The following is a 50,636-nucleotide window of genomic DNA, read 5'->3' as shown; positions in this document are numbered from 1 at the left end:
GCTTCTCTTCGAACATGGGCAAGATCCTGCCAGGGGCACACGGGCGACGAGGACCAGTTCGACTTCAACCCGGTGAACCTATGCGGTCACGGCACTAGAACCGCGGGGTTCCACCCCTCACCGGAGGGGTTGCCCGGATCGGATGTCCGGTCGACGTGCGGGAATATCGGCCCAGGAGCCGTCCCGCAGAACGTGCCGGGACCCGGCTGACCGCGGCGGGCGGAAAGGGTCTAGACCCGATGCTCCAACTCCCGCGGTTCGGGGAGCGTGAGGTCGCCACGGAGCTTGGCCATTCCCCGGGAGACCGTGCTCTTGACGGTCCCGACACTGATGCCCAGGGTCTTGGCGATCTCCGATTCGGTCATGTCCTCGTAGTAGCGCAGGACGACGGCGGTCCGCATCCGGGTGGGCAGCCGGTCGAGAGCCTGCTCGACCCGCTCGGGCAGGAGGGGGCCGCCCGCGAGCGTCGGCTCGGGAAGTTCCTCGGACGGATACTCCTCCAGCTTGCGCCGCCGCCACCAGGAGATGTTGATGTTGACCATCGTCCGGCGCACGTAGCGGTCCAGGGCGGCGTGGTCCTGGATGCGGTCCCAGGCGAGGTAGGTCTTGACCAGTGCCACCTGCAGCAGGTCCTCGGCGTCGCTCGGATTCCCGGTGAGCTGGTAGGCGGCACGCAGTAACGCCGGGCCGCGAGCAACGACATACTCGCGGAACTCCTCATCGGTCCCGCCGGCCACCGTGATCACCAGCCTGTGCTCCAGGTGCGTATGGTGGCCAGAATCGCAGCCCGAACCCATACTGCGGCTGAACCGAAATCTATGTTTCATCCCATCAACGGTAAAGATCGGCTTCGATGGGCGACGGAGCACGCAAGAGATACTAGATAGCGGTTTGTCATCGAGTGGACACCAATGCGTTCTACCGAGGAGGGGAACTGTAGTACCTGGTTGGACACCTGCCGTGATTATTGGTGGAGCGGACAGCGAGACTCCGCGAAGCGTGTGACGCTGACTGCGACACCTCGCAGAACCTGGGGAGCGACGATGCCCTATCTCAGCGCCGATCGCCGCCGCGCACTGGCGGCAGCCGCGCTTGGCCGGGCGGCGCAGGAGCCTGGCCCCCTCCCCGTCGAGGGTGAGTCCTTCCACTCGGTCAGCGGTGCGATCCTCGACGTCAGCCCGCACCTGATCGTCATCGACACTCCGGACGGCGATGAGGAGCGGCTCGTCATCGCGCCGTGGGCGACCGCCTGGCGTGGCGAGGCCGTCACTCCGGCCGACCTCCCGGTGGGCTCCAATGTGATCATCAGAGCGCTGCGGGCCGGCCGGGTCGTGGATCGGATCTGGGCGGACATCACCAGGATCACCGGTGTGATCCAGTCGATCGACGCGGAGGGCAAGGACCACTCCGTGGAGCTGTACTGCGGACCGCACCGCGGGCGGCGCACGATCGTCATCCCCTACCGCGCCTCGGGACGCCTGCGGGTCAGGCATCCGCAGTTCGAACCCGGCTACCTGTTCGACGCCATCGGGGTCCGCGAGAACGGCGTGGCACAGGCTCGACTGCCCGCGACCTCGCAGCCGCCCTACCGGTGGAGGGCCGTGCCGACGCCTCCGCCCGGCTACAGCGGCACGCAGTCGCGGATCTCGGGCACGGCCACCTGGTCGGACACCTTCGACTGTGGGGAGCAGGGGGTGGCCTACCCCATGTTGGAGCGGTCCGATACGGCGTGCGACGACGCCGGAGTGTCCTGCACCGGGCTGCCGTATCTGTCGCTGGGGTCGATGCTCAACGTACGCAACGTGTGCGCCGGGCGGACCTCGGTCCTGCCGATCGTGGCGTGCGGCTGTCTGGCCGGCCGGTTCTGTGACCGGTGCCTGGAGTGCGGCACCTCCCCTCGCGGCCGGATTCTGGAGCTGTCACCGAGTTCCTTCGTGGAGCTCGGTGGAGACCTGACCGCCGGATGCTTCAACGCCAGACTTGGAATGGGGTGACACGGATGCTGACGACGATCGCCGCCGGACAACTGCCGGTCCTGCTCCTGCTGCTGGCCGCGGGTACGGTCGCGAAGGTCTGGACCGTCGTGCGCGAGGCCGAGCCAGGCATGCTGAGCAGGCTGGGGCCTGCCGTGCTGGTGCCCGAACGCTGGCGTAAGCACATGATGCTGGTCTGCGCGTTCGGCGAGCTGTTCCTGGCGTGCGGCCTGCTGGTGAGTGGCCGGCCGTTCTTCCGGTGGGCGGTCATCGCCTTCTTCGCGGTGTCCACCTATGTCCTGTGGGAACTGCGGCGCCGACGCCCGGACGTGGGATGCGGATGCTTCGGCGAGGTCAGCGCGGTGCCGGTGGGACGGCGATCGCTGGGCCGCACCATGGTGCTGACGGCCATGTCCGCGGGGCTGCTGCTGACTCCGGAGATCTCCGGCTGGGAGGCGATCGCCGGTATGACGTGGACACACCTGCCCTCCGTGATCGCCGGACTGCTGGTGCTCGCCGCACTCTCACCGGAGATCGAGGAGGCGGTCGCCAGGCTCCGCTACCGGGCCCCCTGTGAGCAGCGCCGCTTCGACCCGGCCACCGCGCTCGGCCGACTGCGATCGAGCACGGTCTGGCGCTCACACACCGGCCGGCTGACGAGCACGGAGCCGGTCGACAGTTGGCGGGAGCTGTGCTGGCGGTTCTTCGTCTACTCGGGACAGAGCCACATGGGCGAACCCGTCGACGTGGTCTTCGCGGTCTATCTGAGCGGACGCCATCCGGCGGTGCGGGTTGCCATGGTCGGCTCCGACGGGCGCCCGGTGGAGACCACGTCTCTTCCGGAATCTCTGCCGGTATCGGCCTGATGCTAGAGGGCCCTAGATTCCTCTAGGCCCTGTCCCTGGGATCCGCTGTCCCTCGCGGTCAGGCGGCGCCCCCGTGAGACGCCGCCTGAGGCGGACCTCGCCACAGCAAGATCTGCAGGGCAGCACGATTGAGCTCTATATGGCTCTCTAGCTTCCCCACTAGAGAGCCATATAGAGAGCTAGGAGCTCCCACACACTATATCGAACAAACGTTCGCTCAGACCGGTTGGGATCGCAGAAACTTTCCGAAGTGCGGCACGGTGAACGCGATCAGTCCTCGCTCCGCGCTGTAGATCAGGCCTTTCTTGATGAGGCTGTCGCGGGCCGGAGAGAGGCTCGACGGTTTACGGCCGAGCCCTTCGGCCACCTCGGCGGTGGCGACGGGCTCGTCGCCGATGGCAGCCATGGCGTGCATGTAGTCACGCTCGGCTGGAGTGGCCCGCTCGTAGCGGCTGCCGAAGAAGCCGACCGCGAGCTCTTCCTCGGCCTCCGGCGCGGAGACCCTGATGTCGTCGGCGGTGATCGGGCTGCGCAGCGCCAGGTCCCAGGCGACCTTGCCGTACGCCTGGACGAAGTAGGGGTAGCCGTCTGCCGCCACGTAGAGGGCGTCGAGGGCGTCCTGGGTGAACTCCACGCCCTCACTCTCCGCCGGGGCGATGAGCGCCAGGTCGGCCGCGTCGCGGTCGAGACGGTCGATCCTGGCATAGCGGAAGAGCCGCTCGGAGTAGCTCTTGCTGGCCGACAGCACGCTGGGGAGGTGCGGCAGCCCCGCGCCCACCACGATCAGCGGGCCGCCGCTCTGGGAGAGCTCGTGACAGGCCGCGCAGAGCGCCGAGACGTCGGGAGCCTGCACATCCTGCATCTCGTCGATGAACAGCGCGATGCCGACGCCCAGATCGGTGGCGACCCCGGCGGCGTCGACGAACAGCTCGGTGAGGTCGATCTCCAGATCCCCGGAGTCGGCGCGCCCCCGCCCCGCGGGCACGTCGATCGCGGGCGACCAGTGCGAGGTGCCCTTGGCCGCGGACGGGTCGCGCATCGCGAACGCCTTGAGCACACCGAGGAACTCCTCGATGCGCTCGGGCGCCCGGTGCCTGGGGGCCAGCTCGCGGACCGCCATGTGCAGGGCGGCGGCCACCGGACGCCGGATCGACTGGTCCGGCCTGGCCTCGATCTTCCCGGTGCCCCACAGCCGCTGCATGGCCATCGATTTGAAGGTGTTGAGCAGGACGGTCTTACCAACGCCGCGCAGCCCGGTGACCACCATGCTGCGCTCGGGGCGCCCTCGGGCCACCCGCTCAAGGACGATCTCGAACTGCTGTAGCTCACGGTCGCGACCGGCGAGCTCTGGGGGGCGCTGTCCGGCACCTGGAGCGTAGGGATTGCGCACGGGGTCCACGCTCTCGGACTTTATGACGGGATATAGCGGTCGGCTTAGATTTCCGTAGAAAGCGCTACGGCGTGTCGCACCGCGCTCCACCGGCACCCGAGGCAACGGAGCGTGTGTCGCGAGCATCGCCATGGCACACCCCTTCACCTGGGAGGACATCAGCCCGAACCCGTGTTCGATCCCGTGCCCCTGACTGTAGCGCGGGTTCGAACACAGGCGCGATACGTTTCGATGAAAAGCCTTCCCAAGGAACCCGAGTTCGCATGCCAAGCAGCTACAAATCCGGGCGTAAGCCACGGGTGGGCCCCGGAGCCGCTCCGGTCCCAGCGAACGAGCGACGGGCCAGGCCCCGCCGGGAGGCGCTCGCCTCTCGTCATCGTCGCCGGTCATGAGCGTTCAGTCCCGCACGGTCAGCCCCATCGAGCGCGCGGTGCCGGCAACGATCTTCTCGGCCTGGTCCAGGTCCGCGGTGTTGAGATCGGGCATCTTGCTCCTGGCGACCTCCCGCAGCTGCGCACGGGTGATCGTGCCCACCGCCTGATGCCCCGGGCGGGGGCTGCCGCCGTCCAGGCCGATCATTCGGCGGATCAGCGAGGCCGTGGTGGGCATCTTGATCGCCAGGTCGAACGAGCGGTCCTCGAACACGGTGACGACGACGGGGACCACGAATCCCCGCCGGTCCTGCGTGGCGGCGTTGTACCGGCGACAGAACTCCATGAGGTTCGGTCCCAGCGGGCCGAGGTCCTTGCCCACGGCGGCGGGGCCGGCCTCGCCGGCCGGGAGGTGGAGCTTGGCGGTCCCGCTGACCTTCTTCTTCGACATGTCCGGCAACCTAAAGTCTCCTGTGACTGGAGACTCAACGGAATAATGACCGTATGAGCTACCCGATCGGACAGCTCGCCGGACTCTCCGGTCTGCCGGTGAAAACGATCCGCTTCCGCTCCGACATCGGGGGCTTCCCGAACGCGGCCGCCCTCGGAGCGGCTACCGCCTATCGTGGCCGGCTGGAACCGGTCAGGGCGCTGTGCGAGATCGGCGTCGACCTGGCGACCGTCAGGTCGCTGCCGAGCGATGCGGGGAGCCGGTGGCCACGGTCAACGGCACCCCCTGGCCGCCGGATTTCGTGATCGCCCACGAGTGGATCGCCGCCGCGATCTCCCGTCACCTCGGGTGATTGATCAATTACAATGAACTGTTGTCCCTTTTGTCCGTTTCGATGGGAGGCAGCACGTGGCAAGATCTAAATTCACGATCCGTACCCGGGCGGCGCTCGCGATGGCCGTCGGCTGCCTGGCGGCCGCCTCCTGCGGCACGGCCACCTCCCAGTCCTCGCCGGCCCAGCCCACGTCGTCCCCGCTGCCGACCTCGGCGGCCCCCGAGCCGACCGCCACGACGACACCGACGACGGCCCCGGAACCCGGCACCGCGACACCGACCCCGACCCCGGCAGGCCCGCCGGAGTTCGCCGCGAAGATCTCCCCTGTCACCCGCCAGCTGCTCAAATACTCCTGGCGGCCGGGCTGCCCGGTCCCGCTCAGCGGCCTGCGGCTGATCACGATGACCTACTGGGGCTTCGACGACAAGCCGCACACCGGCGAGCTGGTGGTGAACAAGAGCGCGGTCGACGACGTCGTCTCGATCTTCCGGCGCCTGTACGACTGGCGCTGGCCGATCAACAAGATGGAAGTCGTCGACGTCTACAAGGGCGACGACTTCGACTCGATCGACGCCAACAACACCTCGGCCTTCAACTGCCGCCCGGCGACGGGGTCGAGTAGCTGGTCCAAGCACGCCTACGGCCTGGCCATCGACATCAACCCGCGCGAGAACCCGTACGTTTCGTCGAACGGCTCGGTGGCGCACAGCAACGCCCGCAAGTTCGCCAAGCGCCCGGTGCGGGCCCCCGGCGTGATCAACCCGGGCGACCGGGTGGTCAAGGCCTTCGGAGCGAAAGGCTGGGAGTGGGGCGGCTACTGGTCAGGCATCAAGGACTACCAGCACTTCAGCAAGGGTGGCGGCTGAGGCCCGTGGTTCGGCGTCTCGCCCCCTGTTCCCGTCACCGTGACCGTCCGGCCGGTGCGAGGACCACTCCGCCGGGTCTCCCCACGCTCGGTGGCCGTGTCGCCGAGCGGGGTGGTCGATTCCACCATCCGTGCGGATCGGACCCCGACGGCGACCCGAGGTGGAAGACCGTCCAGCGACTGCCCTAACCTGGGACGACGAGGGGAGTACTTCCCAAGAGTCGATCCGGTCAGTACGGACGTTTCATAACGTCCCCGGGCGGCCACCCGCACAGTGCGGGTGAAGGAGACCTCGAACGGCCAAGCACGTTCGAGGAGGTTTCATGCCCACTGAGGCATTTCTGTCAGCAGTCAGTCTCGAAACGATCGGTTCGCCACAACTGTGGATCATCACTGTGGCCGCCCTGCTGCTGCTGCTCGCCGTGGACTTCATGCTGACGCGGCGGCCGCACAAGGTACGGATGCGCGAGGCGGTGGGCTGGTCGGCCTTCTACCTGGCACTGCCCCTGGCCTTCGGCGTCTACCTGTGGGGGGTCTTCGGGTCCGGTGTGGCGGTGGAGTTCTTCACCGGCTACGTGGTGGAGAAGTCCCTGTCGGTGGACAACCTGTTCGTGTTCATGCTGCTGCTGTCCGCCTTCGCGGTCCCGGTCGCCCTGGCCCAGCGGGTCCTGCTGTACGGCATCGTCGGGGCGCTGGTACTGCGGGCGATCTTCATCGCCCTGGGGGCGGCCGTCCTGCAGAGCGGTACCTGGGCGTTCCTGCTGTTCGGCGGGATACTGATCGTCACCGCCGTGAAGATCATGAAGGACGCGCTGAGCGGGAAGGAGCAGCAGGTCGACATCTCCTCCATGCGCACGGTCCGGCTGCTACGGCGCTTCATGCCGGTCACCGACGACTATCGCGGTTCCCACCTGGTCGTTCGTGAGGGCGGCCGCCGCGCCCTGACCCCGCTGGCGCTGGCCATCGTGGCCGTCTTCGCCACCGACATCGTCTTCGCCGTCGACTCGGTGCCCGCGGTGTACGGCGTGACCGAGGACCCCTACCTCGTCTTCGCCACCAACGCCTTCGCCCTCCTGGGCCTTCGCGCGCTCTACTTCGTCCTCCTGGGCTTCCTGGCGAAACTGCGGCACCTGAACCACGGACTCGGCATCATCCTGGCCTTCATCGGGATCAAACTCGTCCTGCACTGGGCACACGGCGTCTGGACGTGGCTCCCGGAAATCCCCACTCCGGTCTCGCTGGGGGTCATCATCGCGGTCCTGGCCACCGTCACGGCCACAAGCCTGTACGCCAACCGCCTCGACGCGAAGGTCGCCTCCTCACCCACCGAACGCGGGTAGCCGGGCGAACACGATCGAGCACAACGAAACCGTACGGCGGACATTCCGCTTCCACGAGGCGCGCCGCGGCCTCTCACCCGCGAGCGTTGGCCTGCGACAGGTCGCCGGGAGCGCGGGCGGGAAGGCCGACCCGGTCCGGTGCCGCCGGACCGGGCTGATGCATCATTGGTCCATGGCGGCCAGGGATGGGGACGGTTGGGCCCAGTGTGAGCGCGGGCACCGGCACTGGGGCGTGTACGGGGCGGCCGGGCTGCTCGCCGTCCACCACGACGCCACGGGGAAGCCGCACATCCTGATGCAGAAGCGCTCCCTCTGGAGCCACCACGGCGGCACCTGGGGGCTGCCCGGCGGCGCCCGCGACAGCCACGAGGACACAGTCACGACCGCTCTGCGCGAGGCGTTCGAGGAGGCCGCGCTGGACGGCACCGGCCTGCGGATCCAGGGCGTCTACCTCGACGACCACGGCGGCTGGTCCTTCGAGACAGTGATCACCGAGGCCGCCGAACTGCTGAGGGCGGTTCCCGGCAACAGTGAGAGCGCCGACCTCCGCTGGCTTCCCGCCGAGGAGGTCACCGCCAAAAAACTCCACCCCGGCTTCGCCGAGACCTGGCCGGTGATCGCTCTCGCGCTCGCCCCCTCCCTCGTCGTCCTCGACATCGCCAACGTCGTGGGCGCCCGCGCCGAGCACGGCTGGTGGAGGGACCGCGCCGGTGCGGCGGCCAGGTTGCTCACCGAGGTCGGCACGCACGCCGCCGGTGGCCTGTGGACCGCCCCCGGCCGGCCCCCGACCCTGGCGCGCTGGTTCCCCAGGGTGACCGCGATCGTCGAGGGGGACGCCCGCGGCACCCCTCCGGTGTCCGGCGTCTCCGTGGTCGCCGCGCCGGGAAGCGGGGACGACGCCGTCGTCCAGGCCGTGCGGGACGCCCGCCCTTGGGAGCGCACCCTGGTCGTCACCACCGACCGGGGGCTGCGCGAGCGGGTCACGGAACTCGGCGCCGAGGTCACCGGCCCCCGATGGCTGCTCTCCCAGTTGTGACGTTTCACGTGGAACATCCTCAGGGCTCGGGGGCTGGGGCGGCCTGCGGTTTCAGGTCGCGGGTGGCCCGATGGAACAGCCAGTAGCTCGCCGCGGCGACGACGAGGAAGAGCAGGCGGGTGGGCTGGGGGATGTCCAGAATGAGCAGGCCGTCGCTGAGCGAGTGGAGCAGGGCCGCCGTCATGAAGGCGGCGATGATGGGGATGGTGACGACGGCACGGCCCCTGATCTGCCAGGCCCCGAAGGCCACCGCACACACCAGACCGGTCCAGACGAGGTGGCTGAAGGGGGTGCTGAGACCGCGTATGAGGAGAATCGTGCCCGCGCCGACGGCACCACCGTGGTTGGCGATGCTCTTCCAGGCGTAGGCCATCGACTCCATGATCGTGAATCCGGTCGCGCAGGACAGGCCGAGTGCGACCCCCGCGGCCTTGGTGAGGTGGCGCCCGGTGAGGGCGACCGCGAGAGGTGGGACAAGCTTCGCGGGTTCCTCGATCCAGCCGACCCGCAGGATCGAGGTGCTGTTCTTCTGGGAGATGAAAAGCGAGTCGAAATAACCGCCGAGCAGCAGGGCGACACCTCCGCCGAACAGGAACATCCCCATCAGCGTCATGGCCGGCACGCTGGTGGCGATATGAATACGGTCGTGGATGGCGAGCAGGAGCGCGATGGGCCCGGCCGCGGCCCCGTAGAAGAAGGCTGCGGGCATGACCGCCTGGTTGCCGGCCGCCTGCATCATGGCGATGAGCGAGAAGGACAGAACGATCATGGCGATCCACGCCTTGAACCATCGATGCCGGTAGAAGCGCAAATGGTCTCGCATAATGATTAATTCCCCGATACACCTGCCCCAAATTCGGGCGAATTGTCCATATTTATCTAAATATCGACTCCGCCACAATGACCACACCGACAATCATGAACACCACGGGCACCAGCCAGGCGCCCGACCGCTCCACCAACTCGATGATCTTCCTGTGCGATCCGAGCCAGGAGGCCACCCCGCACCAGACCGCGACAAGCAGTGCGAACACCGCCACCGTGACGGCGCTGGACGCCGGACCGATCGTGCGGAACAGCGGGGTGTAGACGGAGATGTTGTCGGCCCCGTTGGCGACGGTCACCCCCGCGATCGAGAACAGGCCGGAGGCGACCCGTGACGCCTCACCGTCACCGCCCCTTCCTACTCTGACCAGCCCCCACACCCCCATGCCGAACGGCACCAGGCCGAGCAGCCCCACCCAGCGGTCGGGCAGCACCGCGAGCCCGAGGGCCACCACGGCCGAGACGGCCACCAGGGCGGCGATGCCCGTGTACTGACCGGCGACGATCTGCCATGGGCGCGGAACGCCACCCGCCCGGGATGCCAGGAACAGCACGGTCAACAGGACGATGTCGTCCACATTGGTGCCGGCGAAGACAGCGACGGCCGTACCGATCGTTTGAATCACGGGCGCATTATGTCCCCTTCTTCCTAATGTGGACGGCGGCCGTGGTCAGCCGCGAGCTACGGGCATTATGATCACGTTCATCCACTCTTGTCGGCCCTCCGGAGACCGCACGTGGGCTATCCGCCTCCGCCGCAGTACGGCCGACCGCCGCGGGGCGAGACGGGGCGCGGGCTGACCGTATTGGTCGTCCTGGCCCTCGGTATGGTCATCGGGGCCGTCATCACCGTGTTCATGGTGCTCAACCCGCCCTCCTCACCGCCGGTCGCGGCTCCGACGTCCGATGCCGAGCACTCGGAGGCCTCGGTCCGCCAAGCCGCCCAGCCGGCGCTCGACGCGTACAGCAGCGGCTCCTACGGTGATTTCTGGGACCTGTGGACCACCGGGGCGCAGGGGTTGATCACCCGGGAGGAGTACGTGAGGCTGTTCGGCCTCTGCCCGCCACTTGTGGCGAACTCCCCGTTCACCGTCGCCGAGGTCACGATCACCGGCGACACCGCCATAGTCCAGGCCGGCCGGCTCGGCGACACGACGGAGTTCGGCTTTGTCTTCGAGAGCGGCTCGTGGCGGTATGAGCCGTCGCCCGAGGAGCGGTCGGAGTACCAGAAACCGGTCGACCAGATAGCCGAGCAACGGCGGGTCGCGGGATTCTGCGGCACCGTCACCCCCACCTCAGGCCCGTCCGATCCCGCCACCGGCCCCTCCGATCCCGTTCCCGGCTCGTCCGATCCCTCCCTGCCATCAGGTTTCGGTGAATAATGAATTTGGGACCTGCACATATGTGGATACGCTCGGTTGCGTAGAGATACGCGTGGCCCTGGGGATACCTGAGACCGGCGATGTCCCCACCGGGGATGAGACGCGACCTCGGGGTACGGAAAGGCAGGTGACACGGATGACAGTCGGCACGCGACCGGAAATCCCGCTCACACCTGCCATCAAAGTCATGCAGAAGTGCTGCCATAGTCCGCAATTCACAGCTACTGTCGAACTTATGGCCCACTCCATGCCGGCAAGGCACGACGGCACAGGATCGGAAAAACCATCAGCGAATGATCATGATGGCGCCAGACATGAATCGGATTCGGTTCCGCTCTGGCTGGCACATCTTCAGCTTAGAGAAGGACAGAAGACCATCAGCACATCGGCTCCCGAAACCTCTATCACTATAGAGCTGGATAAAGCGGATTATGAGGCACTCTCTCGTAAGGCACGGCTGACCGGAAACCGCGTCGTCGACGTGATCCACACGGCGGTCCAGCGAGAGATCGGCAACAAACCCCATGTGATCACTTTGATGCACCGCTGGAACCTGCACCGAGAAGACCTCGACGTGGCGGCCGAATCCCTCGGGGTCGACCAGATCTCCGAGGCGGAATGGGGCCAGATCGGCATTCGCCCGTTCAGGAGGCGTTGAGCCGTGCTTCCCGGTCGAGTGCTCGACGTGAGCGCACTGGTCGATATCGCGGTGGCGAAGACCGAATACTCCAGAAGCATCGCCGCCATGTGCCTTTTCCGTGGTGGCGGGATATGCGTCCCGGCGACCAGCCTGGCTGTCCTGTCCATCTCCCCGATCTCCACCCAGGTGGAGCTGTTCGAACTCGTCACGACCCCCGGCGTGAAGATCGATGACTTCACACACGGGAAGGTCGGGGACATCGCGGAGATCCTCGACGGATCACGCGACATCACGGCCGGACACGTCATCTGGTGTGCCCGCGCCACCCGATGGCCCATCCTCACGGACCGCGGGGCCGAGCTCGTCCAGTACGACCAGAACCTTGAGATCGATCCGCTGCCGTAGCTCCCCTCCCGCCGCGGAAGCGTCGTCCCGGGCAGACCGCCATAACCATCCGATTGAAACCGATGCCAAATATCATTGCGCGCGCGATCGATTTTCGGAGCCATGGCTTTCACACTGGGAGAGTGACGTTCCAGACGAGGCGCATCAAGCTCGACATTCCCGACGGACCGGAATACGACCAGGTACGCGATATGCACGGTCACTCGGTCACGGTGTTCGCGTCCACGGAGATCAACGGTGAACGCTCCCTGAAAATCGGCAGCCGAACGTTGCGGCTGAGGAAGGTGGGCGTGGACGAGGACGGCGAGGAGCCGATGGACATCTACCGGGCCGAGTCCATTTCGGACCCCTCGTACTGAGGCACCCGCTCGCGCTCGGCCCGTGCGCCCACGTCTCCGTCCGCCGATCACACTCCCGGACCGGCGCGCCCCGTTGCACTACGGGACGCCTGACCTCGGATCCGCGACGGAGGGGCCGGCGATTCGTCCGTGACCCCTACCTGTCCGGCTCGGGTCGGCCGGCTGACGCGAGACCCGGCGAGCTGATCCGCCGGGTCCGCGGAGCCGAACACACCGGCTTCCACGGCTCCCCGCGGCTCGGGCGAAAATCCACGACGACGCGACCGCCTGCCCGGTTCGGGCTGGGCTGGGCTGGGCTGGGCTGGGCTGAGCTGAGCTGAGCTGAGCTGAGCTGAGCTGAGCTGAGCTGAGCTGAGCTGAGCTGAGCTGAGCTGAGCTGAGCTGAGCTGAGCTGGGCTGGGCTGGGCTGGGCTGGAAGATCATCCGTCCCGGACACTTTGGAAATCATCATGTTTTCGGGATTCCGTCCTAATCCTCACCTACTCGGTTGCGCGAATATTCACCGTGCGGTGCTTCCTGAGGGAGTACTTTTCGACAGAGACGTTGCCACAACCACCCGGTACGGCAGGCCGGATATCAAGCCCCAAGCGAGGTAGCGATGCTGTCTTCCTTTGACCCGGAATATGCCCCGGTTGGTGATGTAGGGACCGCGCTGCTCTACGTCGACTCGCTTCTCACCCGTATTCGCGAGGGCATCTCGCAGGCCGACCCCAAGCAGCGAGAGCTGATCGACGAGTTCTTCGGATCCTTCTCCAGCGAAGACGCCAGTGACGTGCTCGACGGCGCCTGCACGCTCGTCTACCTGTACATGGAGTGGCTGCGCCAGGCCCACGAGGAGCAGGACCGTGACGTGGTCGAATCCGTGGTGCCCTACGTCATCGGCAGCATGCGCAAGATGACGATAAGCGTCAGGCCCGAGGCCATCCCCGCCATGGCGGGCATGCTGACCGCCAGCGCCATCGGCCTGAGCCCGACACTCTGGCGCAAGCAGTACGGCCCCTGGATCGAAGCCGAGATGAACGCTCTGGAAGCGACCCTCGTTCTGCTGGCCGACTACATCAATCATCTAACCAACGACGAAACCATGGCAATTCGCATGATCGCCGACATTATGGAATCCATGGAGCAAGCGGACGATGCGGGATAAATCCTTTATATATGGTTCCGCTAAACACGGATCGGCACCGATGGTCATCAAATGACCGTGCCGGGTCCCGTCGGCCAGGGGCACCTTTCTCACGCCCGTTCGTGGCAGGACCCGCAGGTGACCTTTATCCGGGCCGATCCGGACCGTCCAGATGGAGGAAGAGTTCGTGCGCCGACTCGATGCTCGCGCGCAACGCCTGTTCCAGTTCGTCGGCCTCACCCGTGAGATGCCCGATCTCCGGCATGGTCAGGGCATCGGCCCCCGATTCGGCGAGCAGTTCCTCATAGCGAGGCAGCCGTTCCATCAACGCGTCGATCTGGTCACGGGCCCGGTAGGCACGTTCGGCGTCGGCGACATGAGCCGCGTACCGTTCCAGCGTCTCCACCTTCGCGATGACGGCGCCCTCGCTGCCGGCGAGCGCTCGCTCCAGCGGTTTCACAGCGGCTGCCACCTCCCGGGTGACCCCGCCACGCATGAGATCGCGATGTTCCTTCCGGAGGGAGGAGAGCTTGGCCAGCAGGCGCGCGATCTCCCATTCCTGCGGTGGCAGCATGACGGCGTTCCGCGCGACGTCGAGCAATCCCTCGGTGTTGACGCGCGATCGCAGGACGGAGCCGACCGCCGCCCGTGTCCGGGCAAGCAGGTTCCTCGCATCGGTGTCGAAGTCGTCGAAGAGAAGATAGGAATCCCGGTGGCGGTGTGCGAGACCGTACAGTTCCCGCTCCGGAGTAACGCTCTCCTCGACATTCTCCGCGGCCCTGATCGCGGCGAAAAGAAACCACGCGAGCACGATGAACAGCGGGATTACGACCATGGCTCCCCAGCCGAAGGAGAGCGCCACCAAAAGGCCGACCGCGGCGAACATGCCGCCGACGGCCAGAGGGGCCGCGGATTTTTTCCGCGGTTCTTCCGGTGGCCTCCAACCTGCTCGTATGCGTGTCAGCAGCACTGGATTCGCCCGGAGCAGGCCCGCGATCTCCGGGGGCAGACCGGGATCGACCACCACACCGAACCGGTGTCTTCCCGAGCCCTCCAGATCATCACCTCTTTCCGGTGATCATTCTAAGGGAAGTCCCCGTCGTACATGAGTGGACCACTCGAAGAATTCCTGAAGCGGACCGGTGGCCACGAAAAATCAATGGCGATTCGCACCGCGCATACCGCGTCCCGTGACGATCGCGGGTACGTGACAGTGCCCAGGAATCGACGCGACACATGGCACCGGATCCCCGGACATGATCCTTTTAAGGTGACGATCTACGGTCGGCCGCCCTCCGGGACCGCCGCTTCCGTGATCTCGCGCACGGAACTCCGTGCCTGTTCACTCGCGAGGGCGCCGCCCGGTTCCTTCGAGGGCTTCGAGGGTTTCCAGGGCAAGGGCCCAGGGATGGCTCTTTGCTTCCCCACCTCCGGTGGCGGAGCCGAGCAGGACGGGGACACCCTCGGCCCGAAGGCTTTCGACGCTCCGGCGGAACGGCTCGCGGGAGGCGAGGCCGCCGTTGACGGAGGGCAGTACGACCACGGGGATACCGAGCCCGGGGGCTTCGGCGAGGAGGCCGAGGGCGTAGGTGTCGGCGATCCCCTGGGCGAACTTGTTGATCGTGTTGTACGTCGCAGGAGCGACGATGATCGCATCGGCCCTCGGTGGCTTGGGCTCGTCCGGCTTGCGGTACCGGCTGCGGACGGGGCGGCCCGTCTGCTCTTCCAGGGCGGAGACGTCGATGAAGTCCAGCGCGGACGGGGTGGCAACGATCTGGACGGCCCAGCCCGCATCCTGAGCGAGGGCGACGAGACGCCCCACGTCGCCGGCGCCGCCCGCGGCGCACACGATGACATAGAGGACCTTGCCGGACTGGCTCACGCGTCGACTCCCAACCCCGGTTTCTCGTACCAGAAGGTACCGGCCCCGCTAAGGCCGCGCCGCCGGCGGATCAGACGGGCCCTCCGCCGTGCTCGACGGAGCGTAGGCCGCGGCCCAGCGGCCGTTGACCTTGGCCAGCTCGACCTGTTCAAGCCCGGCCGGCCGCATCCGACCGGCGGCGACGAGCTCTTCGACCTTGACACAATTGATCTTTGACCATGAGCTACGGGGCCTGCGCGGTGAGAAGCGCTGGGCCCACCAGCCGTCCGGCACGTTTCTCGAGAAGGACTTGCCATCGATCCAGCCGTAGCACAGGGCGACCTCCAGGGCCTCGGCTCTGGTGACCGAGGGCACCGCCGTACCCTTCTTCGGCATGGCGACCCAGACCTCACGGGCGGTTCGGTGATTCGCCTCCAGCCAGGCGGCGAACTCGTCCGCCGAGGCGAAGCGCAGGTTGTCGTCCGTCATCGTCCCACCAGCTCTCCCGCTTCGACCAGGGCCGCCTGCCCGAAGGCAGGTGACCGTGACACTTCGATGACGCGCCCTAGCAGTCGCAGTTGCAGTTGCAGTTGCAGCAGTCGGAACAACCGGAGCAACAGTCGGAACAGCCCGAGCACCCGTCGCAGCACTGCCCGCAGGCGTCGCAACCGCCTGGGTCACAGCGCTCGCCGCATGATTTGTAGCGGTCCTCGTCCCACGGCGGCCGGTACAGTCCGCAGGTGCAGCAGGCCGCCGACAGGCACAGTAGCGACAGCAGCCCGCCGGGGTCCGGCTTCAGCCGCGGATCCCGTGGGGGCGCCTCGGGACTCTCCTGCTCGGCCTCGCCGAAGATCCGGCCGGTGGCCCGGCCGGTCTCCCTGACCAGCAACGCGTTGACCAGAGGGCGTCGTTCCAGGTCCAGCTCGGCCACCGCCAGGCGCAATCCGTGCACGGCGTCGTCGCAGTGCCGCCGCGCGAGGGCCAGGTCGGTCCCCGAGGCGACGAGCGGGTTGTAGGCCCCCTGGGCACGGTCACGGGCCAGGTCCTCGACGGCGTCCAGCAGGTGTGCCAGGCGGCCGAAGTAGCGCCCGGCCTCCTCCAGCGTCTCCCGGTTGTGCGGCTTGCCGGCCAGTACGGCGGTGTGCCCGAAGGCCGCGGCGACTGCTGCCTCGGTGGGGGCGGTGAGCTGGAGCAGACTCGGGTTCGGCAGGCGTTCCAGCCGGGTCTGCTCCTCGACCGCGACGAGCAGCGGGGCGGGATCGAACCCGAGGGCGGAGGCCGTACCCGATCCGGCGGCCGACCAGCGGGCGGCCACCCGCCCCGCGCCGGCCGCCACCAACCGGCGGGCGTAGACACCGTCGCCGTCCTCGACGTGGTCCTTGACCTTGCCTGCGGCCAGGATCAGTGAGACCGCGGCCGCCAGCCGTACCCCCTCGGCCTCGACGACGTCCGCGCCCTTGAACCCGCGCAGGGCGCAGGCCGCCGCGCGCCGGTGTGGCGAGGAGGCCGGTGCCTGCGCCTCGGTGAGTACGGACACCAGCAGACCGTCGTAGTTGGTCACCAACCGGGAGGCGTGCCCGTGTTCGTCCCTGAGGGCCAGGCAGAGCCCGCACAGGTGCGCCATCCACTCTTTAAACAGCCCACCGCACATCCCGTGCCGGCATGGGCGAACAATCCCAAACATAGGCCCCTTCCCTGAATGTCCATCATCCAGCCTGCCAGCCGCCACTTGTCACATACTTGCAGCGCGGCGGTTGCAGCGATCTCTCATCGAAATACCAGCGGGCCTTCGGACAATGATCTCGTTCACAAACCCGAAGGAACAAGATCATGAGAAGAGCACTGCCCTCCTGCTCACGGCGGCGACCGGGGTGGTCAATGGCCAAGGTTCCGAATGTTCGTGGGCTCGGCTTGTGTCTTGCGATGTCAGGCCTGGTCGTGGCGGGTTGCGGCGGAGCGGAAGACCCGGCCCCGGCCGCCTCGGGTGCCAGGCCCCCGGGTGCCTCGAACTCCCCGGTCACCGACGCCGGAGAGTCCAGCGGACTGCGCGAGACGATGAAAGCGTTGTCAGCTGACGGACCGGCCGCCGAATACCTGGAGTACGGAGAGATGACGCACTGGCGCGAGCTGGGCGTGGTCACCGCGAGCGGGCCGGAGAAGAAGGAGGGACGCTGGTTGCCAGCGATCGGCTTCGGCTTCGGCGCGCTCGGCAGCAGCGCACGACTGCTCCCCGAGAAGACCGGAATCGACGTCTTTGGAGCCGTCCGGGCCGTCTCCTTGGGTAACCCACCGAATACCGCGATCCGTATCGACGGCAAGCAGGACGCAGCGGCCATCCGTACCAAACTGACCGCCCTGGGGGCGAAGCCGCGCACGATCGGTGGACAGCAGGGGCTGACGCTGGCCGCCGACGGCGCGATCGACCCGGACAGCGTGCTGACCAGCGAGCTCGGCCTGCTCAACCGGCTCAACCAGGTGGTGGTGACCGATTCGGTGCTGGTCTCCGGAGCATCGGCCGATCCGGTGGCAAGCGCCCTGGGCGGCAGCCCCTCCCTGGCAGACGACCCCGATCACGCCGCGATCGCCGAGTGTCTGGGCGACGTGGTCGCCGCCGCGGTCACCGCACCGCCTGCACCGACGGCCGTGGCGCTGTACGGCGTGGGCCTGCGCCGCCCCGCGGCCACGACCGACCAGGCGGTCAACGTCGTGTGCGTGCTGCCGCGTGGGACCGGGGTGAAGGAGACCTTCACCGGGAAGTTCACCACGAAGGCCGTGACGCAGTCCGGCGCGCCGCTGTCCGACCTCGTCGAGGACATCGCGCACGACGAGGTCGGCTCCGGGAACGGTGCGATGCTGAGGGCCACACTGAAGATCAAGCAGGACGGGCCGGTGACCCTGGTGCTGAAGATGCTGTCCACGGGCGAGCTGCCCAGGCTGTTCGACCCGTCGGCTCTCCCCGATCCCTTGGATCTCGTGGACGGCTCCCTGAAGTCACCCTCCTGACCTGCTGATTTTCCGATTCGAGGTTCGGGGTCTGGAACGTCGGGCGGGCGCGGAGTGCCGCTCTTGATACTCATGAGGATGATTCGGCAGGGTGTTGGCATGGTCGAGAATGCTTCGGACTGTGTCGAGGTTCGTGTCACCACCAGCAGCCGTGAGGAGGCGGAGCGGATCTGTTCGGCGGTGGTGGGCCGACGGCTGGCCGCCGACTGCCAGATCATCGCTCCGATCGAGTCCGTCTACTGGTGGGAGGGCGAGATTCAGCGCTCCCAGGAGTTGCTCCTGCTGATGAAGACCACCGTGAAGCGGTTCGAGGACCTCGCCCGGCGGGTGCGGGAGCTGCACTCCTACCAGGTGCCGCAGATCGTCGCGGTCCCCCTGACGGTCGGCAACACCGACTACCTCGACTGGATCAGACGGGAGACGTCCCCGGCCTCAGGCGAATAGAGACGGTTCCCATGCCTCGCCGATGACGCCCACCTGAGTGAGGTCCTCTACAAGCTGCGCTCCTGGGTCATGGACATCACCAAAGCAGGTGATAGCGCTCGCCGAAGCAAGGATGCGGGGGGATGATCAGGGGTTTTCTGTTCTCTGGGTGATTCCGCACGCCGGTGGCATACGAAATCACCCAGATCAAGGAAAGCACCTTCCCTCGCTGCGCTTTTCACCACACACGACGCCGCTTGATTCAGATGTCGTACGCCACGTTCGTGGCAGTGACCCGTCTGCGGGAAGCCATACCCAAGGCGGCATCATGGAACGATCGGCATATGAACACGGTGCCGGTTGAGACACGTCGCACACACTTCCGTCGCCTCGGACTGCTTCTCACCACGGCAACCCTGGTCACTTCCTGCGGAACCCCGCCCCCGGCGAAACCCCTACCTCCGGCAAGCCTGGACCTCACGCCTTCTCCCTCGGTCAGCCGCACTTCCGCCTGTCCGAAATCGGGTGCCGTCATCACGACAGGGGAAATCGACGCTGCCATGGGACTTCGAGCGCTCAACATCGTGTTGACCAACTGTGGCACCCGCGCCTACAGGGTGAACGGCTATCCGACCATTCGTGTCCTCGACGGCGATGGAAAGCCACTGGACGTCAAAGTCAGCAGGGGCTCGTCATCCATCGCTCTGATTGATGATTTCGACGCCACCCCCAAACCGGCGACGTTGAAACCAGGCGAAAAGACAGTGGCGGGGCTGGTCTGGAGGAACACGGTGCTGGACTCTCCGGTAGCCCCGGTGAACGGCTCCTACCTGGAGATCACGCCGGCCCCAGGGGAGCGATCACAGATCGTGCCGCAGCACATCGACCTCGGCACCACCGGAAAACTGGGGGTGACCGCCTGGAAATAAGCTGCCGATCTCGCTGCCCCGTGCTTGATTGTCACCGGTCGTTTCCGGGACCGGCCGCCGGCACACGGCCGAGATCACGACTCTTCAGCCGGTAACTGTCCTGATGCCCCCAGAGCGGTCGATCATCGTTGCGGCGACAACGCCACCGCAGCCGAAGGGCTTGTGGCTGGTCACGATCCCCTCAGCCTCGTATGAGGAGCCGATTGCGACCAGCACTGCCCGTAGCAGTCATCGGCCAGCGGGCATTGTCATTCAGGGCCTACTCCGGAGTGGATGGGGACTTAACGTATACGCCCATGCCGTGCACGGTCTCTACGAGTCCCTCGTCCTTGAGGACCTGAACCGCCTCTCCAGTCTCGGTCTTTAGCCTCGTCAACAGTGCTCCTGACGGAAGCGGCACCGAGGGAACGGGCCGAAGAACGGCGTGGCAGGAGGACGAGCCCAGGCTCGAGCGATGACGAAAGGAAGATCATGACGTGGTCCGAGGCAGGAAAGGCGATTGCCGTCGCGCGGATCCGCAAGCGCCTACGGAACGGATCGACCAGCCTCCACCTGTCCAATCTCGGCCTGGAGGCATTGCCCGAGTTACTCGGCGACTTCACTCACCTGACCAAGCTCGACCTGAGTTACAACCGGCTGAGCGTCCTGCCCGAGTCATTGAGAAACCTCACCGCTCTGACCACGCTCAACCTGTCACACCTCCGCCTGGAGAGGTTTCCTGAGTGGCTGGGGGATCTCCCCGCTCTCGCCACACTCAGCCTGCGCGGTAACCAGACGGCCGTCCTGCCCGAGTCATTGAGGAATCTCCCCACACTGACCACGCTCGATCTGTCCTGGCGCGCAATGGAGGCGTTGCCTGAATGGCTGCGACAACCAGCTGGCCGCTTTACCGGAATCGTTGGGAAACCTCACCGCCCTCACCGAACTCGACCTGCGCCACAACCGGCTGACCGCCCTGCCCGAGTCACTGGGGAACCTCACCGCCCTCACCGAACTCGACCTGCGCCGCAACCAGCTAGCGGCCCTCCCCGAATGCCTGGGGGATCCGACAACCAGCTGGCCGCTTTACCGGAATCGTTGGGAAACCTCACCGCCCTCACCGAACTCGACCTGCGCCACAACCGGCTGACCGCCCTGCCCGAGTCGTTGGGAAACCTCACGGCCCTGCGCCGGCTCGATCTGCGCGACAACAAGCTGGCTGCTTTACCCGAGTCGCTGGTGCGTCTCACCGCCCTCACCAGACTCGACCTGGCCAACAACGAGCTGACCGCCCTACCCGAGTCGTTGGGGAACCTCGCCGGTCTGACCGAGCTCGACCTGGGAGGTAACCGACTGGCTGCGCTGCCGGAGTCATTGGGAGATCTCGGTGCCCTGCTCTGGTTCAACCTGGGTCGCAACCAGTTGACCGCCCTGCCCGAGTCATTAGGCGATCTCACCGCCCTGACCACACTCTGGTTGAGCGTCAATGAGCTGACCGCCCTGCCCGAGTCGTTGGGAAACCTCACGGCCCTGCTCTGGCTCAACCTGGGTTACAACCAGTTGACCGCTCTACCGGAGTCATTGCGAAATCTCACCGCCTTGAACGGACTCGACCTGAGCGGCAACCAGTTCACCGTCCTTCCCGAATGGCTAGGGAGCCTTCCCGCCCTCTCTAAGCTCGACCTGCGTGCTAACCGGCTGACCGGCCTGCCCGAATGGCAGGGGAGATTCACCGTCTGCACCAACTGAGAGTCCGACGACGGCTAACCGATCGCGGTCTCGCACGTTCCGCGTGCTCTAGCTGTAACGTCGCCGCTCGGAGCCATCGGCATCGACTCCGGGGAAACACTCCGCCCAGGTCAACACCTCCGGCCTCTGGCGATGCACTCGGTCAGATCCATTCAGCCCGGTTCGTGCCCGGCTCCGAGCGGACCTCATGCAAACTATCCGACCATCTGGATTTGCAATCTCAATATGTATTTGCGGGTTTCCGCGCCATACTCTTGCCCTGGTCATTACGTATAATGTCTATGCAGTTGAAAGGGCATCAAGATGAAAGCCCGCACCTGGTGGTGTCTGGCGGCGGCGACCGTCTTCCTGCCGACCATGTTCGCCTCCAACTGCGGATGGGTCAGCGAATCCACCGGCCACTGCGGGCAAGACATGTTCGACCGAAGCGGTATAGGCCTACCACATCTTGCTATGATCCTGAACGTCAAGATCATATGGCTGCTAAAGATGCTTTTTACGGTGGACGCCTTCATATTGGTGTTCGCGATTCTGCCGATCCTGGTCGGTCTGGCGGCAGCGGTGAGAAATCACTGGAGTGGGCGGATCAGTCTTCTGATAGCCGGAATAATCGCAACCCTGGGGACGGTCAACGTTTTGTGTACGGCTCTCTCCAACTGGGTTTTCGCATCCGGCGAGATCTCCGTCATCTTCGGCGAACGTGACGACCCTCTCACCCAGGGCCCGTGGTCCCCACCTTCTTCCGTCTGGCTGGGCCTCGCCTACCTTCTCGGCGCCATTCTCCTGGTCATCGCGTTCAGACATGGACGGTCGGAGCCCCCACCGGCAGGAGAACTAAAGGACAAACCAGCCTCAGAGCCATCAAGTGCGACAAACGAGGCACCCAACATGTCATCCCGCTGACATCGTGATCGATCGCTCGGCGGACTCCTCGCGCCTCAGGGGCAGGTCGGCCACCATGATCGACGACGCCCACCGCGACGCTCTGGAAACTCTCCTAGAACAACCGTGGACGCCCCGGCGCTGCCATGTTTCCCACCGCCGAACCTCCTCCAGCGGTTCGTGCTCGGCGGGACAGCCTTGATCCGGCTCTTCCGGCGGCGGTCACGAACCGACGAGGGTCAACGGCGCCTACCGCCTCCGCCGAACAGGTCACCGATGAAGTCGCCGATTCGGCGTAGAACACTGCGCTCCCGGCCGGAGTCGGAGGTCTTGCCCTGGCTCTGCCAGCGATACTGACCGCGTCGGCCCTCATCGCTCTCACACCTGCGGCGGTCGACGAGCCGGTGGGTGCCGTCAGCCTGACGCGAGCTCGTGTCCACGCACCGAGCGGTCGACCGGTTGTCGCCACCGGCTAGGGGCTTGTTCAAAAAGGTGACCCCCACCAGGGCGATCAGGACAACGATCACGGCTGTGACGAGTATCGCGGGGATCCGGCGGCAGCCTTGCGGCTCCTCATGTGGCGGATCATCCGTGGGGTCGGAAAGCCTTCTGGGCACATACGACTCGTGCTCCGAATCGGTCATGTCTCTTCCTGTCACGCGGACGCGGATCGGGGACCGCACGGCCAACGACAGTCCTTCCAGCACCTGTGACATCCAGCCTGAGGCCGACGGCTTGCAGCCCACTTGGACATCGATGCAGAAGCGGGATGGGCACTCGACGGCCGGTGAAGGTGCCGAACAGCCGCGGGGTGAACCCGTCCGGCTTCGGGAGGTGACGCGATCGCTGAAGGTTCCACGCTGCGGGGACCTGCGGTCATGCCCCACGCCATCGATGATTCGATACAGATCGTTCCGCGTATGTCCCGCATCGGTCTCGTCTGTACGATCCCGGATGTGAGCGCCGTATGAAGTATGTCGACCTCGATGCGACGATGACTCTGCCCGGCGGTGTCATCGACGGCGTCATCGACCCGACCGAGTACCTGAAGCGGCTTCCCGAACTCGCCGACGCGCTGCCGGCAGGTGCTCGGGCGTTCGCGGCCGATCCCCACCACTACGACTTCCATGGTCCGCGGTGCGTGAAAGACCTCGTCCTGGAGCGGATCTCGTTCGGCGAGGTCGACGAGGAGACCTCTGTGGAGATCGCCTTCAAGCACAGCTGCTGGAAGCACGAAGAGGACCTGCTCATCCGCTACGAGGGCGTTTCGAGCTTCACACTCGACATAGCCGTGCCGTCCCAGGGCGGGCCGCGCAGCGTGGTGATCCTTGACGAGATCCTTCCGCGTCCTGATGGGTGCAGCCATGAGATCGCATTCCGGCCCGGAACCGTCATGGTGCTCTGCCGGGATCTGGTCGCCACGTGGGTGGAGTCCGATTGTGCTGAGAAGTCTCCCGGCGGCTGAGGATATGTACCTGGCGGATCCACGGGCCGACGGTTTTCAAGATCTACTCCGTTGACGGCGAGCCGGCCGCTCTCCCTCAGCCGGAAGATCTCACTGTTGCCCCACCGGGCTCCTGGGGGGTGACGTTCCGCCTGTCGGGCTCAGCGAGGGCCTTGCGAGAGCGCGAGCTTCCGGAGGAAGACGGCATTGGACGATGACGTGCGCAGACCGTCGAGCACCCCGGTGAGCGCCGGCTCACGATCCAGGCCTGCGAGCACCTGCCGGAGCTTCCAGATGATCTCTCGCTCGTCGTCGGCGAGGAGCAGTTCCTCCCGCCGTGTACTGGAGGATGCCACGTCCACCGCGGGGAACAGACGCTGCTGGGCGAGAGTCCGGTCAAGCCGCAGTTCCATGTTGCCAGTGCTCTTGAACTCCTCGAAGAGGTAGTCGTCCATCCGCGAGCCTGTCTCGACGAGCGCGGTCGCCAGAATGGAGAGCGAGCCGCCCTCCTCGATCGCGCGGGCCGCGCCGAAGAGCCGTTTCGGCTGGTGGATGGCGTACGCGTCGATTCCACCCGTCAGCGTCTTGCCGCCTTTCGGGGCGATGACGTTGTACGCCCTGCCGAGCCGGGTCAGGGAGTCCAGGAGGACGACGACGTTCCTGCCTTGCTCGACGAGCCGTTTGGCCCGCTCGATCGCGAGTTCGGCGAGCACCGTATGGTCGCGTTCGGGCTGGTCGAACGTCGAGGCGATCACCTCTCCGCGCACCTGCCGGCGGAAGTCGGTGACCTCCTCGGGGCGCTCGCCCACGAGCACCACCATGAGGTGGACCGTGGGATGGTTCGCCGCGATGGCGTCGGCGATCGCCTTGAGTGCCATGGTCTTCCCGGCCTTCGGTGGCGCGGCGATCAGGCCGCGCTGTCCCAGACCGACCGGGGTGATGAGGTCGATCAGGCGGGTGATCGGCGATGCCGTCTCCAGTAGCAGGCGTCGGTGGGGGTGGACGGGCGTCATGTCGGCGAAGTGCGGCCGTGCCACGCCCGGTTCCGCGCCGTCGATCGACAGCACCTCGACCGGCTTGCCGGATGGCTTCAGTGCCGCTGTGATCAGATCGCCCGGACGCAGGTCGAGCGCCTTCACCTGTGCGGCGGGCAGGCAGAGGTCGTCCTCGCCGGGGAGGTAACCGCCCGTCCTGAGGTAGGTCCTCCCGTCGCGGACGTCGAGCAAACCGGTCATCTCCCGTTCTTTGGCGGGCGGGCGGGTGCTGTTCCGAGCCATCGGAACGGTGGTCGTGGCACTCCTTTGCGAAGGCCTGTCGGTGGTGATGGTCATGGGCGTGTCCTTAAGAGCGGAGATGTGCACCGGTTCGGCCCGATGGCGGGCATGGTGCGATGAAGTCCCGGCAGACGGCGCGCGATGCATGCGCACAGAGAAGGCGTGTGCTGACGCCGAACGGGAAGTGACACCCGCAGCGGCGGGCGAAAACGGAATACCGGCGCTCAGCGGCGGTGAGAGAAGGGCTCTGAATCGAAGAGGGGATCAGATTGACCACATCGATGAGCCGATTTCACGATAACACCATCCCGGGGTCCGAACGCAACCCCGGATCCGGCTCCGTGGCCAACCGCGCCGTTAGGGTTGCCCGTTGATCAAAGGAGCGAAGATCGTGTATGGCATCGACTGAGTTTCGTATCGGCGGGGAGTTGAGGGTACGGCGGCTCGGGTTCGGGGCCATGAAGTTGCCAACCGAGCCGGGCCCCGCCCGTGAGACCTCCCTCGCGGTCGCCCGGCGGGCCGTCGACCTGGGCGTCACGCTGATCGACACCGCCCATCTGTACGGCGGAGGAGCCAACGAGGAACTCCTCGCCGGGGCTCTGCACCCCTACCCGGACGGCCTGCTCATCACCACCAAGGTCGGCGTCGCACGAACGGGCCCCGCGGGCGAGTGGAAGCTCGACGGGCGGCCGGACATCCTGCGCGACCAGGTCGACCAGGCCCTGCGCCGACTCCGCGTCGAACGCATCGAGCTGCTCCAACTGCACCGTATCGACCCGGAGACGCCCCTCTCCGACCAGCTCGGCACACTGCGGGACCTCCAGACCGAAGGCAAGCTCGGCCGGATCGGACTGTCCGAGGTCACCGTCGCCGAACTCGACCAGGCACAGGAGATCATCGACGTCGCGAGCGTGCAGAACCGCTACAACATCCTGGACCGCGAACACGAGCCCGTGCTCGCGGCCTGCGAGGCGGCAGGGATCGCGTTCCTCCCATGGCGGCCTGTCGCGGCAGGAGCGTCGGGGGCGAAGACCGAGATCGCCGCCGTGGCGGCCGAACTCGGCGCCACCCCCACGCAAGTCGCGCTCGCCTGGCTCCTCGGCCACTCGTCGGTCATTCTGCCGATCCCGGGCACCGCCCGGATGGACCACCTGGAGGAGAACCTCGCTGCGGTTCGGCTCCACCTGCCCCAGGCCCACCGCGACCGCCTGGACCGGCTGCCCGATCCGGCATAGGGCGCTGCCTTCGCCTGCGGGCGCCCGGTCGGCGGCGTTCGGCCGAGACCCGCTCAACGATCAACGGCGTCTCGTCTGGACATAAGCCCTGTTCAGGAACCACTTCGGGTGCTCGACGGAGGGCCGGGAACGGAATCCCGGACCGTCGGTCGCCCCTGACCAGGTGCGAGGATCAGCCGTCGCCAGACGATCGTCAGGCTCGGCATACACCTGCGAACGTACCGGTACGTGGTGAAGGTGCAGCAGTAGGCGTTCTCCCAGGACGAGCGGGCCATCCGGTCGCTGCAGGGCGTGCTGGGGCCGAATCTGCGCGGAGTGGGTGTCGTTCGACACGGTCACGCTCTTGAAGAGCCGGTCGGCCAGCGGTGTCGAACGTGATGCCGGGGTGAAGAAGCTGATCCGCGGCCGCTGACGCTGTTCTGACCCGCCTCAGCGGCCGTGGAGGAAGTGACGGGCCGGGACGAACAGCTCGTGCCCGCTCGTGAAGCGTATCCGTACCCCTGCGTCCGTCCACTCGGTCCCGGCGATCTCCTTTCCGGGGTCGATGAGAGACGTGTGGATGGTCACCCCGTGGCCGTATCCGAATCCGGGGTCACGGCCGACCACCACGAGGTGCGACGGTTCCCCGAGCAGTGGGGCTTTGCGGAGCAGACCCAGGTGGTGCACCGAGTCGTCCTCGTACGTCACGGTGGCGGGCTGCTCGCTCCGGTACACGACCTCGGTTCTGGGCCACTGACCGACGACCGTGATAGCGACACCGGCGACGAGCCCAGCCAAAAGCAGGGCGAAGGTCTTGAACATGCCCATCATGATCTACCACTTGGCCTGAGCTCGTGCGGCGGCGGCACACCGCGCTCGGCCACGCGGACCGACAGAGCGGGGATGACGGCGTCGTCCAGGAACAGGGCGGCGGACGGCAGGCCCGCCGCCCCGGTGGTGGCCTGTATTTTTCGTGATTCCAGCGACAGGAGGCCGGACCGGGAGCGGGCGGCCGGCACGGCCTGCCTGTTCCTCCTGATCCGCTGGGGCACGCCGGGTGCCGCTGTGGAGCGACGTCCCGCCCAGCCTGATGACGGCGCTGGGCTCAGAACGTGATGAATCCGTACAGCGCGAGATGGTTCGACTTCGTACTGTTCACCGTGTGATCGATGCTCGACGGCTGCACGGCGCCCTTGACGAACAGATAGTCGATCTTTCGGGAGCCGGAGGTCGCTTTGGCGCCATAACCGGTCATGCCGAAGCCGCTGAGCGTCGTGGGGGCGATCTTCACACGATTCGCGTCGATCCCGATCACGCGGATCGTCGAGGCGTTCATCAGGCTCGCGGCGTCCGCGCCGACATGGATGCCGGAGTTCGCGATCCCGGTGGAGCCCGCGCCCGCGCAGGCATTGGCTCCGTTCTGCTCCGGGAGGTGCATGGTCGCGGCGAAGACCGTCGTCCCCGTTTCCTTGATCCTGAACCTCGCCGCGATGGCGCTCGTACGCTTCCACTTGTACGCGTTGGTGGCGCCGTTGTCGTTGTTCGGCGGCTTGTACAGCGTGCACCCGGACCCGCCCGCGTACGATGTTCCGGGCTTCAGCCAGCCCGCGCTCCAGTATTTCGCGAGGTCGCCCGCGGCCAGGCTCAGCGTCCTGGTGTTGTAGACGATCCCGTTGGTCTGTTTCTTCTTCAGGTCACCGGTCGCCTGCTGGCTGCAGTTGTGCGAGCTGCCCCACGGCTCGGGGTCGTTCCAGGCCACGATCGCCTTGTAGGTGCCGGCCGGATATCCGAACTTGGCCGAGAGTTGGTCGGCGTAGGCCGTGGCCTGCCCGGTGCCGCGTACCTGTTGCACGATCAGCAGGTCGGGGGCCTGTACACCTGAGGTGCCCGTCCGGCCGTTGTCGTCGACCAGCATCGACGTCAGGTGGTCCGTGCCCGAAATGCGGGTGCACGAGCCGTCGGCGTTGTTCCGCACCAGGTTCTCGATGTTGTTGTTGTAGACCCGCAAGACTCGATCCGCCGCTGCGGTGGGCGTTTCGCGCGCCTGCGCGATGGAGGGGGTGGTCGCGGTGAGCGCTGCGGCTGCCACGAGGACCAATGCGCCGCGCGATCGATAATGGAGGGACATTCCCGCAGAGTAGCGATTACCTATGGGCGGGGGTCCCTCAAGGACGCCGTACCGGAACCGCGCCCAGAGGCTGGGCCGGCGGTCAGCGATTGATCGGCGGTGGCTGGTCAGCAGCCGCCGCAGGCGGTGCGCCGTGGCCTCGGTGATGTATTCGGCGAGCGGTCCAGACCATATACGACACGTTTTATTTACTCGGAGTAATGGTATGCATACTCTCGGTAGATCACTGAGGTCATCGAGAGGATCATCGTGAAGCGAATCGCCCTCGTCCCCGTCATCTCCGCCGCCATGGTCGCGGTCATGGGCAGTGCCGCCTACGCCTCGCAGTATGTGGCCTACGAAGGGCCGGGCTTCACCGGCCGGTCGGTGGTCATCGACCGGTGCGGCCCGTCCAACATCCCCTTCCACGGGTCGTACAAGTGGTACGGCGACGGCCAGAGCGGCCGGATGTACAACCAGCCCAACACGCAGGGGGTGACGCACTTCGAGCTGCCGTCCAACCGCAACGCGGAGCAGAGGACGCCCGTCGGCTGGAAGAGCATCTTCATCGTGTGCTGACACCAGGGAGGCGGACGGGCCGGCGCCCGTCCGTCTCCCGGTCACGCGCTCACCGAGAGGACGTTTGGCCTTCTCTTGTGAGATAAACGATCAGCGGCGAATCACCTGGTCAGACGCCGTTTTCGATGCTCAGCGGAGAACGTGGGATTCGAACCCACGAGACCGGCCACCCGGCCCGGCGGTTTTAAGGAGGGCTACGTTCTGAGTCTTGCTCCTCATCGAGGATGGCCGTCTTTCGTGTCTTGAGGTCTACTCCGTTGGTCGGCAACTCGACTTCGCCGAGGACCTGCGGCAGGGGGAGCAGCATGTGGTCGGCCTGGCGGCCGTGCCAGGCGAGGATCCGGGTATCGCTCGCGAGCGGGACGCTGCCGGGCGACATCCGGATCCCGGTCAAGCGACTGGAGAGCCACCACCTCGGTCATCACCGTACGATCCGATGCAGCGATGCCGCCCGGTCGGCCGGTCCCGCTGATGAGGTTCATGCGGGTTCTTCCAGTTTGCAGGCGATGCTTTCCAGGGCGGAGAGGTCCGCGGGTGAGAGCCGGTCGATGACGTGGCGGCGGACCGACTCCAGGTGGGTGGGGGCGGCGTCCCCGAGCGTTCCCAGGCCGCGTTCGGTGAGGACGAGGTAGCAGCCTCGGCCGTCGTCCGGATCGGGCTCGCGCCGTACGAGACCTCGGGCCTCCATACGGGTGGCGTGCCGGGACAGGCGGCTGCGTGACCAGCCCATCTTGGCGGCCTGCTCGCGCAGCGTGCTGGTGTGGCCGGGACGCTCGGAGAGTGTGCTGAGCACTTCGTAGTCGGGCTCGGACAGGCCGATCGCGGCCAGGTCATGCGCGGTGCGTGACTGGACCGCGATCATCATGCGGCGCAGGGCGCGCCAGGCTCGTTCCTCGTCCGCGTCGAGCCAGCGCACCGTAACGGAGGGCCGTTTCGTTGACATGTAAACAAGCTATCAGTTACGTTCGTTTCCATGTCAACGAAAACTGCGCGTGTCCTCGTCCTGATGTGCAGCACCCGTCCCGGCGCCCGCGGCCCGGCGGTGGGAGAGTGGCTGATCGAGACAGTCGCGCCACGCGCCGCGGAACTCGGCGTGGAACTCGTGCCGGTGGCCCTTGGTGACCTCGGCCTGCCGTTCCTCGACGAGGAGGACCCGCCGGCATCCGGTGTCTACCGGCACGAGCACACCAAGCGGTGGAGCACGATGGTGGACGCGGCGGACGGCTTCATCGCGGTCACCCCCGAGTACAACTACGGCATGCCGGCGACCTTCAAGAACGCCCTCGACTACCTGGGTCGCGAATGGGCGTGGAAGCCGATGGGGTTCGTCAGTTACGGCAACACCTCGGCGGGCACCCGGTCGGTCCAGCACGCCAAGCAGGTGGTGACCACGCTGCGACTGGTGCCGCTGGGCGCCACGGTCGCCCTGCGCATCGGCGACACGATGGAGAACGGGCGACTCCGCCCGGATGCCGACCGCGACGCGACCGCCACCGGGGTCCTGGACGAACTCGTCCGGGTCGCCCATGCCCTCCGCCCGATGCGCGAGCAGAGCCGGTCTCGGCCGGGGCCGCTGCCGGGGTCGTATGTGAGAGCGCTGACCCCCGACGACGCCCCGGAGGTCCTGGTGCTCCAGCGCTGCTGCTGGCTGGAGGAGGCGCTGGCCAACGACACCCTGGCCATCCCCGCTCTGGGGGAGTCGCTGGAACAGGTACGCGAATGGCTGACCACCTGGCACACCACAGGCCTGTGGCGGGATGGCCGGCTCCTGGGCATGGTGCGGGCGCGCAACGTGGACGGTGACTGGCAGGTGGGCCGACTCTGCGTCGTCCCCGATCTGCGAGGCCAGGGCGTGGGGCGCTGGCTGCTGCGCGGGGCCGAAGCCGCGACCGAGGCCGGCTGCCGCCGCATCGTGCTGTTCACCGGCGCCGAGAGTCAACGCAACATCCGCCTCTACCACGCCCAGGGCTACCGGACGGAGTCGTTCGACGGCGCGACTGCCTTCCTCACCAAGCCAGTGGCTGCTTGAATCACTCTGCTTGTATCTCCGAGTTCGGCCACACCAACCGGCGTTGGTCGCCTTCTCGTCGCCGGGGAAATCTTACAGTTCGGATGCTTGCGTAAGCGGCGACCCCTCGTCACCGGCCGAAGACAGGCGCTCGGCGAGCACACCTTTATGGGTCTTTTGGTTCCGGAATTGAACCGCGTATGCTGCGGAACATGCCGAGATTTCACCAGTTACTGTTCAGATACCGGGCACCTGCCCATCCTCCCCTCGACCTTGGCGCGAGTATTTGGGAGGGTGCCATGGTTAAGGTATCGCATACGTGGGTGATAGCTGGCAGCGGCCGTGATTTTGTGGTAAACGGCCTGGGCATAGCGGACCTGGCGAACGACATGGGGATGACCGTGCTGGAGACGGAGAATGGACCTCTGGATACCTTTCAAATCGGTTCGGAGGTCTATCACCGCCTCTCCAGGGAGGATCAGCGGGAAACCGGAAAGAAGTGGAAACTGGTCGACAGTGCCTACCCCCATTGGAGGCATGGCCTTCGCAAGGCTATTACGGCGGTTCAGCAGGTTGCGCGGGTGAGAGCCTTCGCGATGGAAAGGCTAGACGGGGAAAACCTTCGTCGCTACACCCTTGTAGTGCGTCTGTCCGGGAACGAGAAGGATCTGGTGCTTGCCGATTTCTACCGATATCTCCATTTTTTCGGGGTCAGCCAGGTGATTTATGACATCTGGCTCACCGAGGACAATCGTATACGGCGCATCCGTTCGTACTCCGTTACGTACCGGAGTTGGCGTGAACCTGGGAAAGTCGCCTCGTTCACGAGCGAATATTGGGACTTCGGCATCCCGGCCGCCCTCACTCCGCCGTCACCGGACGACATCATGCCCGGCCCATAAAGGGCTGATCCTAACGAGATTTGACGGTAGGTCGAGTGCGTCGCGATACCATTCTCAGCATGCCGCGAGCTGGTGACCTACAGACGAGAAATCCATTCTTGACCTAAGCCTTCTACCGTGGAATGGATGATACGGGGGCCAAACCCGCGCTGTTAGCTTGGGAAGTCTCTATCACGATTGGTCGCTGACCTGCGGGGGAGCGGAGCGAGTTACCGTGATTCCCCGTGAGTCCCCCTTGATCACTCTCCTGACGGGCACGCAACGGGTACGCGAGGGCATGGGAGCGTCTGCACCTTCGCCGCCCTGATGTGCGGTGGGCCAGGGTTGAGGAACGAAACTCCGGACCGTCGATCGCCCCCAGCCCCGTCCGAAGAGCAACCATCTCAGGCGATCGTAAGGGTGGTACTGGATACAACGTTGATCCCGTCTGCCCTCGACCCGCCTGAAGGGGAAGCAGACCATAGAGTTGACCCGCACTACAGAGGTTGAAATGTTGAGGGTCCCGCGGCGTGATTGCGTGACTGCGACCGAGCTGGTGAGTCTGCCCGTGGGATGCGATATCCAGATGATGGTGGTCTGACCCCGGAGACGCGCGCCAAGCGGGAACGGGTCCGCTTGCAGGCCTGTCCCGACCTGCTTGATGCCTTCGTGGCTCACACATATTCCGCGCGCCCCCCATCTGATCTATGGTGATCGTCGTCAATTGGAGGTCACCCGTGAACAGGCTCGGCCGACGAGGCTTCGTGTTCGTATCTCTCATGATGGGCGCGGTTGTTTCGCAACCGATCAACACCGCCGCAGCCTATCGAGAGTCCTCTACAGTACATGTCGAGGTATCAACGAGAATCGCGAAGCCGCCTGCCCCGACTCTCCCGAAAAAGCTGTCGGAGCCGATCCGGTATGCCTACTCGCCCTGTGGTGACTTCGGGAAGACGTGTGGCGTGTGGCACGTGGTTACCACCTCCGGTAAGCAGTGGACAGTCCGTGACGCGCTACCGGACGAAGACCTGGGCAAGATCGCTGTGTCACCGGATGGCGTCCGGCTCGCTTACGTGCTCGCCAAGAGCGAACGCCTCGTGATCCGCGACCTTAAGCGAGGGACGGTCCGTGTCGTTCCAACCCCGAAGAGTTGGGAAGGGTCGGAGATGTCTTTCGGGTTCTCCCGCAACAGTCGGTGGTTGGCAGTCGACTCGATAGGCGGCCACCCCAAGTCGCGTGCCATCCGATATGACGTGAAAACCGCCAAGGTTCTCACTCTCCCACGGGCGTGTTGTGTCATCGGCATCTCTGATGTAGGCACGACCTTCGTGGCCGTTCACAAGGACTCCGCCAAGACAACGGAGGCGAGCGCTGTGCGTCCGGGGAGGACGTCAAAGGTCTGTTTTCCGATTCTCCCCTACCTGATGCTGTCGAAGACTCACGTCTCTCCCGACGGCCACCTGCTTGCATTCGATGGCGAGAAGTATGGCGTGCCATCCCGCACCGTTGGCACCTTGGATGCGAAGACCGGCCAGATCGTTAGCCGTGTCACCCCCGATATCGACGGTCTACGGGAGATCGAAAGCTTTGTCTACTGGTACGACACCAGCAGGGTGCTCATTCATATCGAGACAAAGAGGTATGAACCCCAGCTCTACTTGGTCGATGTCCATACCGGCCGTGCGGAGCGAGTGTTGTTGCCCGAGGAGGCGTTCGATCTCCACTCCGTGATCGTGAGCTCACATGTCGAGGTCGCCGAGTGAGGCTCCGGCGACGAGAGCGAAACAAGGTCGGTCAAGCTTGGCATCAGTACTGCTTCGGTCGCTCCCGTGCCGGATCGGACAGGGGATGGAGCTCCGGCTTATCGCCTGGTTGGCTGCAGTCTCATTCAATCGGGTGAGAGTGAGCTCTGCGGGCGCGTCATTCACAGAGACTTGTCGGCGCTTGTGGGTGGAGGCTGACGATGTACTTCCTCTGAGAAGGCACCTTCCCTCAGCAGGTCTCACCCCTGGCGGCCCGGCCGTACGACCTGCGGCACGCGGCGGTGTCCCTCTGGCTGAATGCCGGGGTGGCGGCTCCCGACGTGGCCGAGCGGGCGGGACACGGGGTTGATGTACGGCTCCGGGTCTACGCCAAGTGCATCGACGGGGGTACGGAGATCGCCAACCGGCGGATCGAGGATGCATTAGCGGCGTGAGCGGAGACACGAAGGGACCCCAAGCAGTACTGGGGTCCCTTCTGCGGCCCTGTTCGGTGTCGGCAGGGCTCAAGCCACTCGGCGACTCATGATGAGGTCCGCGATGATACGAACCGGCAAGCACAACGTCTGACCATGTGTCCGAAACAGGGCATCACGGGAGCTGAAATACCCCAGATCGGACAGGACGTGGCCGGACAGATCGCAAGATGAGCAGGTCACGCCGTCCCAGTCCACGGCGGTATGGGCCACCGCGTCGAAGAGCGTCTCACCACCGGTATTGGTGAACCCGCCTCCCTTCTGCAACGTACTCAGATCACCGTAGAGCTCGGAGACGGTCACCCACTGGTCGCCGAGCAGGAACTCCGGCCAGGCGAGCACTATCTGATGCGGGATCAACGCCCGCAGCCGGGGAAATCGCGGATGCCAGAAACGCCCGTCCACCAGTAGTCCTCTGACCCGGCTGGCGATTCCACCGGCCCGCCCCACCGCTTCCAGAACCGCCAGCCGCTGGCTGCATGATCCGCGTTCCAAGAGAAGCGTCCTGGAGACCGGCTGCGTGTCGTTCATGGCATACACCGGACGCACCCGTGTGGCGATAAGCCGGTGAGCGGTGACCAGAAGACCCCGGTCCGTCCCGGTGTTCTCATGCCGGGCTTCGCTCGCCAACCTCAATACCCGAGGATGCTTCCAGTCCAGGATGGGCGTCGCTGCCAGCTCGCTCTCACCCGTTCCCTGGTGGACGGCAGCAACGCGACGACACCGTAAGGGCGAGAGGACCGGCTCCATTTCGTGATCGTATATGTGGCTCACGATGCATCAAGTGGAGCCTGCGAAGTGTGCCGGCTTCCTCCGCCGTTCGCCACTTCACTGCTTTGCACAGCTTGCAGGTACAGGCCGTGGCCAGGTTGGCAGGGTGCGCCCAGACGTGAGCCTGATTCCGGGGTTGGCGGTGTTCGCTGAACAGGACATCGAGGGCAGCCACCTGGGGAAACGCGACCAACATCATTCCGCGTATATTCCGCGAACACCGACTCAGGGCCGCTCAGAGCGGCATACGGCTGCACACCCTGGAAACGATCAACGGCGCCTGGTCCGAGGGAAGTCCCTGGTCAGACGCCGTTTGTGATGCTCAGCGGAGAGCGTGGGATTCGAACCCACGAGACCGGTCACCCGGCCTAGCGGTTTTCAAGACCGCCGCCATCGTCCACTAGGCGAGCTCTCCTGGTGACACGTCCCAAGAACGTGTCAGATTGCACACTAGTCTCTCATTGGCCCGGGCGTGCCCGAGACCCGGCAGGCGCTGAACAACAAAGCGGAACATCAGCCTGCCGGGGGGGCGGGTCAGGGTTGGGGGCCGGCGAAACCGTCGCCGACCGAGGCGGCCAGGCGGAGGTAGGACTCGCGGGTGGCGGGCTGGAGCCTCTCCAGGTCGATCTCCGCGCCCTCCTCCAGATGCGTGTCGTAGGGGACCCGGATGACCGCGCGGCAGCGGGCCGCGAAGTGGGCTTCCAGGCGGTCGAGATCGACGGTCGACTTCGACCTCGGGCGGACGCTGCACAGCACCACGGTGGCGGAGCGGACCAGTTCCTCGTAGTGGTGGGCCTCCAGCCAGTCCAGGGTCGCCGAGGCGGCGCGGGCGCCGTCCACGGAGGGGGAGCTGACCAGGACGAGCTGGTCGGCCAGGCCGAGCACGCCGGACATCGCCGAGTGGAGCAGGCCGGTGCCGCAGTCGGTGATGCAGATCGAGTAGAAGTTCTCCAGGACCTGGGCGACCGACTGGTAGTCGGACGCGCTGAAGGCCTCGGACACCGACGGGTCACGGTCGGAGGCGAGGATCTCCAGGCGCGAGGGGGCCTGCGAGGTGAAGGCCCTGATGTCGACGTACCTCTTGATCTGCTGGCGTTCGTTGAGCAGGTCGCGAACCGTCGCGGAGGTTTCGAGCTCGACCTTGTCCGACAGGGTGCCCCGGTCGGGGTTGGCGTCGACCGCGATGACCCGGTCTCCGCGTACCTGGGCGAGGGTGGCGCCGAGGCCGACCGTGGTGGTGGTCTTGCCTACGCCACCCTTGAGGCTGAGCACGGCGACGCGGTGGTGGCCGGTCGCCACCGGGGTGCGTGCACGGCCGACCAGCTCGCGACGGCGGCGGACCTCGGGGGACTCGCCCGGCTTGATCAGTCCTGCGGACGCCTTGTAGACCAGCTTCCGCCAGCCCCCGGCGGGCGCGTTACGACGTCCACGAAGCAGCGACTCCGGATCCAGGCTGTCGGCCGACGGCCGGGGGACCGTGCCCGGAGGGTGCTGCCTGGCCGGCGTGCCGAAGGCGGCCGCCGGAGCCGTCTGACGACGGCGTGCCTGGTACGGCTCCCGCACCGGTTCGGCCGTGTCTCTGCCGGGTGCGAAGGGGTTCTCCCGTTCCATCCGCTCCTGGGCCGAGGCGGCCTCCCATCCTGAGGCGGCACCACGTTCCTGGGGCGACCCGCTCTCCCTGCCGGACGCGAAGAAGTTCTCCCGTTCCATGCGCTCCTGACCGGAGGAGGAATCCGAGAAGGCGGAGTAAGCGGAAGGGGAGGAACGTTCCGATGACGGTGACGCGGCCGGCTCCGGCCTGTCGGTGCCGAAGGACTCGGGGGCCTGGAACGGCTCGGGCTCGCGGGAGGGCGGCGAGGCTGGGGCCGGAGCGGGTCCGAAGCGCTCGGTCGACTCCTTAGCCGCCGATGTCGCCGCCGATGTCGCCGCCGGTGTCGCCGCGGTTTCGCCACCGGTGGGGAACCTGTCGGTTTCCACGGAACCGAAGGTGAAGCGGTCGGCGGCGGGAGCGGACAGATCACCGCCGGTCTCGGCCGCCGGCCGGTCGGTCCCGGTGCTCTCCACGGAGAAGTCTCCGCTGCCGAAGGAGAAGGCCGTGCCGCCCGGGGCGGACTGCGCGCGGTCCTGACCGCTGCCGAAGCCACCGCCGAACGAGAACCGGCCGGGGTCGGTGCCGCCGAACTCGTCGCTGCCGAAGGTGAACCGCTGGGTGTCCGAGGAGGCCGGCGTGGCCGGCTCAGGGTCGGCGGTCCCGGCGGACGAGGTGGACGAAGGGGCGGGCTCGGAGGACTCCGCCTGGCGCTGGGGTTGCTCGAACAGGCCGCGGGCCGGCTCGTGCGCGGGCGCCGCGAACGGGGTGCGGATGTGCGGCTCGGTGAAGTCCCCCGGAGTGCTGTCGCCGGGCTCCTGGCGCGGCAGGGGCTTGAGCGGCGCGAGAAAGCCGTCGTTGTCCTGCTTGCCGGATGTCGGGGCGGGCACGGTGAAGGAGCTCACCGTGTCGGAGGCCTCCATCCAATCGGCCGCGTCGGCGTCCTCGACCGGCGGTTCGGCCGCCGGCGAGCTCGGGGCCGGGTGGGCCGAGTCGACGGCCGCGCGGAACAGCGGCGAGGACGCCGTGTCGGGCTCGGCCGGGACCAGACTCCAGGGGTCCTTCGGGTACGGCGAGACGACGGTGTCGTCCACCGTGGTGGCCTTCACCGCCAGGGCCGGCGCCTCCTCCTGCTCTTTGATGGCGTCAAGCCACGCGAGCTGTTCCTCGAGAGATTCCTCACGATCGTGTCTTGCCACCGTGTTCCCCCTCGGGATGGGCATAAAAGGGCAGCAAACACATAGCAGGTTAACGCCCTGTGTTCCTGTCAACGCGAGCAACCACCAAGTTGGCTTGGCGGATACCTTTGCTCACATGCGCGCCATCGTGATCGATAAACCAGGCGGACCGGAAGTTCTGACGTGGCGGGAGGTTCCCGACCCGTTGCCTGATCGCGGCGAAATCATCATCGATGTGGCGGCCTCCGCGGTCAACAGGGCCGACGCGCTGCAGCGGCAGGGTTTCTACAATCCGCCCGCCGGCGCCTCTCCCTACCCGGGACTCGAGTGTTCCGGCACGGTCGCCGAGGTGGGGCCGGACGTCGTGGGATTCGCGCCGGGTGACCGGGTGTGCGCGCTGCTCAGCGGCGGCGGGTACGCGGAGAAGGTCGCCGTGCCCTGGCAGCAGGTCATGCGGGTGCCCGACGGCGTCGACCTCGTCGAGGCGGCCGGGCTGCCCGAGGTGGCCTGCACCGTCTGGTCCAACGTCTTCATGACCGCGCGCCTGCGGAAGGGCGAGACCCTTCTCGTACACGGCGGCGCCAGCGGAATCGGCACGATGGCCATCCAGCTGGCGAAGGCGTTCGGCTCGCGGGTGGTCGTCACCGCCGGGTCGCCCGAGAAGATCGCCCGCTGTCTGGAGCTGGGCGCCGACGAGGGGATCGACTACCGGCGGGAGGACTTCTCGGAGAAGGTCAAGGCCGATGTGATCCTCGACATCATGGGGGGCAAGTACCTGCCGGGGAACGTCAGGGCTCTGCGGACCGGCGGGCGGCTGGTCGTGATCGGCCTGCAGGGCGGCGCGAAGGGCGAGTTGGACCTGGGAGCCCTGCTGGCGAAGCGGGCCTCGGTGCACGGCACCACCCTGCGCGCCCGGCCCGTCGACGAGAAGGGGGTCATCGTCCGCGGAGTCGTGGAGAACGTCTGGCCCCTGGTCGACGCCGGGGCGATCCGGCCCGTGGTGCACGCCCGGGTGCCGCTGAGCGACGCGGCCCAGGCTCACCGGATCCTGGAGTCCGGAGAACACACCGGGAAAATCCTGCTAGTAGGTTGAAGCTATGAACGCTGAGGAGAGCACTCCGCACATCGTTGTCGTGGGTCCCCAGGGCTCTCAGGAAGACGAGGCCCCCGAGGGACGGTCGGTCGCCGACCTGGTCGAGCAACCCGCCAAGGTGATGCGTATCGGCAGCATGATCCGTCAGCTCCTGGAGGAGGTCCGGGCGGCTCCGCTGGACGAGGCCAGCCGCAAACGGCTCAAGGATATCCACCAGAGCTCCATCAAGGAGCTGGAGGACGGTCTGGCGCCGGAACTGGTCGAAGAGCTGGAACGGCTGTCACTGCCGTTCACCGAGGACGTCAACGGCGCCCCGCCGAGCGAGGCGGAGCTCCGAGTCGCCCACGCGCAGTTGGTCGGCTGGCTTGAGGGGTTGTTCCACGGCATACAGACCACGCTCTTCGCCCAGCAGATGGCGGCCCGCGCCCAGCTGGAGAACATGCGCAGGGCCCTGCCCGGCGGCATCTCCCTCCAGCAGCAACAGCAGGAGGGGCACGGCGCCAACCCCGGCCCCTACCTGTAGGACCGTCAGGGGCTGTAGAGCCGTTCGAGGACTCCGGCGACCCCGTCGTCGTTGTTGGCCGCGGTCACGTGATCGACCGCGGCCAGCACCTCCGGGTGGGCGTTGGCGACGGCGTACGAGGTGCCTGCCCAGCGGAGCATCGGAAGATCGTTGGGCATGTCACCGAAGGCGATCACTTCGTGCGGCCCGATGTCGCGCGTCATGGCGAGATGGGCCAGCGCGGAGGCCTTCGTGACGCCGTGCGCGCTCATCTCGATCAGTGCCCGGCCGCTGGAGTGGGTGGGGGTGACCAGATCGCCGACCAGCCCGCAGACCGCCGCCTGGAGAATGTCGGGATCCATCGTGGGGTGGAGTGCCAGCAGTTTGGCGCAGGGCCGCGAGATGAGCGTGGTCGTCCCCACCCGGAGTCCGGCGACCGCCCTGCTGTCCCATCCGCCGAGACGGAAGTCCGATTCGTGAGCGAATCCACCCTCGTATTCCACTGAGAAGGCGAGGTCGGGAACCTTTTCCCTGAGTCGTCTCACCACCTCTTCAAGCACGTCCGGGTGGATGAGGTGGGATTTGACGATCTGCTCGGTGTGCAGGTCGTAGACGAGGGCTCCGTTGGCGCATATGGCCAGCCCGCGATGGCGCACGGCTCCCGCGACCGTGTGCATCCAACGGGGCGGTCTGCCGGTCACGAAGACCAGCGCCGCCCCGGCGTTCTCCACAAGCGCAAAAGCGGCGGCTGTACGGGGGGAGACGGTGCCGTCCGAACGCAGAGCGGTGCCGTCGAGGTCGGTGGCGACCAGCCTGGGGCTTCGCATAACAAGTCCCAGTCTGCACTGTGATGGCCTAGGTGTCGGCCCCAGCATCCCATCCCAGGAATCTTCCTGATGGCGGGAACACGCATGCGCCGGATAGTGTTAGATGTGATGGCGTTGTATTAGCTGAATCCCGTTGTGAAAACCAGTTTGACTGAGCCACCCCGGGGCCCGCTGTACGACACATGGGGTTCATGAGGTGTGAATCCCAAAGTTTCAAATCCTGAGGGAGAGCTTTAATGGCTCAGGGAACCGTCAAGTGGTTCAACGCTGAAAAGGGCTTCGGCTTCATCGCACCGGATGGCGGTGCACCGGACGTGTTCGTGCACTTCTCCGAAATCCAGGGCAACGGCTACCGTAGCCTCGAAGACGGCCAGCGGGTCGAGTTCGAGATCACCCAGGGCCAGAAGGGCCCGCAGGCCTCGCAGGTCCGCGCCGTCTGACGCATAGACCTCTTGGTTGAACCTGTTTGACCGGAAGGCGGGGTTCGCTCCTGGCGAACCCCGCCTTCCGCATTTTCCGGACCTCCCACGACACCCGGCCGGCCATCCGCGAGGCCGCCTGGCCATCGCCCTCGCCGGCGGCCGACAGGTGAGAGCCTCACCGGTGGACAGGCCCTGAGAGCCGCCAGCCGGGACGCCGGCGGAAGACCGGACTGATCGCCAGGACCCACAGGACCAGGCTCCTGTTCACGTTGGCCGGTCTGGAGAGCCGATCGGCGACGGTGTAGCGGTCCCGATCCGCCTGCCCGCCGCTGAGAGCGACCGTGAGGACTTCGGCCAGGGCGATGGCGTTGGAGTCCTGATATCCATTCCGCGCCCTCCTGCGAGCCTGTGTAGGCGCGCGGCGTCACCGACGAGGGTGCCTCCGAGCGAGGGGCACGACCGGGTCACGAACGCCGCCGTACCCGAACCTGGCCGCGTCGTGGCGGGTCTATCCGTCCATGAAGCATCCGCACGGCCCCGTCCTCGCCTGGTTCGGACATCCGGCGACGGTTGTCGCCACCTTCGTGCTGCTGGTCAACGACCATCTCCTCAAGGCCCTGTGGCCCGGCCCCGTCACCGGCAAGCTGAGTGACGTCGCGGGCCTGCTCGTCGCGCCGCCCGTGCTCGCCCTCGCTTTCCTTCCCGCCCTCGCTCTCACCCGGGCAGGCCCCTTCTCCTCCGCTCTGGCCAGGCTCACCGCCCCTGTCGCGATCGTCGCCACCGGTGTCGGCTTCACCCTGGTCAAGACCACCGAGGAGGGCGCGGAACTCGCCTCCCGGGCGTGGACGCTGGTGGCGGGCCCCTCGCGGGTCCTGGCCGACCCGACCGACCTGGTGGTCCTGCCCGCGCTGGGCGTCGCCTGGCTGGTCTGGCGCGGCTGCCGGTCCGACCAGACGGTACGGCGTGCCCGCGCGCTGGTCGTCGTCCCGTTCGCCCTCGTCGGGGTGACCGCCACTTCGGCCGCCCCGCCCCCGCCCACGGCACTGTCGGTCTCGGCCGACGGCGAATCGATCACCGTCTTCACCCGCTTCGGCCCGTCGTCTGCCGTCGTCTCGCGAGACGGCGGCCGGACGTGGAGTATGCGGCCCGATCCCGTTCAGGCGCCCGCGACACCGCCCGTCCCGCCCTTACCCGCCACCCGTGCCTGCCTGCCGGACGACCCGAGGCACTGCTACCGCGTCTCCCCACCGCGGCTGGGCGTCGACGAGACCCGGGACGGCGGGACGAGCTGGAAAACGGTGTGGGGGGTCACCGAGGGACGCGAGGACGCTCTGCGCCGGAGCAACGATCACCCCTACACACCGCCGTGGCAGGGTTCCACCGCCATCGCGGTGCAGCGTGTGCCCGACGGCCACGTGGTGGTGGTGGCCAACGGCACCGATGGCATCGCAGTACGCGGCCCTTGGGGAGCCTGGCGGCGGCACGGCTTCTCGGCCGGCGGCTTCTACTCCGACGCGGCGGTCCCGCTCGACGCGCTGAACATCGATCTGAGAGTGGAGCACCGCATCGGCCTCTTCACCGGCCTGCTCGCCTTCATGGTCGGCATGACCGCCGCCCGCCGCCGCGAACCACAGGACAGCGGCCTCGCGGCGACCGCGTACGTCCTCGCCGCGCTCGGATTCCTCTTTGTCCAACCGTCGGAGAGCCTCATCAGCCCCTTGTTCTTCCTGTTCGGCAGTGCCTGCGGCCTTACCGCGGCGGCCCTCATGGCCACCGCCGCGATCAAGGCACGCGTACCGGCCTGGACCTGGACCACACTGTCGGCCATCACCGTCTGCACGTCGGCCATCATCTGGACGATCTTCTCCGGCTGGCTGTCCGGCACCCCGGACGACTACTCGACGGCGAGGCTCCTCGCCTGGTTCGCGGGCTGCTCCGGGGTTGGTACATCGGTCCTGATCGGCTGGACGGCCGCGAGGAACGCGGAGAGGCGTCGGGCGGCATGAACGCGTGAAGGCCCCGGCCATGGCACGGGTTCCGGTGACCGTCGCACCGTCCGGCTCGGCGGGTGCGGCGAACTCCGGGATCCGGCGGGCCTGTCGGGGCCTTCGCGTGCGGCTACCTGACGGGTTCGAGTACGTCGAGGCCGACGTACGGGCGCAGGGCCTTGGGCAGTACGACGGAGCCGTCGGCCTGCTGGTGGTTCTCCAGGATCGCGACGATCCAGCGGGTGGTGGCCAGCGTGCCGTTCAGGGTGGCCACGTGCTGGGGTTTGCCACCGGACTCGCGGAAACGCACCCCGAGGCGACGGGCCTGGAAGTCGGTGCAGTTGGAGGTCGAGGTGAGCTCGCGGTAGCGCCCCTGGCTCGGCACCCACGCCTCGCAGTCGAACTTCCGGGCGGCCGAGGTACCCAGGTCTCCGGCCGCGGTGTCGATCACCCGGTAGGGCAGCTCGACCTTGGCCAGCATCTCCTTCTCCCAGTCGAGCAGGCGCAGGTGCTCGGCGTGCGCCTCCTCCGGCCGGACATAGGAGAACATCTCCACCTTGTCGAACTGGTGGACCCGGATGACGCCCCGGGTGTCCTTGCCGTACGAGCCGGCCTCGCGGCGGAAGCACGAGGACCATCCCGCGTAGCGGTACGGCAGCGCGGAGCCGTCCAGGATCTCGTCGCCGTGGTAGGCCGCCATCGGCACCTCGCTCGTGCCGACCAGGAACAGGTCGTCGTCGGGCAGGTGGTAGACCTCGCTGGCGTGGGCGCCGAGGAAACCGGTGCCCTTCATCGACTCCGGCTTGACCAGCACGGGCGTGATCATCGGGACGAAGCCCGCCTCGATCGCCTGCTGCATGGCCATGTTGAGCAGCCCGAGCTGAAGCCGCGCGCCGACGCCCCGCAGGAAGAAGAACCGCGAGCCCGACACCTTCGCGCCGCGCTCCATGTCGATGGCGCCGAGCAACTCGCCGAGCTCCAGGTGGTCTCTGGGCTCGAAGTCGAAGGACGGCTTCTCGCCGATCTCCTCCAGGACGACGTAGTCGTCCTCACCGCCCTCCGGAGCGCCCTCCTCCACCAGGTTGGGCACCGTGTAGATCAGCTCATCGAGCTCGGCGGCGAGCTTCTCCGCCTCGGCCTCGGCCGACTTGACCTGCGAGGAGAGGTCCTTGGCCCGCTCCAGCAGGCTCGCCTTCTCCTCCCCCGAGGCGCGGGAGACCGACTTGCCGACGGTCTTCTGCTCGGCGCGGAGCGTCTCGAAACGGCTCAGCGCGCCACGTCGGCGCTCATCAAGGTCGAGCAGCGTGTCGACGACAGAGTCGTCCTCACCGCGGGCACGCTGCGACGCCCGTAGCCGGTCCGGATCCTCACGAAGGGTACGCAGGTCAATCACAGTCACAGGCTACCGAGGTACGGCTCGCGTCCGCGCCCGGTTTGCTCCGTACCGGCCGACGATCAGCTCTGGCCGGTACGGATCCTGTCGAGCCAGGCGACGGCCTCGGCGAAGTCGTCGTTGTTCGTACCGCGCTTGATCTGCGGCGCGAAGGCGTCGGCGCGCGGGTAGCTGCCCAGGAAGCGCACCTTGGCGGAGATCCGGTGCAGACCGGAGATCGCCTCGCCGACCCGGGCGTCGGCGACGTGGCCCTCGAAGTCGAAGTGGAAGAAATAGCGGCCGATACCGTCACCGGTGGGCCGCGACTCGATGCGGGACAGGTTGACGCCGCGGACGGAGAACTCGGTCAGCATCTCCAGCAGCGCGCCCGGGTGGTCGTCGGCCAGGAAGACCACCAGGGAGGTTCGGTCGGCACCGGTCGGCTCGGGCAGCGGGCTGGGACGTGTCACCCGGACGAACCTGGTCACGGTGTCGGTGCGGTCGCCGATCCCGGTCGCGAGCTGGACGAGGCCGTAGTGCTCACCGGCGATGCGCGCGGCGATGGCCGCGTCGTACGGCGAGCCGGGGATCGCGACCTCCTGCGCTGCCGCCGCCGTCGACGGGGCGGCGACCACCACGGCGTCGGGCAGCTCGCGGGCGGTGAAGTTGCGGCACTGGGTGATGGCCGCCGGGTGGGTGAAGACCCTCTTGATGTGTCCCATCTCGGTGCCGGGGCGCACCAGGAGCGAGAACTCGACGGGGAGCAGCAGTTCCGCGGTGATGAGCAGCGGCTCACCCTGGGCGAGCTCGTCAAGGGTCGTGGTGATGGCGCCTTCGAGCGAGTTCTCCAGCGGGACGACCGCTCCGTCCGCCTCGCCACTCCGGACCGCTTCAAGCGCCGCGGTGATGTTCGGGCTCGGCAGACGCTCGGCCTTCGGCGCCAGGATACGCAGGGCCTCTTCGGTGAAGGTTCCCTCCGGTCCCAGGTAAGCGAATTTCGGCATGACCTCAGGTTATCCGGCGGCTGTCGAAAAATGCGCCCAAGATCGCACCTTCGGACCGCTTGGTCCTCTCCACGACCGCCCGAGATCGCTCCGCATTAAGCCACTTCACTTCACAAGTCACATCAAACTTGGTCATTTCACACCACGGGTCACTCCGTATCAGCGGAGTGCCTGGAATGTCGCTCTCCGTCTGGGCAGCCAAACCCCCAGCAGCCAGACCAGGAAAAGCGCGCCCAGCCCGAACCCGTTCTGCACGATCTTGCCAAGAACGGGGCTGAGCACCGGGATCTCCGCCGCCTTGATCGTCACTCCCCACCAGGGGATCGGCAGCACGTAGTAGAGCCAGACCCCGGCGGCCACCCGGACCCTGACCGGGTCGCGCCCGTCGCCGGCCAGCGCCCCGAGCACCACGACCACCCAGGCCAGGTGGTGGATCCAGGCGACCGGGGAGAGCAGCACCGCCATCAGCCCGACCAGGGCGACCCCGGCCACCGGGTGCCCGTCGAGCAGCGCCCTGCGGGCGTGGCGGAAGCCGTACCAGGCGACCACCGCGACCAGTGCCACCCAGAGCAGTCTGGTCAGCGCGTCGGGCAGGTAGAGCCGGATGAGCATGCCGCGCATCGACTGGTTGGTGGTCGCGGCGTTGGCACCGAGCCGCTCGGGGTCGAGCAGCGCGCGAAACCAGAAGTCGGCGGCGTCCGCCGGGATCACCAGGAACGGCAGCAGGGTCAGCAGTGCGGCGGTGAGCGCGGCGACGAGGAAGGTGTCGCGTTGGTCCCGCCTCGCCCCGGGGCCGAAACCGGTGATGAGGAGGTAGATCAGGAAGACGCCGGGGGTGAGCTTGACCGCGGTGGCCAGGCCGATCAGCATGCCGCGCGGCCACACCGGGCGTCTGGCCACGCAGTCGGCCAGGCAGAGCGCGACGAGCAGGATGTCCACCTGGCCGAAGCGGACCTGGTCCCTGATCGGCATCAGATAGGTGCACGCGATCATCAGGACGGCGAACAGCAGCGGCGCCCACAGCCGGTCCATCGCGCGCGGTCTCTCCAGACCGCCCGCCCGGCCCGGCCCACTCGGCGGGACCGGCGTCGCGCCCCGGATGCCCGTCCCGTTGAGCGAGGCACGGAAGGAGAACCCGACGGTGACCGCCAGGGTCAGGAAGATCAGTGCCGTCCACGCCCACTGCGCCGCCGGCCATGACACCGCCGCCAGCGGGGTGGCCAGCAGGGCGGCCACCGGCGGGTAGGTGAAGGGCAGCAACTGCGGCGCCGGGGTGACGAACCCGTAGACGGACCGGCCCTCCAGCACCGCCTCCCCGCCGGTACGGTACACATCCAGGTCGACCAGGCGCTGGTCGTCCACGTTGCCCAGCCAGTAGAGCACCAGCGGGGCCGCCGCCGCGGCGACCAGCAGCAGCGCGGGCAGCCACGGTAGCCACCTCGACCATGTCGGCCACGTCCACGTGCGTCGTCCGGCCGTGGTCACCTCGCCAGTCCTCACGAGCAGGCAGGCTACCGTGGGGCCGGGGAAACGGCCGCCCGACGGATACGGACAGGGGAACGGATGGCTTCGACACCGCGCGGTCGCGGGCTCGCACGCCCGGCCGCCACCGGGACGCCCGGTACCGCGACGCGGCCCAGACGCCCCCTGCCCACCGGGACCCCGCCCGCCGAAGTCGTCATCCGGTACGGAAGACGCGGCTCGGTAAAGAAAACGGGGTTCTCCAGGACCGTGCTGATCACCATGTCGCTGCTGCTGGCCGCGGTCTGCGGGCTCCTGGGAGCCTTTGACGCCGGTACGGCGAGCGCCTCGGTGGCGAGGGTGCCTCCCGAGCGGGTCGTGGTCATCGGGGTACCGGGGCTGGAGTGGAGTGACCTGGACCCGGAGCGGACCCCGAACCTGTGGAGGCTCGCGGGCGAGGGCGGGTCCGCCTCCATGTCCACCCGGGCGGTCCCACCGCCGGATCGGGGGATCACCTGCCCGGTGGCGGGCTGGCTGACGGTCTCCGCGGGCCAGCGGGCGGGTGCCCCGGGCGCGGGCTGCGCGCTGCCGCGCACGCCGGAGGCGACCTCCGGCGGCGGGGCGAGCGTGCCCGGCTGGGACGAGCTGTCCGCTTTCAACGCCACCACCGCCTACCGGCCGGTCCTCGGGCAGCTGGGCCGGCTCGCGGTCGGAGCGGGCCTGAAGGTCGCCGCCGTCGGGCCGGGGGCCGCGCTCGCCGCCGCCGACACATCAGGAAAAATCGCGAAATACGCGGCGAACATCGAAGAACTCGGCGAGCTGTCCCCGTACGGGCTGATCGTGGTGGAGGCCGACGACCTGGCCAGGGCCTGGATCGGCGGCGGCCTCACCCCGGACGGCGTCCCGGCCTCGATGACCGCTCAGGTCAGGCGGGAGGCCGTGGCCAGAGCCGACCGCGTGGTGGGCACGGTCCTCGACCGCCTGCCCCCGCCACGCGCGGCCGCCGCCGCCCCGGCGACGTCCTCCACGCCGACCTCCGAAACCACGCGGGCTCCCGAAACCACGCAGGTCCCCGAGGCCACACCGGCTCCGGAAGCCGGGAAGACACCCGGCAGCACTCCACCCGCCACGACGGACGGCGGGACCACGGTCCTGCTCGGCGGCCTGGCCGACACCTCGATCGCGCCGCACCTGCACGTGGCGATCGCCCGGGGCCCGTCTCCCGCTGGTGAGCCGTACCCGCGCGGCTACCTCACCGCCGCCTCCACCCGCCAGGACGGCCTGGTCGCCAACACCGACCTGACCGCCACCGCGATCGACCTGCTGGGCCTGCGGGCCCCGAACGGGGTCGTCGGCCGCGCCTGGCAGGGCCAGGAGCCGAGCGGGGAGCCGGTCGCGGCGACCGTGCGGAAGCTGGCGGACGACGACCTGGCGAGCCAGGTACTGCGCGAGGTACGCGGGCCGTTCTTCGCGGTGTTCGTGGCGGTGCAGATCCTGTTCTACCTGCTGGCCGCCGTCGCGATCCGGCGGGGCTGGGGCGGCTCCCGGGCCCTGACCGCCGTCCAGGTCGTCGCCGTGGTCAGCGGGGCGATCGCGGTCTCCACCTTCCTGGCGCAACTCGTCCCCTGGTGGAGCCTGCCCGCCCCGATGGCCGCGGTGATCGTGACGATCCTCGGATTCGCCTGCGTGATCACGGGGGTGGCGTTCGCCGGGCCATGGCGGACGCACCCGCTGGGCCCGTTGACCGTGGTCGCCGCCATCACCTCGACGGCGCTGCTGGCCGACGTGATGACCGGCTCGGTGCTCCAGGTGAACGCGGTCACCGGCTACGAGCCGGTGACCGGCGGGCGCTTCTACGGGTTCGGCAACATCGCCTTCGCCGTCTACTCCGCCGGTACGATCCTGGCCCTGGCCGGGACGGCCCAGTGGCTGATCTCACGCGGCCGGCGCCGGCTCGCGCTCACGGTGTGCGTGGCGTACGGGGGGCTGGCGGTGTTCGCCGACGGCTGGCCCACCTGGGGCGCCGACTTCGGCGGGGTCCCGGCGTTCCTGGTGGGGGTCGCCGTCTTCGTGATCCTGCTGGCCGGTGGGCGGGTCTCACCGGTCAAGCTGGGGCTGGCCGGTCTGGCGGGTGTCCTGCTGATCGGCACCATCGCGGTCGCCGACTGGCGCAGACCCGCCGACCAGCGCACCCACCTGGGCGCCTTCGTCCAGCAGGTGCTGGACGGGGAGGCATGGACCGTCATCGGCCGCAAGTTCGGCGCGATGATCGGGGTCACGGTCGGCAACTGGTCACTGTCCCTGCTCACGCTGGTCGCGCTGGCGTTCCTGTTCCTGGTGCTCGACCGCCCCTCACGATGGGGTGCCTCGGCCCTGGGCCGGGCCTACGCGCTCTCGCCCGCGCTGCGCGCCGGGCTGATCGGCGCGCTGGCCTGCGCGCTGATCGGCTTCCTGATGAACGACTCGGGCATCGCGATCCCGGCGATGGCGCTCACGGTCGCGGTTCCGCTGACGCTCGCCGCCTCCGTGCGCGCCCTGGCGCTCTCGCCGCCCAGCACGCCAGGACGATCGTCAACGCCAGCAGCGTCCACGGCACCACCCGCTCCCTGAGCAGGGTCTTCATCCAGAGCAGGTCCTCGGGTCGCAGCGCCTCCCTGGCCGGTAGGTAGCCCAGCGACAGCACGGCGACCCTGGCGACCATGAAGCCCTCCAGCGCGGGCCAGGACGCCATGGCCAGCAGCGCGAAGGCCAGCCCGTCGTACCAGGGCAGCGCGTACGGCGCGGCGAACAGCCAGGCGACCACCATCGCCGCGGCGACCGCGGGCGCGGTGTCGCCGGACGCGGTTCCCGCGGGCAGTGCCCGCAGCAGCAGCCAGGCCAGGCAGACCATCAGCAGCAGGGAGCCGATCTGGATCCAGGCCGAGTACGCGCCCGGCCCGAAGAGCGACTGGAGCCCCACCTTGACGAGCTGCCAGGGCGTGGCGAGGGAGACCTTCCTGCTGGCGGCGCTCACCTGGTCGAGCACGTGCGGCCCGGCGACGGCGTAGATCGCCACCACGGTGGCCGTCGCGGTCCCCGCCACCACGGCGAGCCTGCCCGGCGAGCGGCGCAGCTCCCACGCCGGGCCGAGGGCGACGAGCCCGGCGTTGAGCTTGACCCCGATGCCCACCCCGAGCAGCAGCCCGGAGGCGGCCCCGCGAACCGTGAGCGCGGCGACCATGCAGGCGATGGCGAGGGTGTCGATGTGCATCCCCGCGCCCAGGTGGTAGATCATCAGCGGGTTGGCCGCCCAGAGCAGCGCCGCTCGCCCGCGCAGTTCCTCGTCCCCCCTGGCGAAACGGTGCAGCAGCAGCGCCGTACCGATGAACGCCACGGCGTTGGCCGCGGCCATCACGAAGACCGTCAGCCGGACCGAGTCGCCGCCCACCAGGCTCGCCAGTGCCTGTACGGCGGTGGCGACCGGGCCGTAGACGCTGGTCACCCCGGCCCACTCCTCCACCGCGCCGGTGACCGGATCGTGGGGCAGCAGGGCGGGGGTGATCGCGTAGGGGTCCTGGCCGAGCGTGACCAGCCGGCCGTACGCGGCGTAGTTGAGATGGTCGGCCGAGCCCGAGGGCGGCAGGAAGGCGAGCAGCCCCGCGGTGGCGCAGCCCGCGATGAGCAACCATCGCGCCTCCGGCCTCCACCGGGACCTGAGCGCGGCGGTGAGCCCGAGCCCGCCCAGGACGATCGCGGCGGCGCCCATGGCGATGACCAGATGGGCGCTCACCGGCACGTCCAGCGAGTACGGCGGCTGCCAGGACGGTCCGGGCAGTCTCGGGACCATGGCGGAGGGCCCCAGCAACCCGATCAGGATGGTGACCGCCGCCGAGAGCCCCATGGCCCCGAACGCGGCGATGTCGAGCCGCCGCGGCATGCCGCCGACGGGGCTCCGCCTCTTGTCGCCGACCGACGCCTCCAAGCTCACCCGCAGATTCCAGCACATCCCACCGGTGCCCGGTGCGGCGGCGGCAGGCCGGACGGCGTCGCGAGGAGCGGGGGACGACCTGCTTCCGGCGGTCCGTACCGTCCCCGCATTCCGCGCGTGACCTCGGCCGACCTGCGGCGACTACCCGCACCGCCGTCTCTCACACAGCCCCTGACCTGCAAATACATCGAACATGCGGAGACCTCGGAACCCGTGACGAGCCGTTCGGCCGGGTGAACGTTCCCGGGCCTAGCGGCGGACCAGGAGGGCGCGGGCGACGTCGCGGAACTGCTTGGCCCGATGGAGCTGGGCCCGCCAGTCGGTGCCGGTGGCCCGGTGGGCCATCTCCACCTGGACCTCGCGTACCCGAAAGCCCTTTCTGAGCAGATCGATCGTGAGACCGGTCTCCACACCGAAGCCGTGGGCCAGTGGCCGGGCGGCCTCGAAGGCCGCCCGGGTCAGGCAGCGCTGGCCGTTGAGCGGCTGAACGGGCGTCCAGCCGGTGGCACGCTCGACGCCCTCACGGGCGAG

At 67.4% G+C, this 50,636-nt stretch carries 52 protein-coding genes, 1 tRNA gene and 2 pseudogenes (1 of these 55 only partly in view); 30 read left to right on the top strand and 25 right to left on the bottom strand.

Going from position 1 to position 50,636, the window contains the following annotated elements; genetic code table 11:
- Positions 1-230: 230 nt before the first annotated feature.
- Positions 231-737, bottom strand: a complete 507-nt coding sequence (locus IG98_RS0132625) for a SigE family RNA polymerase sigma factor (protein WP_051753255.1) — start codon at positions 735-737, stop codon at positions 231-233.
- Positions 738-1,043: 306 nt separating this feature from the next.
- On the opposite strand from IG98_RS0132625, the gene IG98_RS0132620 reads away from it, so the two are divergent.
- Both IG98_RS0132620 and IG98_RS0132615 read left to right on the top strand, forming a co-directional pair.
- Entirely contained in the window at positions 1,044-1,994 is a 951-nt protein-coding gene (locus IG98_RS0132620) for a hypothetical protein (protein ID WP_030921048.1), read from the top strand.
- Between the two features lie 5 nt (positions 1,995-1,999).
- Positions 2,000-2,839: a MauE/DoxX family redox-associated membrane protein gene (locus IG98_RS0132615; protein ID WP_030921045.1), complete on the top strand. Its 840-nt coding sequence runs from the start codon at positions 2,000-2,002 to the stop codon at positions 2,837-2,839.
- A 217-nt stretch (positions 2,840-3,056) separates the two neighbouring features.
- Here IG98_RS0132615 and IG98_RS0132610 read toward each other — a convergent pair whose 3' ends face one another.
- Both IG98_RS0132610 and rplK read right to left on the bottom strand, forming a co-directional pair.
- Complete coding sequence (locus tag IG98_RS0132610) at positions 3,057-4,229, bottom strand: AAA family ATPase (RefSeq protein WP_245651820.1); 1,173 nt, start codon at positions 4,227-4,229, stop codon at positions 3,057-3,059.
- 396 nt (positions 4,230-4,625) lie between these two features.
- Entirely contained in the window at positions 4,626-5,051 is a 426-nt protein-coding gene (gene rplK / locus IG98_RS0132605; protein ID WP_037971814.1) for a 50S ribosomal protein L11, read from the bottom strand.
- Positions 5,052-5,104: 53 nt separating this feature from the next.
- Here rplK and IG98_RS0132600 point away from each other — a divergent pair, with 53 nt between their 5' ends.
- The 4 genes from IG98_RS0132600 (at position 5,105) to IG98_RS0132585 (ending at position 8,626) form a co-directional block, all read left to right on the top strand.
- Positions 5,105-5,356 carry a MerR family transcriptional regulator gene (locus tag IG98_RS0132600; protein ID WP_030921039.1) on the top strand — a complete coding sequence of 84 codons (252 nt, stop codon included), beginning with the start codon at positions 5,105-5,107 and terminating at the stop codon, positions 5,354-5,356.
- 103 nt (positions 5,357-5,459) lie between these two features.
- On the top strand, positions 5,460-6,251 hold the full coding sequence (locus IG98_RS0132595) for a M15 family metallopeptidase (protein ID WP_245651819.1): 792 nt from the start codon (positions 5,460-5,462) through the stop codon (positions 6,249-6,251).
- Positions 6,252-6,573: 322 nt separating this feature from the next.
- On the top strand, positions 6,574-7,590 hold the full coding sequence (locus tag IG98_RS0132590) for a TerC/Alx family metal homeostasis membrane protein (protein WP_030921034.1): 1,017 nt from the start codon (positions 6,574-6,576) through the stop codon (positions 7,588-7,590).
- Between the two features lie 172 nt (positions 7,591-7,762).
- The gene (locus IG98_RS0132585) at positions 7,763-8,626 is read left to right on the top strand and encodes an NUDIX hydrolase (RefSeq protein ID WP_030921031.1); all 864 of its coding nucleotides are present in this window, start codon (positions 7,763-7,765) and stop codon (positions 8,624-8,626) included.
- Between the two features lie 19 nt (positions 8,627-8,645).
- Here IG98_RS0132585 and IG98_RS0132580 read toward each other — a convergent pair whose 3' ends face one another.
- Positions 8,646-9,449, bottom strand: coding sequence for a PrsW family glutamic-type intramembrane protease (locus IG98_RS0132580; RefSeq protein WP_084195812.1), 804 nt, complete (start codon positions 9,447-9,449; stop codon positions 8,646-8,648).
- A gap of 52 nt (positions 9,450-9,501) precedes the next feature.
- Positions 9,502-10,077 (bottom strand): cadmium resistance transporter, encoded by a 576-nt coding sequence (locus IG98_RS0132575; protein ID WP_030921026.1) that lies wholly within the window; start codon positions 10,075-10,077, stop codon positions 9,502-9,504.
- Positions 10,078-10,188: 111 nt separating this feature from the next.
- Here IG98_RS0132575 and IG98_RS0132570 point away from each other — a divergent pair, with 111 nt between their 5' ends.
- From IG98_RS0132570 to IG98_RS0132555, 4 genes are all read left to right on the top strand, one after another.
- The gene (locus tag IG98_RS0132570; RefSeq protein WP_157594644.1) at positions 10,189-10,833 is read left to right on the top strand and encodes a hypothetical protein; all 645 of its coding nucleotides are present in this window, start codon (positions 10,189-10,191) and stop codon (positions 10,831-10,833) included.
- A gap of 136 nt (positions 10,834-10,969) precedes the next feature.
- The gene (locus IG98_RS51065) at positions 10,970-11,491 is read left to right on the top strand and encodes a hypothetical protein (RefSeq protein WP_157594643.1); all 522 of its coding nucleotides are present in this window, start codon (positions 10,970-10,972) and stop codon (positions 11,489-11,491) included.
- A gap of 3 nt (positions 11,492-11,494) precedes the next feature.
- Positions 11,495-11,878, top strand: coding sequence for a hypothetical protein (locus IG98_RS0132560; RefSeq protein WP_157594642.1), 384 nt, complete (start codon positions 11,495-11,497; stop codon positions 11,876-11,878).
- Positions 11,879-12,000: 122 nt separating this feature from the next.
- Positions 12,001-12,237, top strand: a complete 237-nt coding sequence (locus tag IG98_RS0132555) for a hypothetical protein (protein WP_030921016.1) — start codon at positions 12,001-12,003, stop codon at positions 12,235-12,237.
- 136 nt (positions 12,238-12,373) lie between these two features.
- Here the strand turns inward: IG98_RS0132555 and IG98_RS54955 are convergent, their stop codons facing one another.
- A complete protein-coding gene (locus IG98_RS54955; RefSeq protein ID WP_425428137.1) occupies positions 12,374-12,685 on the bottom strand; it encodes a pentapeptide repeat-containing protein in 312 nt (103 codons plus the stop codon).
- 150 nt (positions 12,686-12,835) lie between these two features.
- On the opposite strand from IG98_RS54955, the gene IG98_RS0132550 reads away from it, so the two are divergent.
- Entirely contained in the window at positions 12,836-13,384 is a 549-nt protein-coding gene (locus IG98_RS0132550; RefSeq protein WP_030921013.1) for a hypothetical protein, read from the top strand.
- 124 nt (positions 13,385-13,508) lie between these two features.
- Here IG98_RS0132550 and IG98_RS0132545 read toward each other — a convergent pair whose 3' ends face one another.
- The 4 genes from IG98_RS0132545 to IG98_RS0132530 form a co-directional block, all read right to left on the bottom strand.
- Complete coding sequence (locus IG98_RS0132545) at positions 13,509-14,333, bottom strand: hypothetical protein (protein WP_425428136.1); 825 nt, start codon at positions 14,331-14,333, stop codon at positions 13,509-13,511.
- Between the two features lie 372 nt (positions 14,334-14,705).
- A complete protein-coding gene (locus IG98_RS0132540) occupies positions 14,706-15,245 on the bottom strand; it encodes a flavoprotein (protein WP_030921009.1) in 540 nt (179 codons plus the stop codon).
- A 48-nt stretch (positions 15,246-15,293) separates the two neighbouring features.
- Positions 15,294-15,713 (bottom strand): YdeI/OmpD-associated family protein, encoded by a 420-nt coding sequence (locus tag IG98_RS0132535; protein WP_051753250.1) that lies wholly within the window; start codon positions 15,711-15,713, stop codon positions 15,294-15,296.
- A 76-nt stretch (positions 15,714-15,789) separates the two neighbouring features.
- Positions 15,790-16,908: a DUF5685 family protein gene (locus tag IG98_RS0132530; RefSeq protein WP_030921002.1), complete on the bottom strand. Its 1,119-nt coding sequence runs from the start codon at positions 16,906-16,908 to the stop codon at positions 15,790-15,792.
- Positions 16,909-17,147: 239 nt separating this feature from the next.
- Here IG98_RS0132530 and IG98_RS0132525 point away from each other — a divergent pair, with 239 nt between their 5' ends.
- From IG98_RS0132525 to IG98_RS51055, 7 genes and pseudogenes are all read left to right on the top strand, one after another.
- Positions 17,148-18,227 (top strand): hypothetical protein, encoded by a 1,080-nt coding sequence (locus IG98_RS0132525; protein WP_030921000.1) that lies wholly within the window; start codon positions 17,148-17,150, stop codon positions 18,225-18,227.
- Between the two features lie 99 nt (positions 18,228-18,326).
- Positions 18,327-18,671, top strand: a complete 345-nt coding sequence (cutA, locus tag IG98_RS0132520; RefSeq protein WP_030920997.1) for a divalent-cation tolerance protein CutA — start codon at positions 18,327-18,329, stop codon at positions 18,669-18,671.
- A 164-nt stretch (positions 18,672-18,835) separates the two neighbouring features.
- Positions 18,836-19,579, top strand: coding sequence for a DUF4232 domain-containing protein (locus IG98_RS48185; protein WP_211264206.1), 744 nt, complete (start codon positions 18,836-18,838; stop codon positions 19,577-19,579).
- Positions 19,580-20,050: 471 nt separating this feature from the next.
- A pseudogene (locus IG98_RS54950) lies at positions 20,051-20,242 on the top strand (hypothetical protein); the annotation flags it as partial.
- Positions 20,243-20,405: 163 nt separating this feature from the next.
- Positions 20,406-20,708: a leucine-rich repeat domain-containing protein gene (locus tag IG98_RS53710; RefSeq protein ID WP_084195810.1), complete on the top strand. Its 303-nt coding sequence runs from the start codon at positions 20,406-20,408 to the stop codon at positions 20,706-20,708.
- Complete coding sequence (locus IG98_RS53705; RefSeq protein WP_051753248.1) at positions 20,657-21,307, top strand: leucine-rich repeat domain-containing protein; 651 nt, start codon at positions 20,657-20,659, stop codon at positions 21,305-21,307. Before IG98_RS53710 ends, IG98_RS53705 begins: the two co-directional genes overlap by 52 nt.
- 303 nt (positions 21,308-21,610) lie before the next feature.
- Complete coding sequence (locus tag IG98_RS51055) at positions 21,611-22,210, top strand: hypothetical protein (protein ID WP_157594640.1); 600 nt, start codon at positions 21,611-21,613, stop codon at positions 22,208-22,210.
- Between the two features lie 218 nt (positions 22,211-22,428).
- On the opposite strand, the gene IG98_RS0132490 is transcribed toward IG98_RS51055, so the two are convergent.
- Positions 22,429-22,833, bottom strand: a complete 405-nt coding sequence (locus IG98_RS0132490; RefSeq protein ID WP_030920989.1) for a hypothetical protein — start codon at positions 22,831-22,833, stop codon at positions 22,429-22,431.
- 323 nt (positions 22,834-23,156) lie between these two features.
- Between IG98_RS0132490 and IG98_RS0132485 the strand changes: the two genes are divergently transcribed.
- Complete coding sequence (locus IG98_RS0132485; protein ID WP_030920986.1) at positions 23,157-23,654, top strand: hypothetical protein; 498 nt, start codon at positions 23,157-23,159, stop codon at positions 23,652-23,654.
- 140 nt (positions 23,655-23,794) lie between these two features.
- On the opposite strand, the gene rho is transcribed toward IG98_RS0132485, so the two are convergent.
- Complete coding sequence (gene rho, locus IG98_RS0132480; protein ID WP_245651817.1) at positions 23,795-24,868, bottom strand: transcription termination factor Rho; 1,074 nt, start codon at positions 24,866-24,868, stop codon at positions 23,795-23,797.
- 434 nt (positions 24,869-25,302) lie between these two features.
- On the opposite strand from rho, the gene IG98_RS0132475 reads away from it, so the two are divergent.
- Positions 25,303-26,142 carry an aldo/keto reductase gene (locus IG98_RS0132475; protein WP_030920979.1) on the top strand — a complete coding sequence of 280 codons (840 nt, stop codon included), beginning with the start codon at positions 25,303-25,305 and terminating at the stop codon, positions 26,140-26,142.
- A gap of 429 nt (positions 26,143-26,571) precedes the next feature.
- Here the strand turns inward: IG98_RS0132475 and IG98_RS0132465 are convergent, their stop codons facing one another.
- Genes IG98_RS0132465 through IG98_RS0132455 form a run of 3 tightly spaced genes read right to left on the bottom strand, consistent with a single transcriptional unit; the run spans position 26,572 to position 28,210 of the window.
- A complete protein-coding gene (locus IG98_RS0132465) occupies positions 26,572-26,943 on the bottom strand; it encodes a hypothetical protein (protein ID WP_051753247.1) in 372 nt (123 codons plus the stop codon).
- Positions 26,944-26,948: 5 nt separating this feature from the next.
- The gene (locus IG98_RS0132460; RefSeq protein WP_157594638.1) at positions 26,949-27,173 is read right to left on the bottom strand and encodes a hypothetical protein; all 225 of its coding nucleotides are present in this window, start codon (positions 27,171-27,173) and stop codon (positions 26,949-26,951) included.
- 53 nt (positions 27,174-27,226) lie between these two features.
- A complete protein-coding gene (locus IG98_RS0132455; protein WP_245651816.1) occupies positions 27,227-28,210 on the bottom strand; it encodes a hypothetical protein in 984 nt (327 codons plus the stop codon).
- Positions 28,211-28,498: 288 nt separating this feature from the next.
- Here IG98_RS0132455 and IG98_RS0132445 point away from each other — a divergent pair, with 288 nt between their 5' ends.
- Positions 28,499-28,807, top strand: coding sequence for a MiAMP1 family antimicrobial peptide (locus IG98_RS0132445; RefSeq protein WP_157594637.1), 309 nt, complete (start codon positions 28,499-28,501; stop codon positions 28,805-28,807).
- A 478-nt stretch (positions 28,808-29,285) separates the two neighbouring features.
- On the opposite strand, the gene IG98_RS0132435 is transcribed toward IG98_RS0132445, so the two are convergent.
- Positions 29,286-29,750 (bottom strand): MarR family winged helix-turn-helix transcriptional regulator, encoded by a 465-nt coding sequence (locus IG98_RS0132435; protein WP_030920963.1) that lies wholly within the window; start codon positions 29,748-29,750, stop codon positions 29,286-29,288.
- Between the two features lie 30 nt (positions 29,751-29,780).
- On the opposite strand from IG98_RS0132435, the gene IG98_RS0132430 reads away from it, so the two are divergent.
- The 4 genes and pseudogenes from IG98_RS0132430 to IG98_RS49305 form a co-directional block, all read left to right on the top strand.
- Positions 29,781-30,836, top strand: a complete 1,056-nt coding sequence (locus IG98_RS0132430; protein WP_084195807.1) for a bifunctional NAD(P)H-dependent oxidoreductase/GNAT family N-acetyltransferase — start codon at positions 29,781-29,783, stop codon at positions 30,834-30,836.
- 278 nt (positions 30,837-31,114) lie between these two features.
- Positions 31,115-31,717, top strand: a complete 603-nt coding sequence (locus tag IG98_RS0132425; RefSeq protein WP_157594636.1) for a hypothetical protein — start codon at positions 31,115-31,117, stop codon at positions 31,715-31,717.
- Between the two features lie 716 nt (positions 31,718-32,433).
- Positions 32,434-33,459 (top strand): WD40 repeat domain-containing protein, encoded by a 1,026-nt coding sequence (locus tag IG98_RS0132420; RefSeq protein WP_157594635.1) that lies wholly within the window; start codon positions 32,434-32,436, stop codon positions 33,457-33,459.
- Between the two features lie 230 nt (positions 33,460-33,689).
- Positions 33,690-33,893: pseudogene (locus IG98_RS49305) on the top strand (tyrosine-type recombinase/integrase); the annotation flags it as partial.
- 69 nt (positions 33,894-33,962) lie between these two features.
- On the opposite strand, the gene IG98_RS0132410 reads toward IG98_RS49305, so the two are convergent.
- The 3 genes from IG98_RS0132410 to IG98_RS53700 all read right to left on the bottom strand — a co-directional run bounded on the left by IG98_RS0132410 (position 33,963) and on the right by IG98_RS53700 (position 37,490).
- The gene (locus tag IG98_RS0132410; protein WP_051753254.1) at positions 33,963-34,682 is read right to left on the bottom strand and encodes a transglutaminase domain-containing protein; all 720 of its coding nucleotides are present in this window, start codon (positions 34,680-34,682) and stop codon (positions 33,963-33,965) included.
- A 347-nt stretch (positions 34,683-35,029) separates the two neighbouring features.
- Positions 35,030-35,118: transfer RNA gene (locus IG98_RS0132405), tRNA-Ser, on the bottom strand.
- Between the two features lie 119 nt (positions 35,119-35,237).
- On the bottom strand, positions 35,238-37,490 hold the full coding sequence (locus tag IG98_RS53700; RefSeq protein WP_245651815.1) for a nucleotide-binding protein: 2,253 nt from the start codon (positions 37,488-37,490) through the stop codon (positions 35,238-35,240).
- Positions 37,491-37,605: 115 nt separating this feature from the next.
- Here IG98_RS53700 and IG98_RS0132395 point away from each other — a divergent pair, with 115 nt between their 5' ends.
- Both IG98_RS0132395 and IG98_RS0132390 read left to right on the top strand, forming a co-directional pair.
- Positions 37,606-38,562, top strand: a complete 957-nt coding sequence (locus IG98_RS0132395; RefSeq protein WP_030920957.1) for an NAD(P)H-quinone oxidoreductase — start codon at positions 37,606-37,608, stop codon at positions 38,560-38,562.
- Between the two features lie 4 nt (positions 38,563-38,566).
- On the top strand, positions 38,567-39,085 hold the full coding sequence (locus IG98_RS0132390; protein ID WP_030920956.1) for a bacterial proteasome activator family protein: 519 nt from the start codon (positions 38,567-38,569) through the stop codon (positions 39,083-39,085).
- A gap of 5 nt (positions 39,086-39,090) precedes the next feature.
- Here IG98_RS0132390 and IG98_RS0132385 read toward each other — a convergent pair whose 3' ends face one another.
- The gene (locus IG98_RS0132385; protein ID WP_030920954.1) at positions 39,091-39,891 is read right to left on the bottom strand and encodes a Cof-type HAD-IIB family hydrolase; all 801 of its coding nucleotides are present in this window, start codon (positions 39,889-39,891) and stop codon (positions 39,091-39,093) included.
- 236 nt (positions 39,892-40,127) lie between these two features.
- Here IG98_RS0132385 and IG98_RS0132380 point away from each other — a divergent pair, with 236 nt between their 5' ends.
- Entirely contained in the window at positions 40,128-40,331 is a 204-nt protein-coding gene (locus tag IG98_RS0132380; protein WP_012886943.1) for a cold-shock protein, read from the top strand.
- Between the two features lie 500 nt (positions 40,332-40,831).
- Positions 40,832-42,319, top strand: a complete 1,488-nt coding sequence (locus IG98_RS0132370) for a hypothetical protein (protein ID WP_051753246.1) — start codon at positions 40,832-40,834, stop codon at positions 42,317-42,319.
- Between the two features lie 112 nt (positions 42,320-42,431).
- On the opposite strand, the gene serS is transcribed toward IG98_RS0132370, so the two are convergent.
- The 3 genes from serS to IG98_RS0132355 form a co-directional block, all read right to left on the bottom strand.
- Positions 42,432-43,694, bottom strand: a complete 1,263-nt coding sequence (gene serS / locus IG98_RS0132365) for a serine--tRNA ligase (protein ID WP_030920946.1) — start codon at positions 43,692-43,694, stop codon at positions 42,432-42,434.
- 62 nt (positions 43,695-43,756) lie between these two features.
- Positions 43,757-44,677, bottom strand: a complete 921-nt coding sequence (pheA, locus tag IG98_RS0132360) for a prephenate dehydratase (protein ID WP_030920943.1) — start codon at positions 44,675-44,677, stop codon at positions 43,757-43,759.
- Positions 44,678-44,836: 159 nt separating this feature from the next.
- Entirely contained in the window at positions 44,837-46,177 is a 1,341-nt protein-coding gene (locus IG98_RS0132355) for a glycosyltransferase 87 family protein (RefSeq protein ID WP_084195806.1), read from the bottom strand.
- Between the two features lie 63 nt (positions 46,178-46,240).
- On the opposite strand from IG98_RS0132355, the gene IG98_RS45535 reads away from it, so the two are divergent.
- Entirely contained in the window at positions 46,241-48,748 is a 2,508-nt protein-coding gene (locus tag IG98_RS45535) for a hypothetical protein (RefSeq protein WP_037971809.1), read from the top strand.
- Here the strand turns inward: IG98_RS45535 and mptB are convergent.
- Both mptB and IG98_RS0132340 read right to left on the bottom strand, forming a co-directional pair.
- Positions 48,630-50,105: a polyprenol phosphomannose-dependent alpha 1,6 mannosyltransferase MptB gene (gene mptB / locus IG98_RS51050; protein WP_030920934.1), complete on the bottom strand. Its 1,476-nt coding sequence runs from the start codon at positions 50,103-50,105 to the stop codon at positions 48,630-48,632. The two genes, IG98_RS45535 and mptB, sit on opposite strands and share 119 nt — an antisense overlap.
- Before the next feature lie 249 nt (positions 50,106-50,354).
- On the bottom strand, positions 50,355-50,636 hold the 3' portion of the coding sequence (locus IG98_RS0132340) for a glycosyltransferase family 2 protein (protein WP_030920931.1). It continues 399 nt past the right edge of the window; the window shows 282 of its 681 coding nt (coding positions 400-681); its start codon lies beyond the right edge, outside the window; it ends in the stop codon at positions 50,355-50,357.

The sequence above is a fragment of the Streptosporangium amethystogenes genome (assembly GCF_000721075.1).
GTDB classification, from domain to species: domain Bacteria; phylum Actinomycetota; class Actinomycetes; order Streptosporangiales; family Streptosporangiaceae; genus Streptosporangium; species Streptosporangium amethystogenes.
Note: the sequence above shows the minus strand (reverse complement) of the source record. Positions and strands in the feature narration are given on the sequence as shown.

What these genes read in the sequence shown, in the direction of transcription:
- rho (WP_245651817.1), bottom strand. Translation starts at nt 24,868, where the DNA reads ATGACCGGTTTGCTCGACGTCCGCGACGGGAGGACCTACCTCAGGACG.
- IG98_RS54955 (WP_425428137.1), bottom strand. Translation starts at nt 12,685, where the DNA reads ATGATTTCCAAAGTGTCCGGGACGGATGATCTTCCAGCCCAGCCCAGC.
- IG98_RS0132370 (WP_051753246.1), top strand. Translation starts at nt 40,832, where the DNA reads ATGAAGCATCCGCACGGCCCCGTCCTCGCCTGGTTCGGACATCCGGCG.
- IG98_RS0132590 (WP_030921034.1), top strand. Translation starts at nt 6,574, where the DNA reads ATGCCCACTGAGGCATTTCTGTCAGCAGTCAGTCTCGAAACGATCGGT.
- IG98_RS0132550 (WP_030921013.1), top strand. Translation starts at nt 12,836, where the DNA reads ATGCTGTCTTCCTTTGACCCGGAATATGCCCCGGTTGGTGATGTAGGG.
- IG98_RS0132620 (WP_030921048.1), top strand. Translation starts at nt 1,044, where the DNA reads ATGCCCTATCTCAGCGCCGATCGCCGCCGCGCACTGGCGGCAGCCGCG.
- IG98_RS0132585 (WP_030921031.1), top strand. Translation starts at nt 7,763, where the DNA reads ATGGCGGCCAGGGATGGGGACGGTTGGGCCCAGTGTGAGCGCGGGCAC.
- rplK (WP_037971814.1), bottom strand. Translation starts at nt 5,051, where the DNA reads ATGTCGAAGAAGAAGGTCAGCGGGACCGCCAAGCTCCACCTCCCGGCC.
- IG98_RS45535 (WP_037971809.1), top strand. Translation starts at nt 46,241, where the DNA reads ATGGCTTCGACACCGCGCGGTCGCGGGCTCGCACGCCCGGCCGCCACC.
- IG98_RS0132435 (WP_030920963.1), bottom strand. Translation starts at nt 29,750, where the DNA reads ATGTCAACGAAACGGCCCTCCGTTACGGTGCGCTGGCTCGACGCGGAC.
- IG98_RS0132485 (WP_030920986.1), top strand. Translation starts at nt 23,157, where the DNA reads ATGAAGTATGTCGACCTCGATGCGACGATGACTCTGCCCGGCGGTGTC.
- IG98_RS0132410 (WP_051753254.1), bottom strand. Translation starts at nt 34,682, where the DNA reads ATGGAGCCGGTCCTCTCGCCCTTACGGTGTCGTCGCGTTGCTGCCGTC.
- IG98_RS0132535 (WP_051753250.1), bottom strand. Translation starts at nt 15,713, where the DNA reads ATGACGGACGACAACCTGCGCTTCGCCTCGGCGGACGAGTTCGCCGCC.
- IG98_RS0132465 (WP_051753247.1), bottom strand. Translation starts at nt 26,943, where the DNA reads ATGTTCAAGACCTTCGCCCTGCTTTTGGCTGGGCTCGTCGCCGGTGTC.
- IG98_RS0132580 (WP_084195812.1), bottom strand. Translation starts at nt 9,449, where the DNA reads ATGCGAGACCATTTGCGCTTCTACCGGCATCGATGGTTCAAGGCGTGG.
- IG98_RS0132390 (WP_030920956.1), top strand. Translation starts at nt 38,567, where the DNA reads ATGAACGCTGAGGAGAGCACTCCGCACATCGTTGTCGTGGGTCCCCAG.
- IG98_RS0132430 (WP_084195807.1), top strand. Translation starts at nt 29,781, where the DNA reads ATGTCAACGAAAACTGCGCGTGTCCTCGTCCTGATGTGCAGCACCCGT.
- IG98_RS0132475 (WP_030920979.1), top strand. Translation starts at nt 25,303, where the DNA reads ATGGCATCGACTGAGTTTCGTATCGGCGGGGAGTTGAGGGTACGGCGG.
- IG98_RS0132530 (WP_030921002.1), bottom strand. Translation starts at nt 16,908, where the DNA reads ATGTTTGGGATTGTTCGCCCATGCCGGCACGGGATGTGCGGTGGGCTG.
- IG98_RS0132380 (WP_012886943.1), top strand. Translation starts at nt 40,128, where the DNA reads ATGGCTCAGGGAACCGTCAAGTGGTTCAACGCTGAAAAGGGCTTCGGC.
- IG98_RS0132385 (WP_030920954.1), bottom strand. Translation starts at nt 39,891, where the DNA reads ATGCGAAGCCCCAGGCTGGTCGCCACCGACCTCGACGGCACCGCTCTG.
- IG98_RS51055 (WP_157594640.1), top strand. Translation starts at nt 21,611, where the DNA reads ATGAAAGCCCGCACCTGGTGGTGTCTGGCGGCGGCGACCGTCTTCCTG.
- IG98_RS0132425 (WP_157594636.1), top strand. Translation starts at nt 31,115, where the DNA reads ATGGTTAAGGTATCGCATACGTGGGTGATAGCTGGCAGCGGCCGTGAT.
- IG98_RS0132395 (WP_030920957.1), top strand. Translation starts at nt 37,606, where the DNA reads ATGCGCGCCATCGTGATCGATAAACCAGGCGGACCGGAAGTTCTGACG.
- cutA (WP_030920997.1), top strand. Translation starts at nt 18,327, where the DNA reads ATGGTCGAGAATGCTTCGGACTGTGTCGAGGTTCGTGTCACCACCAGC.
- IG98_RS0132615 (WP_030921045.1), top strand. Translation starts at nt 2,000, where the DNA reads ATGCTGACGACGATCGCCGCCGGACAACTGCCGGTCCTGCTCCTGCTG.
- pheA (WP_030920943.1), bottom strand. Translation starts at nt 44,677, where the DNA reads ATGCCGAAATTCGCTTACCTGGGACCGGAGGGAACCTTCACCGAAGAG.
- IG98_RS0132490 (WP_030920989.1), bottom strand. Translation starts at nt 22,833, where the DNA reads ATGACCGATTCGGAGCACGAGTCGTATGTGCCCAGAAGGCTTTCCGAC.
- IG98_RS51065 (WP_157594643.1), top strand. Translation starts at nt 10,970, where the DNA reads ATGACAGTCGGCACGCGACCGGAAATCCCGCTCACACCTGCCATCAAA.
- IG98_RS0132600 (WP_030921039.1), top strand. Translation starts at nt 5,105, where the DNA reads ATGAGCTACCCGATCGGACAGCTCGCCGGACTCTCCGGTCTGCCGGTG.
- IG98_RS0132525 (WP_030921000.1), top strand. Translation starts at nt 17,148, where the DNA reads ATGTCAGGCCTGGTCGTGGCGGGTTGCGGCGGAGCGGAAGACCCGGCC.